Consider the following 54459-nt stretch of genomic DNA (forward strand, 5'->3'; position numbering starts at 1 on the left):
CCGACCGCCACCTCAGCGATGAGGAGTGGGCCGACATCGCCCGCCGGGTTGCGGCGGCCACCGGCATCGCGCCACAAGGCGACCCGGACGGCTGCCGCTGGGTCGCTGTCTGCCACGCGCCCGATCACATTCACATCGCCGCCACCAAAGTCCGCGGCGACCTGCGCACCGCACGCCACTGGAACGACTACCTCACCGCCGACCGCGAACTGGCAGCGATCGAGAAAGAGTACGGCCTCCATCAGATCGTGCGCGGTGACCGCACAGCCGCCAAGCGCCCGACCCGCGCCGAGCAGGAAAAGGCCCGCCGCCAAGGCCGGCACAAAACCTCCCGCGAACGCCTGCGCACCACCGTCCGCCAACTGGTGTCCATCGCCACCAGCCCAGAAGAGTTCCTCAGCATGCTCAACGACATCGAGAGCGTCCTCGTCGACGTCCAGCACTTCCCCTCCGGGGAGATACGCGGTTACAAGGTCGCCGTCGAAGGCGACACCAACACCGCAGGCCAGCCGATCTGGTTCTCCGGCTCCGAACTCGCCCCCGACCTGTCCTTCCCCAAAATCGCTCAACGTCTCACCAACATCGAAGCCCCACCGGTCACCGAGTCAAGCAAGCGGCGCAGGCCGGCCCCCTGGGACCAGGCCACCACGGCGGTCGAACGCATACCCCACTACCTCGACCAAGGTGACGACGAAGCCTCCCAAGCCCACCTCGCCGCCTTCGGCGAAGCCCTTGACGCGGTGGCCCTTCTCGCCCCCCATACGCTTCGGCCCCAACTCCGTGAGTCAGCGACCGCCTTCGAGCGCGCAACCCGCTCCCGCATCCGAGCCGAACATCACCACGCCCGAGCGTTGCGCGGCGCCGTCCGGGCGATGCTCCGCGAGCCAGTTCCCAGGGACGGCGCCGTTCTGGCGGTGTTCCTCGACGCCGCGATCCTCCTCGTCGTCGCCGCAGCCCGCTGGCACCAGCTCCGCCGCCACGACCAGCAGATTCAAGCCGCCCACCAGACCCTGCTCCACCTACAAGCCGCCTACGACCAAGCGGCAGCCACACCCTTGGCTGCACTGGCCCAGCGTCGGCCACCCCAACCAGCCGTGAACCAGCACATCCGCCATATACGCCAGGCCGTGCCCGACCACGCCGAGCGAATCATCGAGGATCCCGCCTTCGAGGCCCTCGTCACCACACTCGCCGAAGCCGAGGCTGCGGGCCACGACCCAAGACGAATCCTCCAGCAGACCGTCGATCAACGTGCCCTGGACGATGCTCGCCACCCCGCACGGGTCCTGACCTGGCGCATCCAGCGCATCAGCGTCCGGTCGGCACCGAACGCATGGCCCCGTACCCCTGCTTCGACCGGGCAGACGCCACCCACGTCGACAGAGCGGCCTCCGGCGCAGCAGCCCGCACCGGGCAGCCAGCGCCACCGCTGACTTATAGCTGACTGCCGGACCGCGCCCTCAAGCCCACGCGCTTCCGTGATCGGCAGGCACGTGGGCCTCAAGACGGCTGCCCTCGCAGCAAATCACGGACACCGGAGAAGCGCTTGTGCAAGAACTCGTACATCAACTAAAGTCTGCCGGGCAGTGAAGTGCTCCAATGCGAAGTCCGACCAGAGGAGTCGTCCGCATGAGTGTGCCTCTTTCCCTCTGGGCGACCGAGGTGTTCGGCAAGCAGGCTTCAGCAGTTCGCGTGGGCATTGGGCAGGCGCTGCGGAACATGCAGGCCAACGCTCAGGCTGCGCAGGAGCAGACCGATTCGCGCACCAACCACACCTACGGCTCGGCCCGTTGGCAGGGCCAGTTCGAGCGGGTGTGGGAAGAGCTGAAGGACTTGCCGGGAGCCGTTCCCGTCAAGCCGTTCGGGTTCCCGTTCGAGCTCATGCTCGTCGGACGCGGTCTGATCTATCCCTTCCTCTACTCGAAGACCAAGTCGGACGTACGCACAGCCCGTATCCCTCGCGAGTCCCGGCTGGTGCAGGAACTGTTCACCTTCGCACCCGAACCGGCTCATGTGCAGGACGCGTTCGACTTCGACGGCTTCGGTGAGGCCGGGCAGGTAGTGGAGCCGCGAGGCGGTCTCGCGACCGTGCCGCCCGAGACGCGCCTGATTCTGGTGCCCTTCGCCTGCAATGCCTCCGAGCTGCTGGATGCGCACTGGGGTATGGCCGCGCTGGGTGCGGACCGGCGCTTGGTGTGGGAGACGGTTCCCGAACCCCTCACCCTGCCTGACACCGTCACCTTCCACGGGCAGCGTCTCAGGAGCATTCCCAAGCAGCCGGCGTCGCCCGAACTGGAACTGACCAGCTTCGACGGCGGAGCAGAGCCGACCCTTACGCTGTCGTCGCGTGCGAACGTGGATCAGCAGCGTGACGTTCCGCCGCTGACCGAAGCAGAGCCGGCCGACGACCAGACCAGCGAAGACGATGCGAACCATTAAGCAAGACCTCATCCCAGGCTTGGAGGAGCGGGGCACAACGCCCCAGGCCATCTCCGACGGCTTCGATCCAGCCCGGCTGACGCAGGCGCGTCGGTTGGCCGAGATGACGAAGAAGGACGTCGCGCACGCCCTTGGGGTGACCCCTGCGGCGGTGGGTCAGTATGAGACGGGCGTATCTCGCCCTCGTCCTGACCTCATTCCTCGCCTTGCCGAAGTACTCGGCGTACCTGCCACTTTCTTCCTGGTCGGCCGTCCGGCGAACCGGCTCGACTCCTCCATGGCCCACTTCCGTAGCTTGCGCAGCACGCCGAAGTCCCAGAGAGAACGGGCCTTGGCTTTTGCCGAACAGGTGTGGGAACTCACCTACGCCCTCGAACGGCGGATCCAGCTTCCCCTCGTAAACCTGCCCGGCTTCGCCGGTGGTGAGGTCCATCCTGGAGCAGAGCTGCCCACGGACCCGGCTGCGGCAGCACGCGAGCTGCGGCGGCGCTGGGGCATAGGAGGCGGCCCCGTCACCCATCTGGTCCGACGCATGGAATCCCACGGCATCGTTGTCGTGATGCCCCCGGCGTCCGACCCTTCGGCCGCCACGGTCGACGCGTTCTCTACGCGCGCGGCACGGCCGCTTGTGGTCCTCACTGCCAACCGCGCTGACGACGTCTACCGCCACCGCTTCACGGCCGCCCATGAACTGGGACACCTCGTACTCCACGGCGACGCCACCGGTGACAGCCGTCAGGAGAAAGAGGCTGACGCCTTCGCCGCCGAGTTCCTCACTCCGCAAGACAGCATCCTTCCTCTCCTGCCCAAGCGAATGGACCTCGCCCGCCTGGCCGAACTCCGCCAGATTTGGGGCGTCTCCATCCACTCACTCGTCTACCGGTGTCGTGAACTGGGGCTTATCTCCGACGCCACAACCAGCCGTACCTACCAACGTCTCCGAGCCCTGGACGGCCAACCGGGTTTCATTCCGGAGTCGGTTTCGAACTACTCCGGTGAGCAGCCGTCCCTACTCCGCCAAGCCTTCGAGCTGGCCTGCAAGGAAGCCGACCTGTCGGTGGCCGCGCTGGCGCATGAACTGGCCTGGACGACCAAGCGAGTCCGCGAGCTGCTCGAGGTCCAGGAACAGCGCCCCGTTCTACGCCTCGTGCAGTAGTGACTCAGTGTCGCCCTGGCTTAAGGAAGCGTGCTTCTCGTTGGGCAGCCAGTCGGTTCGCCAAGGCACCGGAGCCGAGCTTGCTCAAGGCCCGGAGGCTGCTGGTTCGCCGACTCCACTGCCAGAGCGGGTCATCCGTATCTACAGGGGTGTGGAAGGGCAGCACCGGGATGCCGTGCGCGTCGAAGGGACCTACGTCGAGGTAACGCAGACCGCCGGTGCCGCACAGATAGTGGGTGCTGCCGGTGGCCGCGGCGAGGTCGGCGAGGCGCTCGGACCGGCCCTGGCGGGTGGGGACCTCACTGCTGTCCAGCACTTCCCCTGTCCAGCCGAGAGCGGTGAGCAGGGCGGTCGTCGATGTTCTCGCGATGCCGGCCACGTGGTCTGTGGTGTCGAATGTGTCCAAGACCATGCCCAGGACCTCGCACACGGCATTCCAGTGGGGACTGCGGCCGTAATACTGGCGCACGAGCAGCTCGACCGTCCGGCGTGAGCGGCGCGCATCAACGAGCCGCGCCTGGTTGATCAGTGTGGGGCGCCCGTGGGGAAGGTGCGTCGGCAGCGTGAGCCACTGCTGCCGACCGGGATCGTCCATGGCGGCGAGACGTGCGCGGTGCTGGTAGTCGCGCCGGGCGAACTGCACGTCGTCGAGGACGACCCAGCGGTCGGCGGCGAAGAGCTTCGCCAACGTGGACAACCGTGGGAACAAGTTCGGTTGGTGGATCGCGCACACCCCGCCCGGCGGGCCGGCGCGAGGTGGCTCAGGTGCTGATGAGACGGCTGTCGAAGCCGGCGCGCAGAAGGCGCTCGTAAGCGTCATGCACATCCCCCGGTACGTCCTGCTCGACGGCGAAGCCGAGCTTCGGGTACTCGATCACCCGTTGCAGGTCGCCGACGAGCATGTCGACGACGAGCTTCTCGTCGCCGATGGACTTGATGTAGTCGTCCAGCTCCAGCGGCTCGGAGGCGCAGACGACGTCCGCCTCGGGCCACAACTTGCGGCAGGTCGCGTACGAACGGCGTTCCATGTACGGCTTGGAGATCAGCATCAGCGACTCGACCTCCACCCCGGCCTCGGCCAGCAGTTCGCGGGAGAAGGTGATGTTTTGGCCGGTGTTGGCCGCTTTCGGCTCGACCAGGATCGCCTCGTCCGGCACGCCCAGGCTCAAGGCGTGCTCGCGGTAGTGGACGGCCTCGCCGCGCGGGAAGCGTGCGCGGGTGGTGGGGCTGTTGCCGCCGCTGAAGACCAGGACGGGAAAGAGGCCGGCGTGGTAGAGGTCGGCTGCCGCGGTGGCCACACCGAGGTCGTGGCTGCCGAGGCCGATCGCCGCCGAGCAGGGTCGCTGCTCGTGGCCCATCTGGTGGTAGTTCCAGATCAGTGTCGTGTCGTGGAACTGCTCGTCGGTGATCTGGCGCTGCTCGTGCTGCGGCACTGGCACTCCCTGGCTCATCGCTGCTGGCCCTTTCGGATGCCCTCGATGCTGCGCAGCTGGTGGCTCAGCCCGTACTGCTGGGCCACCTGTGCCGCCTGGTCGAGGACGGACAGCCCATCATTCCGGGTCGCCGCATCCGACAGAAGGATGTGTCCGTAGGCGGTGTCCAACCGAACCCGCTGCATCGGGGAGTCGACGGTACCGGTGGTGCGCGCGATGTCGATGTAGTGCAGGGCCTGCTTCAGGTCGCCGGCGCCGCGGTGGGCCAGGGCCAGCTTCTGGTGGGCGACCGACCAGTCCTCCGGTTCGCCCAGGTCCTCGAAGGCGCAGGTGGCGGCCGTCATCACGTTGGTGGCGTACTCGTTGTTGCCCTCCTTGCTCAGCGCCGTACCCACCCAGAGCCGGGCTCGGGCTCGGTCGCGAAGACTCAGGCGTTCGTCCGTGGCGAGGAGCTCGTACTGGCGGGCGGAGGCTTCCAGTTGTCCCGACATCTCCTGGACAACGGCGAGGGAGAGCTCGATCTGGGCCACTCGGCGCGGGATGTCGAGCTCGGTGAACATGCCGCGGGCCGTCAGGTAGGAGTGCCGGGCGGAGAGCGGGCCGAGGATCGCGCCCTGGTCCCGTTGCAGGTCGCCGAGAAGGACCAGCGAGCGGCCGTACAGATACAAGCCGTTGTCGTCCAGTTGGTGCGGATCGAGGCGTCCCAGCCAGCGGTTCAGCAAGGTCGTGGCGAAGGGGAAGTTCTGGCGGCTGACGCAGACCACGGCCCGCTCGATGTCCTCGGTCCAGGTCTCGTAGTCCGCCGGCCGTGCGCTCTTCCGCTCGGGAAACAGCAGTGCCTCGAACCGGGCCTGGGCGGCGGAGCCCGCGCGGGCGAGCGCGGTGTCGAGGATGGCCTGGGTGTCCGGCCGGGGGTGGGTTTCCGTGCCGAGGCTCTCCCACTTGGCGACCGTGCGCAGCGCGACGCCGAGGTGCTCGGCGAAAGCGCGCGTGCTCATGCGCAGCGCGGCGCGCAGGGCGCTCGCTTCCCGGCCGGACCATTGCTGCACGTTGACCACGGATGACCTCCCTCCGTCACGTATGGAAGCACTCTCAGTGACGATGTGGGGCGGAAAGTGCAACGGAAGTGCAACAGCAGGTCATTTCGAGGCCGATCAAGGCGGTCGACGCTAGGGGCATGGACGACGAACTCATCACGGAACGCCGGCCCGTCGCCTTCCCCCAGGTCTTCGGTTACCTGCGCCACGTCACGGGTGGCCTCTCCCGCCACGCGGCGCTCGTCGACTGCCTCACCGAGTACTGCCGGCAGCATGAGCTGACCTTGTGCGGCGTGTTCGCGGACCGAGAGGCGACGGTGGCCGTCCGGTCCCCCGCCTTCGTCGGCCTCTTGGACGCGCTCGAACTGCCCGACATCTATGGAGCCGTGGTCCCGGCCCTCAGCCACCTCGGCCCGAAGCGTGTTGCAGCCGATCGGAAGCGACAGATAACGGCGACAGACGCCCGTCTGCTCGTGGTCCGCTCCACCAGGCCGTTGACGGCCCCCGCGCGTTTCCGCAGAGAGAGCCCCGGCCTCCAGCACCAAGGGGGCACGTGATGTCTCTTCGCGATGCGCTGCGAAGCGCACCCATGGTCGACGCCATGCCGGGACTGCGTCTGCTCCGAGTCGGCGACGGCTGGGACCTCGTACGCATTTCCGCGGACATCGGCTTCCTGGCCCTGGCCCACCTGCGGGCCACCCGTGCAGCGATCGGTCCGGTGCTGTACGACGGGCCCAACGAACGCCTCTACTACGCCATCGGGATCGGCACCGCCGAACGCTGGGCCGACCTGCCGGTACGGCATCTGTCCGCCAACTCATGGCTCGTCGCACCCGGCCCGGAGCAGATCGACGACTGGTTCGGCGGCTGGTGCGAGCTGCCTGACGACGACACCCTCACCGACGCCGACGCCCTCCACGCCGCACTCCAGCACCCGTGTGTCACTGCCGCTACCGCTCTGGAGGAGGTGGGCCGGTGAGTACCAGAGCGGTCGTGTGCCACAAGGAGTGGACCTTCCAGCCCGACCGGGAACCTGACGCCGAGCCCACCACCTACGCAATGCAGTGCGCGGTCTGCGGCGAGACCTCACTGTCCAGTACCGACTTCGCCGAACCGCAGAGCTGGGTGTTCACGCACGGTGGCCGCAATCCCTCGCACCTTACGTACCGGGAGATCATCACGCGCCCGTGGAGGGCCTGGTGGAAGCTGTGAACCGCCTTGTCGCCGCCCAGGTCGCCCGGGCCTCCCGTTACGCCGGACCACTGCTGATCGTGCTCGTGTCCGGCTCATGCGGCTTCGTGATCGGCGTGGCCGCCTTGGCCGCACGGATCACGCCCTGACCCGCGATTCGCGAAGGGATCCACCGGCCGAGTTGGCGGCCAACCTGATCGCCGCCCACCACCAGGCTCGACCAACCCCTCGTATCCAACCTGTGGAGGTTCCATGATCGAGACGAACGCCGACACCCAGAGGTTGAGGACCAAAACAGCTCCGTGGCTCGTGGCCAGCCCGTTTCTCGCCCAGTACCTCCTCGTCCAGCCTGGCCGGGCGGCTGGCGTGCGCATCCCGGAGGTCCGCTACGAGGAGCTGCGGGCCGCGGGTGCGGAAGGCCGATCCGTCCCGGACTGGCTGGCTGACGCGGCGAGGGAAGCGTGGGAAACCGAGTTGCCCGCGTCGCCGGTCGGCGACGTCGTCCTCGTCCGTGAGCGGTCCCGGTACGGGTACGGGTACGGTAAGGCGTCATGGGAGATCAACCTCGGCTGTGACTACGACTGCGAGTTCTGCTACCTCGGGGAGAAGCGGTTCGAGGGCTTGGACTGGGCCGGTAAGCAGGCGCTGCTACAGACGCTGAGGGACGCCGGTGTCTTGTGGTTGCAGATCACTGGCGGTGAGGCGCTGATCGACCGCGAGTTCGGCGCCGCGTACGAGTACGCCCACCAGCTCGGGATGATGGTCCAGGTCTCGTCCAACGGCTCCTCACTGCGGAAGCAGCCGATCCGGGACCTGTTCGCCCGCCACCGGCCATACCGACTGACCCTGAGCGTCTACGGCGCCACCGCTGAGACTTACGACAAGGTGACGCGGAACCGCGGGGCGTTCGGCCGGTTCCTGATGGGCCTGGATGCCGCCCGCGAGGACAGGCTGCCGGTCCGCCTGAACGTGATCGTCTCCGACGGCAACGCGCACGAGACAGACGCGATGGTGTGCCTCGCGAAGTCGTACGGCTTCCCGCACCAGGTCTTCACGAACATGTCGCCCACGATCGACGGCGAGGCGAACCCCCTAGCGACGCAGGCAATGGGGCACCTCAAGGCCCGCAGCGTCTTCACCGGCTGCAATGCCGGCCACACGTTCTTCCACGTCAACCCGCACGGCATCGCATCGATCTGCAAGGTCGGCCGCGACCCGAGTGTGAACCTCATCACCGAGGGCGTCGAAGCCCTCCCCCGACTCGGCGCGGTCGCCGAGTCCCTACAGCTCCGCACCGGTGGATGCTCCGGCTGCACGAAGGTCGGCACATGTCGCACGTGCCGACCGCTGGCCAGGCTCTACCAGGAGGCGGGGGACCGACGAGAGCTCTACTGCCAGCATGGAGGTTACGGATCATGACTCCGCCCACCGCAACCCTGACCCCGCCCCGCGAACCGGTCATGCTCACCATCGGCCGACGCCCGGCGGACAACCCGACCAGCGCCCTGCCGGTGCCGCTGACCGCCGCGTCGATCAAGGACGACGAGTTCCAGATCATCGCCGACCTGGACGAGGCTGCCGAGGGCGCCGAGTGCAGCTGCTCGGCCGGTGACGACCAGCCGTACTAACTACGGGCGGCGCCCGTGCCGCCCGCTCGTTCCACCCTCTCAGTGCCGCCCCGGCCGTACCCTGGCCGGGGCGGCACTCCCTGTACCCGAGCACCCCTGAGGAACCGCGCGTGTCCATGTCCCGCATCCCCTTCGAGCGGCTCCCCGCCAGCATCCGCCGGGCCATCGCCGACAAAGCCGGCGCCGTCCACCAGGCGGCCACCGCGCCAGGCGGCATGAACTCCGGCATCGCCTCCGTCCTGGAGACCGAAAGCGGCAGGGTCTTCGTGAAGGGCATCCCGACCGACCACCCCCAGGTCGGTGCACAGCGCCGCGAGGCGGCGATCGCCCCGCATCTTCCGGCGTCCTGCCCACGCCTGTACTGGCACCTGGAACTCGATGGCTGGAATCTTCTCGGCTACGAGGTGGTCGAGGGCCGCCACGCCGACTATGCGCCCGGCTCACCCGACCTGCCGCTCGTGGAAGCCGCGCTCGTCGAGCTACAAGCAGTCACGGCCCCAGCCGACATCGAGATCAAGGAAGCTGTCGACCGGTGGGCGGACTACGCCCCGCCGGGGACGTTGCAGTACTTCAGCGGTGACACCCTCCTGCACACCGACTTCGCCCCGGATAACGTACTGATCGTTGGCAAACGGGCCCGGCTCGTCGACTGGGCGTGGCCGACGCGAGGTGCAGCATGGATCGACCCGGGCGCCCTGGCACTGCGACTCATGGACTCCGGCCACCTGGTGGAGGAGGCGGTCGCCTTCGCGGGCCGCTTTCCGTCATGGCGGGACGCCGAACCGGAAGCCCTCGCGGCGTTCGGCGCGGCCACCGCGGCACTGTGGCGAGAGATCGCCGAGGAAGACGGGATCCCGTGGAAGCGGGGAATGGTAGAGCGGGCGGCGACATTCGCGTATGTCCTTGCCAAGGGGTAGGTGCTCCGGGTCCTCGGTGAAGCCCAGCGGCGTTAGCCGCGATCTTGCATGAGGTCCGTCAGTTTGCTCCCGCGCCCTTACAGTCAGCTTGGGTTGCTCAGCCCGGATTCACCGGCTGCAGACCGCCCAGGATATTGAGCAAAATCTACAGTCGGCGTTCTACACGGAACCTTCCGGATTGGCCCACTCATCGATGACCGCCGCAGTGTTCGTCAGCGACTGTTCGACGATCTCGGCGAGATCGTCGATGTCGTTGCAGGATGGAAAGTAGACCGACGCTAGATCAAACACGGGGGCCTTGAGATCGACCTTTGACAGGTCGACGCGTCGATTGAGGTCGTAATGTACCAGGGTGTTACGGAACGGCTTTGCGTTCCGATCCATGATTGTCTGTGCAGCAGGTGCATCGAGAATTTCCTGAAGAGCCCGGGCCGACCGAGGCGTGAGCGGGTATCTCTGATCGGCGCGCAGGACTTTCAGACTACCGAGCACCTGGTAGATCGTAAGGAACCTGATCTTGAACTCCGTATAGTCGAACCTTCCATCAGTGCCGACCGACGGGATGGCTGCACTAACGAAATTTACCATACAGCGAAACACTGTCAGAAGGGCATTGAGATCCATGCTTCCGGGACCGTTGAAACCTCGACCGTAGTAGTCGACAGAGTGAATATCATTGCCAATCTCACCCATTTTCCATGGGTCGATTTTACTGAAGAACGTCGCACCACCTCCGGCTGGGGCCTGGGCACCCAGATGCCTAAAGTACCGACCGTACTGTTCAGTAAGCACCATGATCTCTTGGCCAGTCATCGCTAGCGTGGCGCGTGGCTCAATTCCGAGGTGAAAGTTTGCGACGTGAGTTGTCGAGATAAGTCGCGAAGCATAGGAAAACAGACCAAGGTCGGATTCAAGGAATCGGAAGGCCCGTGGCACGTTACCGGTGAAATGGTCCGTGTGTGCCGCGCGGATCTCGTCGCGGAAGTAGTCGAGCTGCCCGTCAATGCGACGGTTCGTATCCTCGAATAGCTTCAGACTGTGGCGCGCGCGAGCCACGATCGCCTTGAAGTCTGTTGACACAAGCGCCGCCAGCGCCGGATCACTCGTAGCTAGCTTCGCATATGACTCGTGAACAAATAGCGCAATGTATGGCATTACACAGAGAGAGATTACACCGGCACATTCGGCGCGCTTGGGGTCTCCGAAGTCAGCAGCAAGCCGACCTACCCAGGCCGTGTCGTCCGCTATACCCTGCTGAATGACACTCGCCCGAATATCCATGGGTCCGAGTGTAATCCTTGGGGATCATCCCGGCTACCAAAATTAACCTCGCTTGTCAGTGGGTTGGACCGTTGTTCGATCCAACGGTTCATCTGCAATGGCCTCTGGCAGTTGAGGGCAGACCGTCGCGTGACACCGCGGGGTGCGCTGGACCGCGACAGACCCGGGTTTGCAGTCACCGTGCTGTGCAGTGGACGACCCGATCACGGTGAGGTCCACCCCCAGTCCATCTCCCCCATGAGCGCGGACCAGGACCCGCCGGCCGGCCCCCTGGACAGCGCGGGACAACGTGGTGCCTACCGCGCTGACGGTTGGCGACCTCGGCGGCAGCGCGGGCGCCGAGTATGCGGTCGCCGAGTCCTCGCTGGACGAGAACCTGTGGGTCAACGCCAGCACTGTCCGCGTCGTGATTCGAGGCAGCCCGCCAGGCCCACCAGCGCGTCGTCGACGCGGATCAGGCCCGCACCTACAACTTCGGCTTTGCCCAGTACCTGGTCCTGGAGACCGAGGCGCACCGGGAGCTCACCCTCCCGTTCGATGCGATCAAGGCGCTGAACGAGGTCGCCCGCCCGGATGCCGACGTCGACGTGCTCTTCGAGTGTGCGCTGCTGCGGGCGGCGGCACGCCCGCAGCATCTCCGGCCGCGTAGATGGCTGGTGCAGCGGCCGTCCGCTGCACCTTGAGGCCGGCCTGGCTGCACGAGCAGCAACCGCGTGCCGACTGGACCGGCGAATGCTGCGCTGCCTTCAGAGCCACCATGTAGCACCCGGACAGCACGAGCAGCACGGGGAACAGCACGACCCGTAGCTGGCGGCTAGACGCTGCTTCCCCTGCATTACCTACCGCAGCAGGTGCAAGTGTGGCTAGTCGTCGGGCCGAGGTCGACCTTCGTAATCGGGCCCCAGGTCCGCGTGGATTCCCGGCGGATGCGGTCCTGGGTAAGGGGACCGCCCTGGACGTACTCGCTGAGGGCGGCAATGTATTCGTTCTGCTGAGCTGGCGTGAGAGCGAGGAAGCCTCGCATGACGGTGGCTACCTGGTTGTCCATCTCCTGCTCCCTTGCTCACAGTTAAAACTGACCACAGACACCGCAGGTTGACGGTTCCATCGTCGTGGGGACTACTAGGCAGGCCGCGCACGGGCGTTGGTACTTGCGGAGCGCAGCGCGCATGCCCATGCGGCGCTCCTTCTCCGTTACGCCCTTCTCGCTGTCCCTGTCCCGCCTTGAGGTGTCTTCAACCTCAAGCTTCTCGAACTGGACCCGCAACGTTGCGAGCGCCGGCGGGTCATCAGCCAGCGCAGTGTATCTGGTAGCCAACGAGTCGTTGGCCGCGACTGAGCCTGAGGAGTAGGCCAGTTCCTCCGGCCAGCGCTTGATGAGGGACCACAGGCTCATTGCGAGCTGCACGGCTGCGATCACCGCAGCAATGGTGAGGACGAGGCCCCAGAGCTTGTTCTGGCCAAACGTCCCCACGAGTGCTCCGATAAGCAAGGGGACAACGAGACCAACCCAGGTAAGCGCGTCGGTTTTGCGCTTCAGACGGTTGGCCCGCTGCTCGAAGATGCGCGCAGTCCCGAAGGCGTGTAGGGCGCCGTCCCGGCACTTGCCTTGGTAGTCGCCGATGCCTGCCGCCATCTGACTTTCCCCCGTTGTCGGTCGTCGCACCATCCAGACCGGAAGGCCCGAGGCCAGCGAGCCTACTGGGACAACTGGGCCGCACCCCAGGGCCACCGTGCAGGAGAAGCGGACGTCGACGCGACTTCGGCTGTCAGCCACGGGTTTGGTCGTCCTTGCTGCACGAGCAGCACCTGTGTGGCGCCTGGACCGTGTGACGACGCTGAGATCTCCGAGAACCCGTAGCGGAATCGGGGAATTACACGCGCACAAGTCCAGGGAAGCGATCGTAGTCGTCGTCACCGGGATGGGCGATGGACTCGATGTGTTCGGCCGGGATGGCGAAGCGGTAGAAGACCTCCGCGTGGGCTGGCTGAGTGCCGAGGGCCTTACCGACGAAGAGATTCGGCAGAGCGGTGAACACCGAGTGGGCACGCGGATCGGACAGGTCGATGAGCGCCGTCACCACGGCGGGCTTGCCCAGACTCCGCAGGACGCCGGCCAGGTCAGGGTCCTGCTCGTGGTAGGCGTAGAGGCTTTCGCCGCCCCAGTGGGCCAGCAGGCGCCAAAACCCGTCCGGCTCGTCAAGGAACGCGGCTGTGGACATGGCCAGGCAGACTTGCCCCTCGCGCCGCCCCCTGTTCTTCATGCCGGGAGCGAGGCTGTGCTTCGCCTTCAGCGCCGTGCATTGCTCGTCCGTGAGCAGACCACGTCGGTGTGCTTCGCCGAGCCGACCTTCGACGAGATTCGCGTCCAGCCTCCGCAGGCCCTGGCTCCGGATGGCGTCAACCTCGTGGTCGAGGAGACGGGTGCAGTGCCACGCGCGCACCAGGTGTCCATCCAGGAGCCGGTGCACCTGGTCCTCGTACCCGTACAGGGACAGGTCCCTGTAGTCGGCCGGGCCCGTGCGCGCGGAGTCCCTGGCGAGTTCGTCTACGAGCTTGGCCAGAGGGTTGGGCCAGGTGGCCGGGTCATCGGCGTCCACGACAGGACGCCCGTGCGGTGTCATTGTCACAGCGACCAGCATGACGCCCGGCACCGACAATCGACGGCGGGCGAGCCCTGGTCTCTGCGATCACCGCCTACCCCCGCCCTCTGTTGTTCGGCAGCATGGGCATAGCGGTGGGCCGAGCAGGGGTAGGCGGTCAGTGCACCAGTGCGTCGATGAGCTTGGTCAGGTTCTTCAGGGCGCGGGCGGAGGCACCGCGGGCAGCGAGCGCACCCACGACGGTGTCGCGGTCTAGCGTCCCGGTGTCGTGCAGACGGCGCAGGATTCGCTCGGCCTGCTGCTTGCCGAAGCGGTCTCCGAAGCCGTTGTTCTTGTGGAAGTCGAGCCGATCGATCGCGTCCGCCAGCTCAGCGGAGACCGCTTCCCGCTCGGTGTCCGGGCGGGTCAGGTCGACGGCGCCGATTTCGTGAGCCCATCCGCGCAGAGGAAAGCTGATGCTTTCCACGACGGCGATGGACGCTCCCCGGGCAAGCTGCATCGCGAAGTCCAGGGTCTTCTCGTCCGGGGCGTAGACGAGGACCGGGCCGACACCCCGGCCGATACGACTCCGGTCAGCCCGGGGAGTCGTGCAGATGTGCCGGGCTGCGAAGCGTCCGAGCGAGGGAATCGTCTGCTCAGAACCGAAGGCGTTGAGCACCAGTACCCCCGCCGCGTCTTGCTCGGAGCACTCCTGCTCGGTCCACTGCACGGCAAGCTCGGCAGCTATCTCCCAGTCCCGTTCGGGGTCGTCGTCCGGCACCCATGCGGCCCGCAAAATGCTACTGCTTCCCGGCATCCGCTCTCCCCCGTCTTCCCAACTATCCGGCTGCGGCTGCGACTGCGACTGCGACTGCGACTGCGACTGCGACCACGCTAACTGCTGGCTCGTCGCCCGTCCGTACGGTGAAGGGTATGACGAGGTCCTCCGCCTCCGAGCCGGTGCTGCATGGGAGGCATGGCAGGAGCTGAAGCGTGCTCGGAGGGAGGGATCGCAGTCCCACCCATTCACATAGCCGTCGCGGGCATCCCTGGGGTCTCGGAGCGCGTGAGGCCCCACCGGTCCAAGCAGCACATAGCTTGGGCCGAGCAGCCATGGAACTCGCTGGCTTGCCGGACCACGAACTGCCGACCGTCAAATGTGCCCCTGACGTCGACCCCAGCAGCAGCCTCCTGGCCAAGCCGCCTCAGCGACCGGCCCTGTCCCACGGGGTGGGCGGCGCTTCAGCAGTGTCGACTGGTGGACTACCCGCGCGAGGGCACATCCAGGGCACATGAGCCTGGGAAACGGCGTTGACCGGTGAGAACTACGGAGAGGAGTTCCCGCAGGTCAACGCACTTTTCACCGAGAAGCCCCAGGTCAAAGCCCTGCCACTTCCAATCGCTGCACGAGTGGCAGGACTTCTCACACCGGCTGCACGAGGCGGGGCACCAGCCGTACTGCCTGGTGTGGCCGTAGCCGTACCGACGCGGCCGTACCCACGCCTGGCGCCCCGGGGCTGATCAGCAGCAGCCGGCGCCGGCCGGCCCCTGCACGCCGTCCTTGTGGCCGCCCTCGGCGTGGCCGCCGTCGCCGCCCTCCGGGCCGGTGCAGCAGGTGCTGTCCTGCTGCTTGGCGAGGCTGCCGGCGTCGGCCTTGACCACGTACACCTCCCAGGGCTCCCGGCCGGGGCCGTGCACCCACACCTTGTCCTGGAGTGCGTAGCAGCAGGTCGTGTCGGTCTCCTCGGTCGTCGTGAGCCCGGCCTCGCCGAGCCGGGTCGCGGCGGCGCGGACGGACTCGGTGGACTCCACCTCGACCCCGAGGTGGTCCAGGCGGGTGTCCTCCCCTGCCGCGCCTTCGATCAGGACGAGCTTGAGCGGGGGCTCGGCCACGGCGAAGTTGGCGTAGCCGTCGCGGAGCTTGGCCGGTCCGGTGCCGAACAGCTTGCTGTAGAAGGCGACGGACGCGGCGAGGTCGGGCACGCGCAGGGCGAGCTGAACGCGGGACATGAGGTACCTCCGGCGGGACGAATGTGGCTCTGATTCGACGTTTGTCGATGTCTTACCCGGCCAGCATGGCACCCGCTTCGGCGTACGTCAATATAGATAGACATCTAAGCAGGAGCTCTCCCCCCTCCCCCACTGCTTCGACGCGTGTCAACATAGATGCATGTCGAATGCCCAGGCGCTCCCGCTGCTCGAGTCCGACGCGGCCGCACCGTGCTGCCCGCCCCTCACCGAACGCCCGTTCACGGCGGAGGAGGCGGAGACGGCGGCGCGGATGTTCAAGGCGCTCGGCGATCCGGTGCGGCTCCGGCTGTTCTCGGCGGTCGCCTCCCACGCCGGCGGCGAGGCGTGCGTGTGCGACATCTCCGACGTGGGCGTCTCCCAGCCGACCGTCTCCCACCACCTGAAGAAGCTCAAGGAGGCCGGGCTGCTCAGCTCCGAGCGGCGCGGCACCTGGGTGTACTACCGGGTCGAGCCGGCCGTACTGGCGTCGATGGGCAGGTTGCTGGCCATCGCCCCGGCGGCGGCCTGAGCGCCGGCGGCCGGTACGAAGAGGAGAGGTGCGCCGCGTGTCCGGTCCGATGTCCGGTCCCAACGGCCCGATGTCCCGTCCTCCCGGCCCGATGCCCAGTCCCGCCGGCCCGACCGGTGTGGCGATCGCGCCGCTGACCGAGGCCCATGCCGGTGAGGTCCTGGCGATCTACCAGGCGGGCATCGACGAGGGCAACGCCACCTTCGAGACGGCCGCGCCGACGTGGCGGGAGTTCGACGCGGCGAAGCTGCCCGGGCACCGGTTCGTCGCCCTCGGCGAGCGCGGCGCGGTGCTCGGCTGGGTGGCCGCGACGAAGGTCTCCGACCGGTGCGCCTACGCCGGTGTCGTCGAGCACTCCGTGTACGTCCACCCCGGCGCCCGGGGGCGGGGTGTCGCCTCCGCGCTGCTGAGGGCGCTGATCGACTCGACCGAGGCGGCCGGCGTGTGGACGATCCAGTCCGGCGTCTTCCCCGAGAACACCGCCAGTCTCGCGGTGCACCGGCGGGCCGGCTTCCGCGTCATCGGCGTCCGGGAGCGCATCGGCCGGCACCACGGCCGCTGGCGCGACGTCGTCCTAGTGGAACGCCGCAGCCCCGTGATCGACTGACCGCCGCCCGCCTCACCCCCGGCTCCACAGCCCCGACCCGGCCCGCCCCGCCCCAGGAAGAAGTCCATGCCTCCCAGCCCCCTCGCGTCCGTGCTGTTCGTCTGCGTCCACAATGCCGGGCGGTCGCAGATGGCGGCCGGATTCCTCGCCCATCTCGCGGGCGACCGGATCGAGGTCCGCTCCGCCGGTTCCCTGCCCGCCGACCGGGTCAATCCCGCCGCCGTCGAGGCCATGCGGGAGGCGGGCGTGGACATCACCGGGCAGCGGCCGAAGATCCTCACTCCGGAGGCGGTCCAGGGCTCCGACTACGTCATCACCATGGGCTGCGGCGACGCCTGCCCGGTCTTTCCGGGCAGGACGTACCGCGACTGGGCTCTGGAGGACCCGGCGGGCAAGGGTGTGGAGGCCGTACGTCCGATCCGCGACGCGATCAAGGCGCGCGTCGAGGCGCTGATCGCCGAGATCGACGCCGGGCACGGCGGGTGACCGTGGGGCGCCCACCCCTCACCGCCGTCCACCGAGCACGGGCGGGCGGGTCGTCCCGGCCCTCGTGCGCCGCCGAGCCCTCGTTCACCGAGCCCTCGTTCACCGAGCCGTCGTCCGCCGAGCACGGGCGGGTCGTCCCGGACGGGCGCCCCGGCCGTCATCCGCCGAACAGGGAGCCGGCCGGGTTCCGGGACTCCGACGCGGCGGCCGGCCGGCGGTGCGGTGGACGCGCCGGGGCGGTGAGGACGGCGAGGCAGGCCACGACCAGGGCGATGCCCGCCCAGCCGAGCAGGGGAAGGCGTTCACCGACGACCAGGACGGCCAGTACGGCCGCCACCGCGGGTTCCAGCAGGGACAGTGTGGTCGCCGTGCTCGCGGGAACGCGGGCCAGGCCCCAGCCGAACAGCACATAGCCGGTGAACATCGGGATCACGGCCATGTAGGCGCCCACGGCCGCGTCGGACCAGGAGTGCAGCAGGGGCGCGCCGGTGCTGAGCAGCACCGGCAGGAGCAGCAGTCCGCCCAGGCCGAAGACGGCGCCCATGGCCGCGCCCGAGGTGACGCCGCGGCTGATCAGGCGGTGGGCGGCCCAGGAGTACAGGGCGTAGGTGAGACCCGCGACCAGGCCGAGGCCCACGCCCACGAGGGTGGCCCCCGCCGAGCGGGTGCCGGGGCCGGAGTGCGCCCCGGCCGCCTCCGCCGCGCACAGCAGTGCGGTGCCGGCCAGCCCGAGAACGGCCCCGGCCGTCCAGCGGCGGGTGAGCCGGCGGCCGTCCGCCAGCCGTTCGACGAGCGCCGAGGCGAGGGGTGCGGAACCGATCGACACCACCGTTCCGACGGCGACTCCGGCCAGGCGCATGGAGCTGTAGAACGCCAGGGGGTACGCCCCCACCGACACCGCGCCGAGCAGCACCGCCCGGCGCCGCGCGCGCAGCGCGCCGGCTTCCCGGGCGAGGCTCGGGGCGGCCCGCAGGGCCTGGAGCAGACCGCCCAGGCCCATGGCCACGGCCCCGATGGCGAGGGGGCCCACCCCGGGGGCGAAGGTCGCCGCGGTGCCGGTCGTGCCCCACAGCACCGAGGCGAGGAGCACGCACAGCGAGCCCGTGCCCGCCGAGCCGCCGGCGCGCGCGGCCGCCGGGCGCCTCACAGCCGGTCCTGCCGGTCCATCCGGTCCGGCCGCTCCAGCTGGTCCTGCCGGTCCTGCCGGTCCATCCGGTCCGGCCGGCCCAGCCGGTCCAGCCGGTCCAGCAGGTTCGCCGCCATCGCGCGGGCATGCTCCAGACGGGTGCTCGCGCCTTCCAGGCCCGCGCGGGCCATCGCGCCCTCCAGCAGGAACGACAGGTGCTCCGCCGTCGTGCGCGCCTCCTCGGGCCGCCCGGGCAGCAGCTCCTGGAGATGGCCGGTGAGCAGCGACTCGACCTGCTCCTTGTGCCGGCGGACCACGGCCCGCCCCTCGTGGTCCGCGGGCAGCTCGGCCGCCGCGTTCAGCAGACCGCAGCCGCGGAAACCGCGCTCGTAGGCGAGAGCGGCGTGATCGGCGTAGGCGTCGAACACGGCGAGCACTCCGGCGCGGCCGTCCGCCGGGCGGCCGCCGCCCGCCTCCTCCAGCCGGCGCCGGTACAGGCCCAGCCACTCCTCGTGCCGCGCGTCGAGATAGGCCATCACGAGCTCGGACTTGGAGGAGAAGTTGTTGTACAGGCTCATCTTCGCCACGCCCGCCTCGGCGGTGATCGTGTCGATGCCCGTGGCCGCCACGCCGTCCGCGTAGAAGCGCCGCGCCGCCGCCGCGAGCAGCCGCTCACGCGCACTGCGCCGCCGAGTCGTACCGGTCCGGCTGCTGGTCCCGGTGCCGGTCCCGGTGCCGGTCCCGGTGTCTGTGTCGGCCATCGGCTTCCCCTCACTCACTAGGTAGGTCAGTCTACCTAGTACGGACCCTCCCGGCAGTCCCGTCGCTCCCGAACCCCTCCACGTGCGCGTCACCCGCAGATACGAGCGCTCCACTACCTATCCGCCCGCCTATGCGATGCGGTTGGGGAGCTACGGCCAGCATCTGCGGCAGTATGATCGGCTCATCGCCCATCGGCCGACGCGTTCGGCGACGCGTTCGGCGACGCATCGTGAGAGGTCCGTCCAGGACCAGAGGGAGTGGCTCCGTGATGACCCGTTCCGCGCGCGCGACCCGCCGGGCGCTCCGGGCGGCCGGTGTGGGCGCCGCCGCCCTGCTGGCCCTGAGCGCGTGCTCCGCCTCCGGCTCGTCGGACTCCCCGGCCCACGCCGCCCCGGGGAAGCCGTCCGGTGAGGTGACGGTCTTCGCCGCCGCCTCGCTGAAGGAGAGCTTCACGACGCTGGGCAGGAAGTTCGAGGAGCGGTATCCGGGCACCAAGGTCACCTTCAGCTTCGGCGGCAGCGACAGCCTCGCCGCGGGCATCACCGGCGGCGCCCCCGCGGATGTGTTCGCCGCCGCCAGCCCGAAGACAATGAAGATCGTCACGGACCGCGGCAACGCGGCCGGAGCCCCCGCCACCTTCGTGCGCAACCGGCTGGAGATCGCCACCCTGCCGGGCAACCCGGACAAGGTCGCCTCGCTGAAGGACCTGACCAGGTCCGGGCTGAAGGTCGTCCTGTGCGACAGCACCGTGCCGTGCGGAGCCGCCGCGCAGAAGGCCCTGGACGCCGCCCACGTCGAGGTCACCCCGGTCTCCTACGAGCAGGACGTGAAGTCCGCCCTGAACAAAGTGGTGCTCAAGGAGGCCGACGCCTCGGTGGTCTACCGGACCGATGTGAAGGCGGCGGGTGGCAAGGTGGAGGGCGTGGAGTTCCCCCAGTCCGCCGAAGCCGTCAACGACTACCCGATCGCCCTGCTCAAGAACGCGAGGAACGCTGAGACCGCCAAGGCGTTCATCGCGCTCGTGCGGTCGGCCGAGGGCCGCGAGGTCCTGACCGGGGCCGGGTTCCTCCAGCCGTGACCCCTCCCGACGGCACCGGCGGCGCTCCGGCCGGACGGCCCCCGGCCGGCCGGAGCGCGAGCGGTCGCGGCCTGGGACGAGTCGGCAAGGGCGTGTGCCGCCCGGGCGGAGCCGGCACGCGTGGGCGCGGGTCGGGCGAAGTCGGCAAGGGAGTGCGCCGGCGCGTCCGCGGGGGCGCCCCCCTCCCCCTTCTCCTGCCCGCCCTGATCGGTGTTGCCTTCCTGGCCGTCCCCCTCGTCGCCCTGCTGGTCAGGGCGCCCTGGCGGAGCATGCCCGAGCTGCTGACCAGCACCGAGGTGTGGCAGGCGCTCCAGCTGTCCCTGATCTGCGCGACGGCGGCGACCGCGGTGAGCCTGGTGATCGGCGTCCCGCTGGCCTGGCTGCTCGCGCGGGTCGAGTTCCCGGGGCGCGGGCTGGTGCGGGCCCTGGTGACGCTGCCGCTCGTGCTGCCCCCGGTGGTGGGCGGTGTGGCCCTGCTGATGGCGCTCGGCCGCAACGGCGTCGTGGGGCGGTGGCTGGACGCCTGGTTCGGGATCACGCTGCCGTTCACCACGGCCGGGGTGGTGGTCGCGGAGGCGTTCGTGGCGATGCCGTTCCTGGTCATCAGCGTGGAGGGCACGCTGCGCGCCGCCGACCCCCGCTACGAGGAGGCCGCCACCACGCTCGGCGCCTCCCGCTTCACCGCGTTCCGCCGGGTCACCCTGCCTCTGGTCGCGCCCGGCATCGCGGCCGGCGCGGTGCTGGCCTGGGCCCGCGCGCTCGGCGAGTTCGGGGCGACGATCACCTTCGCGGGCAACTTCCCGGGCCGTACCCAGACCATGCCGCTCGCCGTGTACCTGGCCCTGCAGAACGACCCGGAGGCGGCGATCGCGCTCAGTCTGGTCCTGCTCGCCGTGTCGGTCGCGGTGCTGGCCGGGCTGCGGGACCGCTGGACGGCCGTCTCATGACCGGCGCCGGGACCGCCCCGCCGTTCCCCGCCGGCCCGCACCCCGCCGGCCCGGGCCCGGCCGGCGAGGGGCTCGACGCCCGGCTGGTGGTCGAGCGCGGCGCCTTCCGCCTCGACGTCGCGCTGACCGCCGCGCCCGGTGACGTGGTCGCGCTCCTCGGCCCGAACGGCGCCGGCAAGACGACCGCCCTGCGCGCGCTGGCCGGTCTGCTCCCGCTCACCGACGGCCACTTCCGCCTCGACGGCAGGGATCTGGACCGTACGCCGCCGGAGTCGCGCCCGGTGGGCGTCGTCTTCCAGGACTATCTGCTCTTCCCCCATCTGACCGCCCTGGACAACGTGGCGTTCGGGCCGCGCTGCCGGGGGGTGCCCAAGGCACGGGCCCGCGCCGAGGCCGCCGCCTGGCTGGACCGCATGGGCCTGGCCGACTTCACGTCCGCCAGGCCGCGGCACCTGTCCGGCGGCCAGGCCCAGCGCGTCGCCCTCGCCCGCGCCCTGGCCACCCGCCCCCGGCTGCTGCTCCTCGACGAGCCGCTCGCCGCCCTCGACGCCCGTACCCGCCTGGAGGTCCGCGCCCGGCTGCGCCACCACCTGGCCGACTTCGAGGCGGTCGCCGTGCTGGTCACGCACGACCCGCTGGACGCCATGGTCCTGGCCGACCACCTCGTGGTCGTGGAGGACGGGCACGTGGTGCAGAGGGGCACCCCCGCGGACATCGCCCGCCACCCGCGCACCGACTACATCGCCCACCTGGTGGGGCTCAACCTGTACCGGGGGGAGGCCGACGGACACACCGTCCACGTCGACGGCGGGGCGCCGATCACCACGACGGAGGACCTCACCGGCCCGGTCTTCGTCGCCTTCCCGCCCGGCGCGGTGACCCTGCACCGGGACCGGCCCACCGGCTCCAGCGCCCGCAACGTGTGGCGCTGCGAGGTGGCCGGACTGGAGACCCACGGCGACCAGATCCGCGCCGACCTCACCGGCGACCTCCCCCTGGCCGCCGACCTGACCACGATCGCCGCCGCCGAACTGGACCTCCACCCCGGCGCCGCGGTCTGGGCCACCGTCAAGGCGACCCAGACCCACGCGTATCCCGCCTGAGAACCGGAGCGGAAGCCGCCCGTCCGCGGGGCCCGGCGCCCCAAACCGCTCGTGCGCTCGGGCGGTGACGTGCGGCGGTTCCCGGCGTCGGGACAGTCCTACGTACTGTAGGGTCTCGGTCGCCATTCAGCCGTCGACGGGGGTCCCATGCAGGAAGCGCGTTGTCCGGGGCCCGCCGGGGTGCCCGGTGAGGAGGCCGAGGCGGGCGGGCTCGGGGTGAGTGTCGTGGTGCTCGTGGTGAGCCTCACGATCGCCGCCGTGGGCGTGTACGAGCTGTGCGGCTTCGGGCTGCACAGCCTCGACCGGCGGCCGCATCTGTTCAGCGACGGCTTCGCCACGGCGGGCGTGATCGTCGCCACCGTCGCGGCCGGCGCCGCGGCGGGCAACCTCGGCTGGCTGCTCACGGCGTCCCGCAGACGGGCGGCCGCCCGGACCGGCACCCGGGGCGGCGCCCGGGGCGAGGGGGACGCCACGCCGGCGGCCCCGGCCGGCTCCGAGTAGACGGAGATGCAGACGCAGACGTAGACGTCCGGTCCGGGGATCCACGGCTGTCCACGGCTGTCCACGGCTGTCCACGGCTGTCCACGGCTGTCCACGGCGGCTCTTACCTTTTCCATGTATTTCCCGGCCGGGCGCCCCACCCGGCTCCGTTACCCTGCGGAACCCTGTGGACCGCAGGGTCGGCGACGAGGAGGTGGCCGGACGCGCGTCCGGCTGCCCGCCCACGACGCCCGCCCCGGTCCCCGCCGGGGCGACGGCGGGGCGACGGCGGACGGCGCGCGGCGGCCGGGTCACCGGCGGCCACCCCCTCACCCGCCCCCGTGTCCCCCGCTCCCGCCCGTCCCCCGCCGGTTCCGCCGGCCCGCTCCGAGGTGACCTGTCACCCATGCCCGCACCCCAGCCCGCACCCGTCACGGCGCGGCGCGCTCCCCGCCCGTCGCCGTTCCCCCCGCCCGGTCCCCGGCTCCGGGCCCGGGCCGCCGGCGCCACCGTCCTGTACCTGCGACTGCTGGCGGTGCTCAACATCGCCGCGGTGCTCTCCCTGCCGTTCCGCGAGGAGGTGCACGAGCACAACGCCGGCCAGTTCTTCACGCCGTACCTGGCCACCGCCGGTCTGGTCTCGGCGGCGCTCGCTCTGTTCCTCGCCGTGGTGATGCGGCGCCGCAAACGGGCCGCCTGGCTGTTCAACCTGCTCCTGGCCGGACCGCTGTTCGCGCTGTACGTGCTGGCGCTGACCCAGGACCGGTTCCGCGACCACCCGTTCAACTGGGCCTCCACCGCGCTCACCGGGCTGTTCGTGGCCGCGCTGCTGATCGGGCGGCGCGAGTTCGCCGCGATCGGCGACCGGTCCAACCCCCGGCTGGCCCTGGCCGTGGGCGCCGTCGGGATCGCCGTCAGCGCGGGCCTCGGCACCTGGCTGGTGGACGCCACCAACAAGGCACCCGGCGGGGCGGCGCTCACCGACAAGGTCGTCTACGTGCTGCTGCGCGGCGTCAGCGTCGGCCCGCTCGCCGACCGGGTGCCCGCCGTGCACGCCCCGCGCTGGGTGGACATCGTCATCAACGTCCTGACGGCGGCGACCTTCCTCCTCGTCCTGTACGCCTGCTTCCGCTCGCCCCGCGGCCGCGCCCTGCTCGGCGAGGAGGACGAACGGCGCCTGCGGGACCTGCTGGACCGGCACGGCGAACGGGACTCCCTCGGCTACTTCGCGCTGCGCCGCGACAAGGCCGCGATCTTCTCCCCCACCGGCAAGGCCGCCGTCGCCTACCGCGTGGTCGGCGGAGTCAGCCTCGCCTCCGGCGACCCCATCGGCGACCCCGAGGCCTGGCCCGGCGCCATCGACGCCTGGCTCGCCGAGGCCCGCCGGCACGCCTGGACGCCCGCCGTCATGGGCGCGAGCGAGGAGGCCGGCACGGTCTACGCCCGGCACGGCCTGGACGCCCTCGAACTCGGCGACGAGGCGATCGTCGAGGTCTGCGACTTCAGCCTCGAGGGGCGTGCCATGCGGGTCGTGCGGCAGGCCCACAACCGGGTCCGCCGGGCCGGCTACACCGTGTGCGTGCGCCGCCACGAGGACATCCCCGACGAGGAGATGGCGCTGCTCGTCGAGCGCGCCGACCACTGGCGCGACGGCGCCACCGAGCGCGGCTTCTCCATGGCGCTGGGCCGGCTCGGGGACCCGGCCGACGGCCGCTGCGTGATGCTGGAGTGCCGGGACGCCGAGGGGCGGCCGCGGGCGCTGCTCAGCTTCGTGCCGTGGGGCGCGCGGGGGCTGTCGCTGGACCTGATGCGCCGGGACCGCGACTGCGAGAACGGCCTGATGGAGTTCATGGTGGTCGAACTCCTGCTGCGCGCCGAGGAGATCGGCGTACGGCGGGTGTCGCTGAACTTCGCCATGTTCCGCTCGGTCTTCGAACGCGGGTCCCGGCTCGGCGCCGGCCCGGTGCTGCGGCTGTGGCGCTCGGTGCTGACCTTCTTCTCCCGCTGGTGGCAGATCGAGTCCCTCTACCGCGCCAACGCCAAGTACCGGCCCGTCTGGGAGCCCCGGTTCCTGCTGTTCGCCAAGAGCGGTGACATCCCCCGCATCGGCATCGCCAGCGCCCGCGCCGAGGGCTTCCTCACCCCGCCCGCGCTGCCGTCCCTCACTCGCCGCAGGCGGCCCCAGCCGGCCGACGGCAGGGCCGGATCGTCCCGCTGACGGGCCTGAGCGCCCTGAGCGCCCTGAGCGCCCTGAGCGCCACGAGCGCCACGAGCGCCACGGTCACCCGGATTCCCCGGCCGTGCCCACGCCTTCCGGACTGCCGCGGTCGTCGGGGCGGCTACGGTCCTCCGGGCGCCCGCGGTCCTCGACGCGCCCGCGGTCCTCGACGCGCCTGCGGTCCTCGGACCGGGTCCGGTCCTCGGCACGGGTACGTCCCTCGTGGTGGCCGCGGCCCGCGTGGTGGCCCCGGTCGCCGTCACGGTGGTGCTGCGCGCCGACCGTGAAGCCGATCACCGATCCGCCGCCCTCACGGCGGAAGGCGAACGGAGCGCCACCGTGGCCCAGGGCGACCTCGCGCACGATGGACAGGCCGAGGCCCGAGCCGGGCAGGGAGCGCGCGTCGGGGGCGCGGTAGAAGCGGTCGAAGATGCGGGTCAGGTCCTCCGCGGCCATGCCCGGCCCCCGGTCGAGGACCTCGACGCGGACCGTGCCGGGCCGGGCGGGCCCGGTCACCGCGATCTCGATGGGCTGCGTGCCGTCGCGGTCGAACTTGGCGGCGTTCTCCACCAGGTTGGACACCGCCCGCTGGAGGCGTCCCGGACGCCCGTCGGCCGTCGTGTCGCCGCTCGCGCGGACCACGATGTCGCGTCCGGTGCGGCGGCGCGCGTGGCCGGCGACGTCCTCGGCGATCTCGGCCAGGTCGACCCGCTGCGGCGGCTCGCTGTCGGACTGCCCGGCCGCCAGGTCGACCAGCTCGTTGACCAGGTCGGTCAGCTCCCGGGCCTCCTGGGCGAGGTCGGCCACCAGCTCCTCGCGGGAGGCGGGCGGCAGCTCGTCGATACGGCGCAGCAGGGAGATGTTGGTGCGCAGGGAGGTCAGCGGGGTGCGCAGTTCGTGACCCGCGTCCTGGACCAGGCGCCGCTGGTCCTCCTCGGACTGGGCGAGCCGGCCCAGCATGCGGTCGAAGGCGCGGCCGAGCCGGCCCACCTCGTCGTAGCCGGTGACGGGCACCTGGATGCCCAGCCGGCGGGTGCGGGCCACGTCCTCGGCGGCGGAGGTGAGGATCACCAGCCGGCGGGTGATGCGCCGGGCCAGCCACCAGCCGCACAGGCCGGCCGCGACCACCACGGCGCCCATCAGGATCAGGGTCCGTTGCTGCAGGGCGCGCAGCAGGTCCTCGGTGTCGCTGAACTCCTGCGCGACCTGCACGGCGCCGCGCCCGTCGCCGAGCGCGACCGTCGCGATCCGGTACACGTCGTCGGCGACGACCACGTCCTGGTACTCGACCGTGCGGCCGGCCCGGGAGGCCGCCGCCATGGCCCGGTCCCGGGCGGTGACCGGCAGCTGGGGGCTGCCGTGGTCGACGATCTGGCCGCGCTCGCCGAGCACCTGCACATCGGTGCGGCTGGGCCGGACCACCTCGTGCCCGGGACGGGAGGAGGAGAAGTCGGCGGGCGTACGGTCGTAGCGCCGCACCTCGTCCTGCACGTCCTGCACGACCTGGGTGAACACCGACTGCTGGTCCACCCGCACCAGCCGGGCGGCGGAGTTGTACGACAGGATGCCGACGAGGATCGTGACGGCGGCGGTCACCACGGCGAACGTCACCGCGAACGTGGTCCGCAGCGACGACAGCCGGGGCCGGGGCAGCGTCCGGCCCGGCCGCCGGGGGAAACGGCCCACTCAGTCCTCCCGCAGCACGTACCCCACGCCGCGCACGGTGTGGATCAGCTGCGGCGCGTCCGGCTCGTCCAGCTTGCGGCGCAGATAGCCGACGTAGACGGCGAGGTTCTTGGAGCCGGGGCCGAAGTCGTAGCCCCAGATGCGGTCGTAGATCGTGGAGTGGTCCAGGACGATGCCGGCGTTGCGGACCAGCAGTTCCAGCAGCTCGAACTCGGTGCGGGTCAGCTCCAGCTCGCGGGTGCCCCGCCAGGCGCGGCGGGCCTGGAGGTCCATGCGGATGTCGGCGGCCTCGACCTGCCGGTCGGGCACCAGCACCTCCCTGGCCTGCGCGTCCGCGGAACCGGGACGCGAGCCGGGGCCGGCGCCGGTGCCGTTGCCGGAGCCGTCGCCGTGGGCGGCGCCCGCGCCGACCGGGCTGGTGCGGCGCAGCAGCGCGCGCAGCCGGGCGAAGACCTCCTCCACGTCGAACGGCTTGACGACGTAGTCGTCGGCGCCGGCGTCCAGGCCGGCGATCCGGTCGGCGGTCTCCACGAGCGCGGTGAGCATGAGGATGGGGGTGCGGTCGCCCTCGGCGCGCAGCACCCGGCAGACCTGGAGGCCGTCGATGCCGGGCATCATCACATCCAGGACCAGGACGTCCGGCGGGGTGCGGTGCGCCTGCGCGAGCGCCTCGACGCCGTCGGCGACCGCCGTGACCGCGTAGCCCTCCAGGGTCAGGGCCCGCTCCAGGGCGTGGCGGATGGCGCGGTCGTCTTCGGCGAGCAGCACAGTCTGAGGCACGCCTCCAGTCTGCCAAGGCCGGCGCACCGGCGACCGGGGCGGGCGGGCCCGCGATCACGCTTTTACCCGGCTCTCACCGGGTCCGGCGGGCGTGCGTCAGGGGCGGGCGCGCCTTCCCTCACGCACGCCGGGGCTCACCCCGGGCGTCCGTGCCGGGCCCGGCTCCCGGCCGGCCGGGGTCAGGCCCGCAGGCCGGGCCCGCAGGTCAGGTCAGGACCGCAGGTCAAGACCGCAGCGCCGCAAGCTGCTCCTCGAACGGCACGACCTCGAAGCCGCCGACCCGCACACCACCGGCCGCGAGCCCGTCGCCCGCCGCACCACCGGCCGCGGCGGCATCGGTCCGCGAGCCGTCGGTGCGCGAGCCGTCGGCCGACGAGCCACCGGTCTCCTCCCCCGCGGCCGCCGCGACCCGAGGCGGCGCCACGACCCGAGGCGGCGCCCCCGCCCCTGCCGCCTCCGCCACCGTCACCTCGGCGGCCGCCGCCACGCTCCCGGACCCGGCCCCGCCCGGCTCCGTCGCGGCCGCCGCCCCTCGCGGTGCCGGTGCCGACAGCACCGCCATCAGCCCGGCCAGCTCCCCGGCCGCCCGCTCGATCCGCTCCGGCAGCCCCTCCGCGCCCCAGTCCTCGGAGGCGGCGTAGACGCCGGTCGGGACGACCACGGCCCGCAGGTAGGCGAACAGGGGCCGCAGCGCGTGGTCCAGGACCAGCGAGTGCCGCGCGCTGCCGCCGGTCGCCGCGATCAGCACCGGCTTGCCGGCCAGCGCGTCGCCGTCCTGGGCCCCGAGCACGTCGAAGAAGGACTTGAACAGTCCGCTGTACGACGCGGAGAACACCGGCGTGACGACGACCAGCCCGTCCGCGCCCGTGACCGCGTCCAGCGCGTCCCCGAGGGCCGGTCCCGGAAAGCCGCTGGTGAGGTTGTGCGCGATGTCCACCGCGAGGTCGCGCAGCTCGATCACCCGGACGTCGGTGGCACCGCCCCGGACGGCGGTGTGCCTCCCGGCCGCCGCCGCGAGCCGGTCGGCCAGCAGCCGCGTGGAGGACGGGACGCTCAGCCCCGCCGAGACGACGACGAGCCTCATACGGTGCTCACCTCTTCCGCGTCCTGGCCGTCCTGACCGTCCTGGCCGTCCTGGCCGTCCTGGCCACGGTCGCGGTCGCGGTCGCGGTCGCGGGAGTCCTGCTCCGCGAGCAGCGAGGCGTGGGTCGGCGCGTCCGGCACGTTCGCCGGGCGGCCCTTGGCGAACTCCTCGCGCAGCACCGGCACGACCTCCTCGCCGAGGAGGTCGAGCTGCTCCAGCACGGTCTTCAGCGGCAGACCGGCGTGGTCCATCAGGAACAGCTGGCGCTGGTAGTCGCCCGCGTACTCCCGGAAGGACAGGGTCCGCTCGATCACCTGCTGCGGGGAGCCCACGGTCAGCGGGGTCTGGGCGGTGAACTCCTCCAGGGAGGGCCCGTGGCCGTAGACGGGGGCGTTGTCGAAGTAGGGGCGGAACTCGCGCACCGCGTCCTGGGAGTTCCGCCGCATGAACACCTGGCCGCCGAGGCCGACGATCGCCTGCTCGGGCGTGCCGTGCCCGTAGTGGGCGTAGCGGGTCCGGTACAGCTCGACCATCCGCTTGGTGTGGTCGGCCGGCCAGAAGATGTTGTTGTGGAAGAAGCCGTCGCCGTAGTACGCCGCCTGCTCGGCGATCTGGGGCGAGCGGATGGAGCCGTGCCAGACGAACGGCGGGACGCCGTCCAGCGGGCGCGGGGTGGAGGTGAAGCCCTGCAGCGGGGTGCGGAACCTGCCCTCCCAGTCCACCACGTCCTCGCGCCACAGCCGGTGCAGCAGGGCGTAGTTCTCCACGGCGAGGTTGATGCCCTGCCGGATGTCCTGGCCGAACCAGGGGTAGACCGGCCCGGTGTTGCCGCGGCCCGTCATCAGGTCGACCCGGCCGTCCGCGAGGTGCTGGAGCATCGCGAAGTCCTCGGCGATCTTCACCGGGTCGTTGGTGGTGATGAGGGTGGTGGAGGTGGACAGGACCAGCCGCTCGGTGCGCGCCGCTATGTAGCCGAGCATGGTGGTCGGGGACGACGGCACGAACGGCGGGTTGTGGTGCTCGCCGGTCGCGAAGACGTCCAGGCCGACCTCCTCGGCCTTGAGCGCGATGGCGACCATGGCCTTGATGCGCTCGCGCTCGGTCGGCGTCCGGCCGGTGGTCGGGTCCGGCGTGACGTCGCCGACGCTGAAGATCCCGAACTGCATGGTCGCTTCCTCACGTTGTTGACGATTCAACTACACCCGCCAACGGGCCACGACCCCCGGGTATTCCATTCACCCCGCACCGACCCGCGAAGCCGCCCCACCCCGAAGCCGCCCCCGAGCCCGGCCCTCCCCACGAGCCGCCCCCGAACCCGGCGCGCACCGAGCCGCCCCACGCGGGCCGCACCTCCCGTGCGACGCTGCCCGCATGCCGATCCTGCGTTCCGCCGCCCTGTTCGTCCTCGCCGCGCTGTTCGAGATCGGCGGCGCCTGGCTGGTCTGGCAGGGGGTGCGCGAGCACCGCGGCTGGCTGTGGGCCACGGGCGGCGTCCTCGCCCTGGGCGCCTACGGCTTCGTCGCCACTTTCCAGCCCGACGCCCACTTCGGCCGCGTGCTCGCCGCGTACGGCGGGGTCTTCGTCGCCGGCTCGCTGCTGTGGGGCGTGGTCGCCGACGGCTACCGGCCCGACCGCTGGGACGTGGCCGGCGCGCTGGTCTGTCTGGCGGGGATGGCCCTGATCATGTGGGCGCCGCGGGGCGGCGGCTGAGCGTCACGGGCCGGACGGCCCCCTCCGCGGAACGGCGGGGTCACTTACCCTTGCCCCAGACCGATCGCCGTACGCCCGATCGCACCGAGCGTCCCAGGAGCAGCCCATGGCCACCGCAGCACCGTCCGCCGCGTCCCGCATCGCCGTCGTCACGGGTGCGAGCAGCGGCATCGGCGCCGCCACGGCCCGGCAGCTCGCCGCCGCCGGCTACCGGGTCGTGCTGACCGCCCGCCGCAAGGACCGCATCGAGGCGCTCGCCGAGGAGATCGGCGCCGCCGGCCACGCGGCGACGGCGTACCAGCTGGACGTCACCGACCGGGCGGCCGTGGACGAGTTCGCGACGGCCTTCAGGACCGTCGGCGTGCTGGTCAACAACGCGGGCGGCGCGCTGGGCGCGGACCCGGTCGCCACCGGCGACCCGGCCCACTGGCGCACGATGTACGAGACGAACGTCCTCGGCACCCTCAACCTCACCCAGGCGCTGCTGCCCAAGCTGGAGGCGAGCGGCGACGGCACGGTCGTGGTCGTCTCCTCGACGGCCGGCCACGGCACGTACGAGGGCGGCGCCGGGTATGTCGCCGCCAAGCACGGCGCCCACGTCCTCGCCGAGACCCTGCGCCTGGAGATCGTCGGCAGGCCGGTGCGCGTCATCGAGATCGCGCCCGGCATGGTCAGGACGGACGAGTTCGCCCTCACCCGCTTCGGCGGCGACCGGGAGAAGGCCGCCAAGGTCTACGAGGGTGTCGCCGAGCCCCTGACGGCCGACGACGTCGCCGACACCATCACCTAGGCGGTGACCCGCCCCAGCCATGTCAACATCGACCTGCTGGTCGTGCGTCCACGCGCCCAGGCGTCGAACACCAAGGTGCACCGGGAGCTGTGATGACGCAGGACACCGAGGGCGCCGCACCCGAGGGCGCCGCGCCGGAGCCCGCCGCGGACGCGGCCCGCCGGGCGGAGCGCGAGGCCCTGGCCCTGGAGAAGAAGCGCGAGCGCTATGTGTGGTGGTACCTCGGCTACTTCCTCTTCGGCATCCACATCATCGCCTTCGTGATGATCTACGCGGTCCACCACGCGAAGTAGCCCCGGCACCGGGCGTCAGCCCTTCACACAGACCACCTGCCGCAGCTTGGCCACGACCTCCACCAGGTCGCGCTGCTGGTCGATGACCTGGTCGATCGACTTGTAGGCCCCCGGGATCTCGTCGACCACGCCGGAGTCCTTGCGGCACTCCACGCCCCGCGTCTGCTCCTCCAGGTCCTTGGTGGAGAAGCGGCGCTTGGCGGCGTTGCGGCTCATCCGGCGGCCGGCGCCGTGCGAGGCGGAGTTGAAGGACGCCTCGTTGCCCAGACCGCGCACGATGTACGAGCCGGTGCCCATCGAGCCCGGGATGATCCCGTACTCGCCGGAGCCCGCGCGGATCGCGCCCTTGCGGGTGACCAGCAGGTCCATGCCCTCGTACCGCTCCTCCGCCACGTAGTTGTGGTGGCAGGAGATCTCCTGCTCGAAGGCCGGCCGCGCCTTCTTGAACTCCTTGCGGACCACGTCCTTCAGGAGCGCCATCATGATCGTGCGGTTGTACTTCGCGTACTCCTGCGCCCAGAACAGGTCGTTGCGGTAGGCCGCCATCTGCGGGGTGTCCGCGACGAACACCGCGAGGTCGCGGTCGACCAGGCCCTGGTTGTGCGGGAGGCCCTGGGCCACGCCGATGTGGTGCTCGGCGAGTTCCTTGCCGATGTTGCGGGAGCCGGAGTGGAGCATCAGCCAGACGGAACCGCTCTCGTCCGTGCAGACCTCGACGAAGTGGTTGCCGGACCCCAGGGTCCCCATCTGCTTGGCGGCCCGCTCCTGGCGGAACCTCACCGCCTCCGCCACCCCGTCGAACCGCCCCCAGAACCCGTCCCACCCGCTCGTCGCGAGCCCGTGGAACCGCCCCGGGTGCACCGGGTCCTCGTGCATCCCCCGGCCCACCGGGATCGCCTGCTCGATCCTCGAGCGCAGCCGGGACAGGTCGCCCGGCAGGTCATTGGCGGTCAGGGAGGTCCGCACCGCCGACATCCCGCAGCCGATGTCCACGCCCACCGCGGCCGGGCACACCGCGCCCCGCATCGCGATGACCGAGCCGACCGTCGCGCCCTTGCCGTAGTGCACGTCCGGCATCACGGCCAGGCCCTCGATCCAGGGCAGCGTCGCGACGTTCTGCAGCTGCCGCATCGCCACGTCCTCGACCGTCGCGGGGTCGGCCCACATCCGGATCGGCACCTTCGCGCCCGGCATCTCCACATACGACATGTCGTCCTCATTCCCCCGAAAAAGTACAGAAGTAGGAAATCGCAATACCGGCGCCAAGGTCGACGAAAGGGGACAACGGACCGGCGTCCACGGCAGTGCGTGCGATACACATTGTCTCCAGCGGCCGCCCCCGCGCGGCAAGCGATTAACCTGCGGGGCCATCGAAGCGAGAGGAGCCTGACCGTGCTGCGGAGGGCGTACGTATCCGGGCCGGCCGCGCTCCTCGCGGCGCTGCTGCTGGCCGGCTGCACCGGCGGCTCGCCGCAGGACAGCGGGACGGACGACACCAACCCCGACGGCTCGGGCACGGCGACGGCGGCGGCCCAGCCGGGCAAGTACCGCACGCTGCCGCAGGCCTGCACGGTGGTCGGTCACAGCACCCTGGACTCGCTGCTGCCGGGCATCAAGCAGATCACCGACGTGGACCAGCGCGGCAAGGCCTACGACGGCCAGGCCACGCTGACGTACGACACCGACCGCAAGGTGGGCTGCCGCTGGAAGGTGGACTCCGCGCAGGCCACCGACCACCTCTCCGTCGACTTCGAGCGCGTCGTCTCCTACGACAACGCCGTCAGCGACGACAGCCAGGCGGAGGCGGTGTTCGCCGCCAAGCAGACCGCCGCCGACCTGCCCGAACCCGCCGCCGGCACCCCCTCCGCGGCGTCGAGCCCGTCCGCGCCGCCGAGCCCGTCCGCCTCCTCCCCGTCGGCCGCCCCGGACGCCGCGTCCGCCTCCTCCTCTTCCTCTTCCTCCCCCGCCTCCGGCGGGACCGCCTCCCCCGGCGCCGACCCCACCGACCTCCAGCCCCGTACGCTCGACGACCTCGGCGACGAGGCCTTCCTCGACGACACCCTCAGCCCCTCCGGCGCGACGGCCAAGCAGCGGACCGTGACTGTGGCGTTCCGCACGTCGAACGTGATCGTGACCATCGAGTACGCGGAGCAGCCGGCCACCCTCGGCGTGGTGCCGGACAGCAAGGAAATGCAGGACAGGGCCCGGGAACTGGCCTCGCGGCTGGCGGATTCACTGGGCGGCTGACCTTCCCCGCCGGGCATTTGACGCCCGGACGCGAAGCGCGGGAAGCGAAAACACACGGCTGTCGTACCGCGTACCGTGGCCCCTCGGACCCGATCCGACCGCAGGAACCACGAGCGTCATGAGTGAAGGAACCATGCAGCGAGCAGCCCAGCGAGAAGAGCGTGCCCAGCGTGACCGGCGTGGCCCGGGGGCCAGGCGTCCGAACCGCTTCCTGGTCGGTGCGGTGGCCGTCCCCGTGATGTTCCTGGCGGCGGCCTGCTCGTCGGACTCCGGCTCGGACGAGGGCGCGAAGAGCTCCCCGTCGGGCGGCGCCGGGGCCTCCGCGAGCGCGAGCGCCTCGCCGACCGTGCAGGCCGCGGCCTACGGCAAGCTGCCGGAGGCGTGCAAGGCGCTGTCCGCCAGGACGCTGGGCGACCTGGTGCCCAAGGGCGTGAAGTCGGCCAAGGAGGGCACGTCCAGCGATGTCTCCTCGCGCGCCAGCTGCTCCTGGAACAGCCTGGACAACAACGGTGTGAAGGGCTCCCAGTTCCGCTGGCTCAACGTCTCGCTGCTGCGCTTCGCGTCGGACGCCTCGCGCGGCTCGGGCGAGGAGCAGGCGCGGGAGTACTACCAGAAGCAGGTGCGGGACGCGAAGTCCGTGGCCGGCGCGAAGAACACCAAGGCCGAGCCGGTGTCCGGGACCGGCGACGAGGCGACGGCGGTGCGCTACGACCTGAAGAAGAAGGAAGGCTCCTTCAAGCAGCAGACGGTCGTCGCCCGGGTGGAGAACGTCGTCGTCACCCTCGACTACAACGGCGCCGGTCTGGCCGGCGACAAGACCCCGGACGCGGACGCGCTGGCCAAGGCGGCCCGGAAGGCCGCCAAGGAGGCCGTGGCCGCGGTGGCGGCGGCCAACGGGGACGGCGGCGGTGCCGGCTCCTCGTCCTCCGCCCCGGGCTCCACGGCGCCGTCGAAGTCGCCCTCGGCGTCCAAGTCGTCCGCCCCGTCGAAGCCGGCGTCCGCCTCGCCGTCGAAGTCGGCCGCGAAGAGCTGAGCAGCGCCGACCGGCCCGCCGGGCCGGTGAGGGAACCGGGCAATCGGATCCGGCCACCCGTTCCCCGCACGGATGTGCCACCCTGTTGCGCGCAACAACACGCAATGGGAGGGGAGTACGGGTGGCCGCGCCACTGCAGCTGACTCGGATGCACCGCGTTCTCATCGGCGTGGTCGTGACGGGCGCCGTGATCATCGCCAGTATCGGCTTCGCGGGTTCGTACGCGGCCGTCCGTGAGCTGGCCCTCAAGAAGGGCTTCGGGAACTTCAGTTATGTGTTCCCGATCGGCATCGACGCGGGCATCTGTGTGCTGCTCGCACTCGACCTGCTGCTGACCTGGATCCGCATCCCGTTCCCGCTGCTGCGCCAGACGGCGTGGCTGCTGACCGCGGCGACGATCGCGTTCAACGGCGCCGCCGCCTGGCCGGACCCGCTGGGCGTCGGCATGCACGCGGTCATCCCGGTGCTGTTCGTGGTCGCGGTGGAGGCCGCCCGGCACGCGATCGGCCGGATCGCGGACATCACCGCCGACAAGCACATGGAGGGCGTCCGCCTCACCCGCTGGCTGCTCTCCCCGGTGCCCACCTTCCTGCTGTGGCGCCGGATGAAGCTGTGGGAGCTGCGCTCCTACGACCAGGTCATCAAGCTGGAGCAGGAGCGCCTGGTCTACCAGGCCAGGCTCCGCTCCCGCTTCGGGCGGGCCTGGCGGCGCAAGGCCCCGGTGGAGTCGCTGATGCCGCTGCGGCTGGCGCGCTACGGCGTGCCGCTGGCGGAGACGGCCCCGGCGGGCCTGGCGGCGGCGGGCATCGAGCCGGCGCTCATACCCGCGGCGGCGCAGCAGGCGGCCGGCGCGGCCGCGGTCGCCCGGCAGGCGGGGCCCGCGGGGCAGCTCACGCAGTTCGCCGGCCAGGCCCCGCAGGAGCCGCCGCCGTACGACGAGCAGTTCCCGCCGGACGACCAGAGCCCCTGGTTCCAGGCGCCGCGCCAGGTCGACTACCACGGCGGCTACGACCCGACGTACGACCCGGAGCCGCCGTACGAGGAGTGGTACGAGGAGCAGCAGCCGCAGCGGCTGGACCAGGCGCAGCGGTTCGAGCAGGCCCAGCGGTTCCAGCAGGCGCGGCGGGACGCCGAGTTCGAGGAGTTCGAGCAGGCGGCCGCCGGTCCCGGGGCGGTGCGGGAGCCCTCCCCGGAGGACACCGGCAGCTTCCCCATCCCGGTCGGCCCGAACCGCACCCGCGAGCTCGGCGAGGGCGGCGGCACGCCTCAGGCCGAGCCCGACGAGGAGCAGTACTACCAGCTGTTCAAGCAGTCGATCAGCGGGGGCAGCGGTGTGCCCACGCCCCGCGAGTACGGCGACAACATCCAGGCCGCCTTCTCCCGCACCCTCCCGGACCAGGAGGTCAAGCGCATGGTGAACCGCTTCACCAACCGGCTGAACGCGGAGCTGGAGGAGGACCACATCGCCTAGCCGGCGGTGCGGCGCGGGAGACGCGCGCCGCGACCGCGCAGGCGCGGGCGAGGCGCAGGACAGGCGCGGGAAGCGGGCGTACGCACCACGCAGGCGCACGAAAGGGGGCACCCGGTGATCGCACCGGGCGCCCCCTTTCGTGCGCGTACGGCCCGAGCGGGCCCGCCCGGGCCCGTGCAGGCCCGCCCCGCCCTACGCGCCGAGCAGCCTGCGCACCCGGTCCTGTCCGACCGCCAGCAGCAGCGTGGGAAGCCGCGGACCGGTGTCGCGTCCCACCAGCAGGTGGTACAGCAGCGCGAAGAACGACCGCTGGGCGGTCTTGATCTCCGGCGGCAGCTCCTTGGGCGTGGCGTCGGCCGGGAAGCCCGCCTGCACCTTGGGCACGCCGTAGACGAGGTGGGTGAGACCGTCCAGGGACCAGTGGTCCGCCAGCCCGTCGAGCAGCAGCCGGACCGACTCCTGGGAGCGCTCGTCGAGCGACTTCAGCAGGTCGGTGTCGGGCTCGTCGCGGACGATGGTGCGCTGGTCGGCGGGGACGTGGGTGTTGATCCACGCCTCCGCCTTGTCGTACCGCGGGCGGACCTCGTCCAGCGAGCCCAGCGGGTTGGCCGGGTCCAGCTCCGACAGGATGCGCAGGGCCTGGTCCTGGTGGCCGGCGGTGATGTCGGCGACCGAGGCGAGCGTGCGGTAGGGCAGCGGGCGCGGGGTCCGCGGCAGCTCGCCCGCGGCGGTGCCGACGGCGCGGGTGTACGCGGCGACGTCACCGGGCAGCGCCGAACCGTCGGCCACCTTCGCCGCCAGCTTGTCCCACTCGTCGTAGAGCCGCTGGATCTCCTGATCGAAGGCGATCTTGAACGACTGGTTGGGCCGGCGGCGGGCGTACAGCCAGCGCAGCAGCTGCGGCTCCATGATCTTCAGCGCGTCGGCGGGGGTGGGCACCCCGCCCCGGGACGAGGACATCTTCGCCATGCCGGAGATGCCGACGAAGGCGTACATCGGGCCGATCGGCTGCTTGCCGCCGAAGATGCCGACGATCTGGCCGCCGACCTGGAAGCTGGAGCCCGGCGAGGAGTGGTCCACGCCGGACGGCTCGAAGACGACGCCCTCGTACGCCCAGCGCATCGGCCAGTCGACCTTCCAGACCAGCTTGCCGCGGTTGAACTCGCTGAGCCGGACCGTCTCCGAGAAGCCGCACGCGGTGCACGCGTAGGTCAGCTCGGTGGAGTCGTCGTCGTAGGCGGTGACGGTGGTGAGGTCCTTCTCGCAGTTGCCGCAGTACGGCTTGTACGGGAAGTAGCCGGCCGAACCGGAGCTGCCGTCGTCCTCGGACGCCGCGCCCGAGCCCTCCTCGGCCTCCAGCTCGGCCTCGTCGACGGGCTTCTGCTGCTTCTTGGCGGGGGCCTTCTTCGTCCGGTACTGGTCGAGGATGGCGTCGATCTCGCCGCGGTGGCGCATCGCGTGCAGGATCTGGTCGCGGTACGCGCCGGAGGTGTACTGCTCCGTCTGGCTGATGCCGTCGAACTCCACGCCCAGCTCGGCCAGCGAGGCGATCATCGCGGCCTTGAAGTGCTCGGCCCAGTTCGGGTGCTCGGAGCCCTTCGGCGCCGGGACGGAGGTCAGCGGCTTGCCGATGTGCTCGGCCCAGGACTCGTCGATCCCGCTGACGCCGGCCGGGACCTTGCGGTACCGGTCGTAGTCGTCCCAGGAGATCAGGTGGCGCACCTGGCGGCCCCGGCGGCGGATCTCGTCGGCGACGAGGTGCGGGGTCATGACCTCGCGCAGGTTCCCCAGGTGGATGGGGCCGGAAGGGGAGAGTCCGGACGCGACGACGACCGGTTTGCCCGGGGCCCGACGCTCCGACTCCTCGATGACCTCATCCGCGAAACGGGAGACCCAGTCGGTGGTCTCGGTGCTCTGAGCCACGATCGGCACGTCCTCTTTCTGGAAGTTCTCCATGAACAGCCGGTACGGTCGCACGGCTGACCGCTCCATTGTCCCAGGCGGCGCGGTATCCACGAAAACGCCTTTTCAACGCTTGGGACGTGCGCACGCCGCCCGGGGTTGGGCCGTCGGCCGGAAAACTCGCTTTACCCCGCATGGGATACTGGGCGTGACTGTCCATCCCCACGAGGAGAACGGCACCCATTCCTATGGCCTCGGTCACGTCCCTCACGTCCGCCGTCCACCAGCGCCTCGCGAACGCCCTTTCGGCCGCCCTGCCGGAGGCCGCCGACGCGGACCCGCTGCTGCGACGCAGCGACCGGGCGGACTACCAGGCCAACGGCATCCTGGCGCTGGCGAAGAAGGCCAAGGCCAACCCGCGGGAACTGGCCGCGCAGGTGGTCGAGCGGGTGACCAGGGGCGACGTGATCGAGGGCATCGAGGTCTCGGGCCCCGGCTTCCTCAACATCACGGTCTCCGACCGGGCGATCACCGGGAACCTGGCCGCGCGGGCCGCCGACCCCGAGGGCCGGCTGGGCGTGCCCCGCGCGGAGCACCCGGGCACCACGGTGATCGACTACGCCCAGCCGAACGTGGCCAAGGAGATGCACGTCGGCCATCTGCGGTCCGCGGTGATCGGCGACTCGGTGGCGCAGCTGCTCGAGTTCACCGGCGAGAACGTCGTCCGGCGGCACCACATCGGCGACTGGGGCACCCAGTTCGGCATGCTCATCCAGTACCTCGACGAGCACCCGCACGAGCTGGACCACAAGGCCGGCGAGGTGAGCGGCGAGGAGGCGATGTCGAACCTCGACCGCCTCTACAAGGCCGCGCGCAAGCTGTTCGACTCCGACGAGGAGTTCAAGACGCGGGCGCGGCGCCGGGTGGTGGACCTCCAGGCGGGCGACCCGCACACCCTGGCCATGTGGCAGAAGTTCGTGGACGAGTCGAAGATCTACTTCTTCTCCGTCTTCGAGAAGCTGGACATGGAGATCCGGGACGCGGACATCGTCGGCGAGTCCGGGTACAACGACATGCTGGCCGAGACCTGCCGCATGCTGGAGGAGTCCGGCGTGGCGGTCCGCTCCGAGGGCGCCCTGTGCGTCTTCTTCGACGACATCAAGGGCCCGGACGGCAACCCGGTCCCGCTGATCGTCCAGAAGTCCGACGGCGGCTACGGCTACGCGGCCACCGACCTGTCGGCCATCCGCGACCGCGTGTTCAACCTCAAGGCGGACACGCTGCTGTACGTGGTGGACGCCCGCCAGTCCCTGCACTTCAAGATGGTCTTCGAGACCGCGCGGCGGGCCGGCTGGCTGAACGACGACGTGACGGCGTACCAGCTCGCCTTCGGCACGGTGCTGGGCAAGGACGGCAAGCCCTTCAAGACGCGTGAGGGCGAGACGGTCCGGCTGGTCGACCTGCTCGACGAGGCGATCGAGCGCGCCTCGGCCGTGGTCCGGGAGAAGGCCCAGGACCTGTCGGAGGAGGAGATCGCCGAGCGGGGCGCCCAGGTGGGCATCGGCGCGGTGAAGTACGCGGACCTGTCGACGTCGGCGAACCGGGACTACAAGTTCGACCTGGACCAGATGGTCTCGCTCAACGGCGACACCTCCGTCTACCTCCAGTACGCCTACGCCCGTATCCGGTCGATCCTGCGCAAGGCCGGCGGGACCGCCCCGGCGGCCCACCCGGAGCTGGCGCTGACGGAGGCGGAGCGGGCCCTCGGCCTGCACGTCGACGCGTTCGCGGAGACGGTCCGCGAGGCCGCTGCCGAGTACGCCCCGCACAAGCTGGCCGCGTACCTCTACCAGCTGGCGTCGCTGTACACGTCCTTCTACGACAAGTGCCCCGTGCTGAAGGCGGAGACGCCGCAGCAGGTCGAGAACCGCCTCTTCCTGTGCGACATCACGGCCCGCACGCTCCACCAGGGCATGGCCCTGCTGGGCATCAGGACCCCCGAGCGCCTCTGACCTCACCCGTCCGCCCTCCCGGCCCCCACCGGCACCGTCCGGCCGGGCCGGGAGGGCGGACGCGTGCCGGCACCCTCCAGCAGTGGGCGCGACACCCTCCAGGCGTGGTCGAGCCGGACGCGGGGGACTCGCCGTCCCCTCCGCCGTCGGGGCCCTCCCCCTGCGCGGCACCCGGTGAGGACCCCGCGGCGCGTCCCGGACCGCGTCCCGCGTGACCCGCGTCGGCGCAGGTGGTACGCCGTCGGGCCGTCCGGACGTCCCATATTCGCGGCCGTCCGTGGCGCCGGGACGGCCGTGCGGCCAAGCTGGGCGCGACCAGACGCGTCCGCCACACCAGTCACAGCTGATGCCCGTTCCACAGGGGGATCGACCATGCCCGCACGCCCCATCCGTGCACGCACCCGCAACCGCAACCGCAACCGCAGCCGCAGCCGCAGCCGCAGCGGTACGCGTACCGGCTCCCGCACCCGTGGCGGCCCCCACGCCGCCGCGCCCGGCACCCGTACCCGGGACGGCTCCCGCACCCGTGACGGCCGGCGCCCCGCGCACGCCCCCCGCGCCCGTGTCCTCGCGGCGGCGGTGCTCGTGCTTCTCGCCGCCGCCGTGCTGGCCGGCTGCCGCGACGGTCAGGGCGTGCAGGACGAGGGACCGTCGTCGGTGTCCAGGTCGCTGGAGGGGCACCCGTGCGCGACCGCGCACCGGGCCCCGGTCTCCCAGCGCATCTCTCAGCGCAGCTTCTGCGCGACCTCGGTGGCCCAGTAGGTGAGGATGTTGCGCGCACCGGCCCGCTTGATGCCGGTGAGGGCCTCCAGGATGGCCCGGTCCCGGTCGATCCAGCCCTTCTCGGCGGCGGCCTCGATCATCGAGTACTCGCCGGAGATCTGGTAGGCGGCGACCGGTACGTCCACGGCGTCGGCGACCCGGGCGAGGACGTCGAGGTAGGGGCCGGCCGGCTTGACCATCACCATGTCGGCGCCCTCCTCGAGGTCGAGGGCCAGCTCGCGCAGGGACTCCCGCAGATTGGCGGGGTCCTGCTGGTAGGTCTTGCGGTCGCCCCGCAGCGAGGAGCCGACGGCCTCGCGGAAGGGCCCGTAGAAGGCGGAGGAGTACTTCGCGGTGTAGGCGAGGATCGCGACGTCCTCGCGGCCGATCCGGTCCAGCGCGTCGCGGATGACGCCGATCTGCCCGTCCATCATGCCGCTGGGCCCGACGACATGGGCGCCCGCGTCAGCCTGCACCTGCGCCATCTCGGCGTACCGCTCGAGCGTGGCGTCGTTGTCGACCCGGCCCTCGGCGTCGAGGACGCCGCAGTGCCCGTGGTCGGTGAACTCGTCCAGGCACAGGTCGGACATGACGAGCAGGTCGTCGCCCACCTCGGCGCGCACGTCGCGCAGCGCGACCTGGAGGATCCCGTCCGGATCGGTGCCGGTGGTGCCGGCGGCGTCCTTCTTGGACTCCTCCGGCACCCCGAAGAGCATGATCCCGGAGACCCCGGCCGCCACCGCCTCCGCGGCGGCCTTCTTCAGACTCTCCCGCGTGTGCTGCACCACGCCCGGCATGGCGGCGATCGGCACCGGCTCGCTCACGCCCTCCCGCACGAACGCGGGCAGGATGAAGTCGGCCGGGTGCAGCCGGGTCTCGGCGACCATGCGCCGCATCGCGGGAGTGGTCCGCAGCCGACGAGGACGCGCACCGGGGAAGGATCCGTACTTCGTCATGTCCTCTACGCTACGCCCGCCGCCGCCGTGCCTTTACCGACGCCGAGTCGGCCCCGGGGCGGGGGTGCACGGGTTCGCGGGGTGCGGTCACGGGGTGCCGGCCCGGCGGTCCGTCGCGGAGGCGAAGCCGAGCCAGGTGTGCCGGTTGCCCGCCCAGCACCAGCCCACCTTGGGCGCGTCGCGGCGCTCGCGGCCGTCCCGTCCGGTGCCGTTGCTGATCCAGATGGCCGGGGTGCGGGCGTCCAGGGCGCCGTTGGCCTTGCGCAGCCGGGACCCGATGGTCATGAAGCAGTGGTTGCGCTCCAGCACCCGGGGCTGCTGCAGCACCCAGTGCAGGCCCTCGGTGAGCAGCAGCGGTGTGCGGGCCTCGGCGGTGAGGGCGGGCAGCGCCTCGTCCGGGCTCCAGTTGGCCATCCGGTCGCCGCGGTCCAGGCCGGTGAGGAGGTAGAGCGGGGCGTCGGGCAGCGCGACCGTGCCGAGCGGAGCGAACCGGTCGACGTCGGTCATGTCGGTGACGACGAACCCCGGCTTGCCCTCCCGGCGCAGCAGTGGCGCGAGGGCGGAGGCGGGGACCCGGTCCGGGTGCACGGCGAGCAGGACGTCCCCGCCCGCACCGGCCCCGGAGTCTTCCGCGGCCGGTGCGGCCCCCACGGCCCCCGCGAAGTCCCGCAGCTCGGCGGCGGACAGCCCGGCGAGCTCGTGCACCCCCAGCTCGATCAGCCGCGCGGCCTGCGCGCCCAGGGCCGGCAGCAAGGGCAGCGGGGTCGTCGGGCTCGTGGGGCTCGTGGGGCTCGTCAAATCGGCCTGCGTGATGTCGGACAACTGGGCCTCCAAGAGCGCTGATTGAGAGAGACCCGGAGTCAACGAGGCGATACACCCTGGATGTTCCCGACACACCGACGAGTTTCAGCCTCAACACATAAGAACATACGAGCGATTGAGCCGCGCGGCTGTCATCGACCCCAAGGAGGATCGCTTTGCTCCTGCTTGGGACCGATGCCCGGGCCGGCGCCGTCTGCGAGGCTTGGTCGTGATCACAGGCAGGCATCGCGGTGCGTGCGGGGCATCGACCGAACACCCCGGCGCAGACGAGCGAGGCAGCCGGTCGACGGGGGAACACAAAGGGGGAAACCAGTACATTTTCGGGCGCGTTGAGGACTGTCCGCGTCCGTTTTCCTTCGAATCCTTCCCTGAGGCTGCATCGGCCCTGCCGCATGCTCGATTCACGGAGGAGCAATCTTGCATCGAAGAGTTGCGCGTGTGTCGCTCACCCTCGCCTCGTGCGGTGCGGTGGCACTGGCGGGCACGCTGGCCGGAACGGCACCCGCCTACGCGACGTACTACAGCGGGGGCATGCCCAAGCGGTCGTTCAGTGTGAAGACCGTCGGCGTCAACAGCGAGTGGGTCAAGTACTTCGACACCGGCCGCAAGAACTGGAACAGCGCCGGCGTCGGCGCCAACATCCAGCGGAAGTCGAGCGCCAAGCCCAGCTTCACGGCCGGCAACTACAGCGCCAGCTGGTACGGCCTGTACTCGCCGTCCGGCACCCGGGCGAAGCGGTCGTTCCAGATCAAGGTCAACGCCACCACGCTGTGGCGGGACACCAAGTCCATACCCAAGTACGACAAGTGGGTGCGCAGCACCACCACGCACGAGCTCGGGCACAGCCTGAGCCTGCTCGACAACCCGAACACGAGCAAGGCCTCGCTGATGAAGCACAGCCGCGACCGCTCGAAGATCCAGAAGCCGCAGCCGTACGACAAGTCCGAGGTAAAGAGGATCTACAAGTGATGATGGCGAGACGGCACATGCTCATCACCGCGACGGCGGTGGCGGCCGCGTTCGCCGCCGCCGGCTGCTCCGCGGACGCCGGTACGGGCGCCGCGAAGGGGGCGGGATCCGCGAAGGCCGCGGAGACCGTGACCTACTCCGCGGACTACCCCGACTACGCCTCGCTCGACGAGGTCATCAAGAAGTCCGACGTCGTCGTCGAGGGCACCGTGCTCGGCAGCCGGGTGGAGAGGATGCTGCCCGACGCGCCCGCCGGCGACAACCCCGCCACCAACCCGCAGGCCGGCCTGACGCCCGCCGAGAAGAAGCAGGCCAAGGAGGCGGACGAGGAGAATCCCGTCGTCGTCACCGTCTCCCGGGTGAAGGTCACCCGGGCGCTCGCCGGGCACGTGGCCGCCGGTGACGTCATCGAGGTCAGCCAGCTCGGCGGGACCTACAAGGGCGTCAAGTACCAGGACTCGGGCACGACCCTGCTCGCCAAGGGCGGCCCGAAGTACGTCCTGATGCTGGCCGCCCACGGCCGCGGCAAGCCGTACGACCTGGTCAACCCGGTCCAGGCGCTGTACGGGGTGAAGCAGGACGGCAAGGTCGAGGCCGTGTCGGCCTCGGGCTTCGACGGCGCGGGCAGGATCGGGCAGCTGGCCGACCGCGCCCAGCGGCTCACGAAGAACCGCGCGCGCTAGAAGAACCGCACGCGCCGATCTGCGGCCGGCCGCGCACCGCACTCCGCCGGTGCGCGGCCGGCACCGCACTCAATCCGCCGGTGCGCCACGGCCCGAACCGTGGCGCACCGGCGCCCTTCCGTCTCTCACCGCCCCGGCGCCGCCGCCAGCCCCAGCGCCTCACGCACCGCCGGGCTCAGGCCCACGTGGTTGTCCTTCCCGGCGACCGCGGCGCCGCCCCGGACCTCGTACCAGCCCTGGGTGGTGTTCACCAGCACGTAGCGCCCGCCGGGGCCGCGGTCGAGCAGCAGCACGTACTCGTGCCCGGCGGTGAACCGGGTGGTCTCCGGCCCGGAGCCGGGTGTCGTGTAGGCCACCTCGATCGACTCGCCCGAGGGCGCGCCCTTGGCGGTCGCCACCACCTTCGCGCTGGCCACCGTCGTGTCCACCCCCTCGAGCGACACCTGGCGTCCGGAGCCGATCCGCGCCCGGACGATCACGTTCGCCGCTCCTTCCAGCGCGGCGGTCCGGCCGTAGTACGGCTCGTCGGCCATGGCGTTCCCGCCCGGACCGGTGCCGGGACCGCCGGCCTGGTGGCTGCCGGGCCCGCCCGAGTCGTGCAGGGCGAGCAGGCTCACGCCGCCGACGGCGAGGGCGGCCGCGCAGGCGACGGCGGCCACCAGCAGCCCGCGCCGGGGGGCCCTGCGCGGGGCGGCGGCGGGCACGGCGCTCTCGGACCCGACCAGCGCGGCGAGTTCACCGGCGGCGCGCGCCGACAGGCCCTCGTGCGTCGCCTCCGGCACCGGATTGGCGTTCCTGACCAGACTTTTGACACGCATCACACTGACTCCTGAGGCAGATGGTAGGCGGCGCGGAAGGCCTTGCGGGCCCGGTGCAGCCGGACCCACACCGCGGAGGCGCTGCATCCGAGGACGTCACCGGCTTCGGCGGCGCTGAGCCCGTCCCAGTAGCTCAGCAGCAGCACCTCGCGGTGCGCGGGCGCAAGCCGGTCGAGGGCGTCGAGCACGGCGTTGTCCTGCTCCGACGCCGGGGCGCGGCCCAGCGCGTCGGCGACGGTGCGGTGCACCTCCGTCAGCCGCGCCATGGCCCGGTAGTGGTTGCCGAGCAGATTGCGCGCGGTCACGAAGAGCCAGCCGGTCCCGACGTCCTGACCGTCCGTCATCCGCTCCCACGCGGTGCGGAAGACCTCGGCGGCCAGCTCCTCCGCCGCTCCTCGGTCACCCAGCCTCCGGTGCACGTAGGCGCACACCCGCGGTTGCTCACGGACATACAGATCCGTGAACCGCGCGGCACGTTCACGGTCGCTCCGGGTCTTCAAGGTCTCCACACCCCTTATATGTCGGGAGTCCCCCGCATCCTTACGGACCGCTCGAAGAACTTCCGAACTTCCCGGGGGACGTACGCCCGTCTCAGGCGGCGCACACACCCCGGTCCGCACCGTCCGCACCGTCCGCGCCCTCCGGACAGGCGGCCCGGCAGTCGCGGCAGCGTCCCGGCCGCGGGGCGCGGAAGGCGCGGTCGCAGCCGTCGCAGTTCTGGAGCGGATCCCGGCGTCCGGGACCGGCCGGGTCCATCGCCGCGGCCGGTGGAGGCTTCGGGATCTCGGGAAGCGGCGGAGGCATCAGGGTGCGCAGCCGGTAGGCGATGACGCCGGCCGGATGTCTCATGTCCGTGGGCAGCCCGGTCACCAGCATGTGCCGCACGACGACGGCGGAGACACCCCTGCGCAGCCACTCGACGACCCCGGGAGCCAGGACGTTCACGTCCCGCAGCGACAGCACGAGCCGGTCGTCACCGCGCCGCAGCCCGGCGAGCAGCGCCACGGCCCGGCCGTACTGGGGGTCGCGGGGGCCGTGTTGCTCCGGTGGGGCGGGAGCGGGCGTGGGCGCGGGCCTGGGCGTGGGCGGAGGAGTGGCCGCGGCCTCGGGCGCGGGCGGAGACGGAGGCGGAGGCGGAGGCGGAGGCAACGGTGCGGGCACCGCCCGACAGCCGCCGTCCTGATCGTCTTGATCCTCCTGCTCATCCCCCTGGGGGGATTCCGGCACGACACGCGGCCCCGACACGGCATGAGGAGCACGGGTACGGGCGCGTCCCGCGACGCGGACAGGTGCCGGGGAAGCCGCCGCACTCCGCGCGGCCGCCGGGGTGTGATGGGCGTACGTCCGCGTGACCAGACGACCCGACTCCGTGTGCTCACGCACCCGCTCCAGATAGCCGTGGGCCTCCAACTCCCGCAACGCGGAGGCGATCCGCTCCCGCCCCTCGGGGAAGCGCTCGGCGAGGCTGCGGATGTCGACGGGGGTCCCCTCGGGCACCGACAGGATGTGGGTGGCCAGTCCGATGGCGGTCAGCGACAGCTCGCGGTGCTGGGCGAGGTGATTGCCGACGACCACGTACTGACCGGACTGGTACGTGCGTACGTGGACGACCCCGGAGGGGGTGGCGGATCCCCGAACACCGTGAATCGGACGCGGCGCAGCGTTAGGCTTCTTCTCAGCCAAGGGAAGAACCTGCTCTTCTTCGTTGGTCAGGCCCTCGCACCGGGATGGCAGTCCCAGCGGGGGCCGACGTATGTACGGGCTTGCGGAGGCGGTGACTCGCCTCGGGCCGAGACTGCACGTCCGAACCGCATATGCGCCAGTCACACCGGCCTGTTTCACCCACCCGAGTGACCTACGCCCGGTTTGGTTGGTTTGGTTGGTAATTTCCCTGGGTTCTTAAAGTCTTTTACCGCCCGAAGCCCCGGGTCCCGTATGACCGGACGACGCCTTTCCGGGCTCCGGTGCGAAGTGCGTCGGCCGTCCGGCCGGGTCCAGTTCCGCCCACACCGTCTTGCACGGCGCCGGCCCGGTGCGGACGCCCCAGCGGTCCGCCAACTCCTCGACCAGCAGCAGGCCGTAGCCGGACTCGGCCGGCCCGGTGGCGTCCGCCTTCGGGGTCGGCAGGACGTCACCGCGCGTGTCGGTGACCTCGATCCGCAGCACACCCCCGGCCGTCACCGCGAGAGCGAGCCGGTAGCTCCGGCCGGGAACCCTGCCGTGCAGCACGGCGTTCGCCGTCAACTCGGCGACGATCAGCCGCGCCGGGTCCGGCGGCAGCCCCCAGGAGCGCAGTTGCTCGGTCGCCAGCAACCGGCCGAGGCGGGCGCCGCGCCGGGTCGCGGAGAGAGGGACGCAGAACCGGCGCACCGGAACATGGAGGGTGGAGATGTGCTCGTTCACATCACTCAGCGTGTTCAGTCCTGTTTAGCCTGTGAAGCAGGGCGGCCCGTGCGACCAACGGCTGTCCGTGAGGTGTCCGGATTCTGTCCGGGCTGCCCGGGGTGACTCGCCAGGGCGGCCGGAGTTGGTCCGGGGAAGGGTGCGGCGGGAGGACGACGCTCATGAGCGGGTGGGAAGCGGGGCTGGACGACGAAGAGGCCGGGGCCGTCATGCGTACGGTCGTACGGCAACTGAAACTGTGGCGGGAGTCGGCCGGCCTCACCCAGGCGGAGTTCGGGGCGGCCATCGGGTACGGGGAGGAGCTCGTCTCCTCGGTGGAGCGGGGACGGCGGATTCCCCGGCCGGAATATCTGGACGCCGCGGACGAGGTGTTGGGGGCGGGCGGGAAGATCGCGGCCCTCAAGCAGGACGTGGCGGAGGTCCGGTACCCGAAGAAAGTGCGGGACCTGAAGAAGCTGGAAGCGGAGGCCGTGGAACTGGGGGCCTACAACAACTCCGTCATCCACGGGTTGTTGCAGACCGAGAAGTACGCACGGGCAGTCCTCAGCGCCCGCCGTCCGCCCTTCCCCACCGACCAGTTGGAGCAGCAGGTCGCGGCCCGCGTAGCACGGCAGGAAATCCTCAACGACGCGACAGCCCAGGCCGTCTTCAGTTTTGTCCAGTGTGAGTCGACGCTTCGTCGGCCCATCGGAGGCAAGATGGTGATGCGTGAGCAACTCGAAAGGCTGCTGGAAGTCTCCACGTGCCACAACGTCGACCTGCAAGTACTGCCTCTGAGCCGCGAGGAGAACTCGGGGCTCGACGGCTCGTTCAGGTTGCTCCGGCTCGGAGATGGCACCACGGTCGGTCACGTTGAGGTGGCGCACATCAGCCGCGTGATCGCGGAGCCGAAAGAGGTGCAACTCCTCGACATCCAGTATGGAATCATCCGGGCTCAGGCTCTCAGCCCGCGGGAGTCGACGGCCCTCATCGAGAAAGTGCTTGGAGAGACATGAAGCTGGAGTGGATAAAGAGCAGCTACAGCACGTCCAGCGGCCCCGACTGCGTCGAGGTGGCCACCCCGGACGAGAGTCACATCCTCGTCCGCGACTCCAAGAACCCCGACGGCCCTCGCCTCGCCCTCACCCCCGCCGCCTGGACGGCCTTCCTGCCGTACGCGGCCCGGCGCTGACGCCCGCTGACGGCGGGACGACGGCGGGGTGCCCCGGTTCCTGGGGCACCCCGCCGTCGTCGTCCCGCGTGTTCACGGCCTCACGTCGTGGACCGCCGCCTCCGTGCCCCCGGCCTCCGCTCGCTCGGGCGGGTGACCGGGTCGCCCGCCTCCAGGGCGGCGGCGCGGCGGCGCAGGCCGAACTCGGCCAGGGCCTCGGCCAGCTTGTGGACGGACGGCTCGGGGGCCATCACGTCGACGCGCAGGCCGTGTTCCTCCGCCGTCTTCGCCGTCGCCGGGCCGATGCAGGCGATCACCGTGACGTTGTGCGGCTTGCCCGCGATGCCCACCAGGTTCCGGACCGTCGACGACGAGGTGAACAGCACCGCGTCGAAGCCGCCGCCCTTGATCGCCTCGCGGGTCTCCGCCGGGGGCGGCGAGGCGCGTACGGTGCGGTAGGCCGTGACGTCGTCGACCTCCCAGCCCAGCTCGATCAGTCCCGCCACCAGGGTCTCGGTGGCGATGTCGGCGCGCGGCAGGAAGACGCGGTCGATCGGGTCGAAGACCGGGTCGTAGGGCGGCCAGTCCTCCAGCAGACCCGCCGCCGACTGCTCGCCGCTCGGCACCAGGTCCGGCTTCACGCCGAAGGCGATCAGGGCCTTGGCCGTCTGCTCGCCGACCGCCGCGACCTTGATGCCCGCGAAGGCGCGGGCGTCCAGCCCGTACTCCTCGAACTTCTCGCGCACCGCCTTCACCGCGTTGACCGAGGTGAACGCGATCCACTCGTAGCGGCCGGTGACCAGGCCCTTGACCGCGCGCTCCATCTGCTGGGGCGTGCGCGGCGGCTCGACCGCGATGGTCGGGACCTCGTGGGGCACGGCGCCGTAGGAGCGGAGCTGGTCCGAGAGCGAGGCCGCCTGCTCCTTGGTGCGCGGGACGAGGACCCGCCAGCCGAACAGCGGCTTGGACTCGAACCACGACAGCTGGTCGCGCCGCGCGGCGGCGCTGCGCTCGCCGACCACGGCTATCACTGGGCGGCCGCCCTCCGGGGAGGGCAGCACCTTGGCCTGCTTCAGCGTCTGCGCGATGGTGCCCAGGGTGGCGGTCCAGGTGCGCTGGCGCGTGGTCGTGCCGGCGACGGTGACCGTCATCGGGGTGTCGGGCTTGCGGCCCGCGGCGACCAGCTCGCCGGCCGCCGCGGCGACCGTCTCCAGCGTCGCCGAGACCACCACGGTGCCGTCGGAGGCGCCCACCTCCGTCCAGCAGCGGTCGGAGGCGGTACGGGCGTCCACGAACCGGACGTCCGCGCCCTCGGGGTCGCGCAGCGGCACACCGGCGTACGCGGGCACGCCGACGGCGGTCGCGACACCGGGGACGACCTCGAAGGGAACTCCGGCGGCGGCGCAGGCGAGCATTTCGTCCGCGGCGTACGTATCAAGTCCCGGGTCCCCGGACACCGCACGGACGACCCGCCTGCCGCCGCGCGCGGCCTCCATGACAAGATGTGAGGCATCCCGCACGGCGGGAACGCCCGCGGTCGCTGACGTGCCGTCGACGACCGTGAGCTGGGGCGTGCCCGTGAGCGGGTCCGGCGAGGGATCCGCGTCCGTGTGCACGACGGAGACGCCCTGCCGGGCGTGCGCGCGCACGACGTCGAGCACCTCGTGCTCGGCGACGAGGACGTCCGCGTTCGCCAGCGCCTCCACGGCGCGCAGTGTGAGAAGTCCCGGATCTCCGGGTCCGGCACCGAGGAAGGTGACGTGCCCGTGTTCGAGGCCGGCGGAAAGGGTGGTGGGGCTCAATGTGCTCGCTCCCCCATCAGACCGGCCGCGCCCTGGGCGAGCATCTCGGTGGCGAGTTCGCGACCGAGCGCCATCGCCTGCTCCTGCGTCCCGGGCACGGGACCGGTGGTGGACAGCTGCACCAGCGTGGTGCCGTCGGTGGTCCCGACGACGCCCCGCAGGCGCATTTCCTTGACAATCTGCCGGTCGGCCCGGGAGTCCCCCCGCTCGAGCGGATCCGAGAGTGGGGGAAGGTCGGCCAGCGCGCCCACGGGTGCGCTGCAGCCGGCCTCCAGGGCGGCGAGCAGTGACCGCTCGGCGGTCACGGCGGCCCGCGTGAGCGGGTCGTCGAGCCGGGCGAGCGCGGCGATCAGGTCCGCGTTGTCCGCGGCGCACTCGATCGCCAGTGCCCCCTGGCCGGGGGCGGGCAAAACCGTGTCGACCGACAGGAAGTCGGTCACCTCGTCGGCGCGGCCGAGGCGGTTGAGGCCGGCCGCGGCCAGCACCACCGCGTCCAGCTCGCCCTTGTGCACGAAGCCGACGCGGGTGTCGACGTTGCCCCGGACGGGGACCGTCTCGATGTCGAGGCCGTGCGTGCGGGCGTACGCGTTCAGCTGCGCCATGCGGCGCGGGGAGCCGGTGCCTATGCGGGCGCCGCGCGGCAGGTCGGTGAGCTTCAGCGCGTCCCGGGCGACGATCACGTCCCGCGGGTCCTCGCGCTCGGGTACGGCGGCCAGCACCAGCTCGTCGGGCTGCGCGGTGGGCAGGTCCTTGAGCGAGTGCACCGCGAAGTCGACCTCGCCGCGCGCCAGTGCCTCGCGCAGCGCGGCCACGAACACGCCGGTGCCGCCGATCTGCGCGAGGTGCTCGCGGGAGACGTCACCGTAGGTGGTGATCTCCACGAGCTCGACGGGCCGACCGGTCACCTGGCTCACGGCGTCCGCCACCTGCCCGGACTGGGCCATGGCGAGCTTGCTCCGCCTGGTCCCGAGCCTCAGTGCCTTCTCAGTCATTCCTGGCCCTCGGTTCTGGCGTTCTTCTCGGTGCTGTCCCCGGCCACGGAGACGGAGGCCACCGTCTCCGGGTCGAGGTCGAACAGGGTGCGCAGCGCGTCCGCGTACCCGGCCCCGCCGGGCTCGGCCGCGAGCTGCTTGACCCGTACGGTCGGCGCGTGCAGCAGCTTGTCCACCACGCGCCGCACGGTCTGGGTGATCTCCGCCCGGTGCTTGTCGTCCAGGCCGGGCAGCCGCCCCTCCAGGCGGGCGATCTCGCCGGCCACGACATCGGCGGCCATGGTGCGCAGGGCGACCACGGTCGGCGTGATGCGCGCCGCCCGCTGCGCCGCGCCGAAGGCCGCGACCTCGTCGGACACGATACGGCGGACCTGGTCGACGTCGGCGGCCATCGGGGCGTCGGCGGACGCCTCCGCGAGGGACTCGATGTCCACCAGGCGCACCCCGGCCAGCCGGTGCACGGCGGCGTCGACGTCGCGCGGCATGGCGAGGTCGAGGAGGTGGAGGACGGGCGCGGGCCGCGGGGGCACGGCGACCGGCTCGGGCCGGCGCCGCTCCGGGATCCGGCCGACGGTGGCGACCGTCGCGGCCAGCGCGGTGATCAGTTCGGCGTCGGCCTCGACGGCGCCGCGGGCGGACTCGCGGCGGTCGACCGTGCCGTTGTCGACCCAGGTGCCGTGCTGCTCCAGGGTGGCGGCGTCGATGCCGGCCACGGCGGACTCGCCCAGCAACGAGAAGCCGGGCTCGACGGCGGCCAGGTCGAGCGGGCAGCCCTCCTCGGCGCCGACGCCGGCGGGCGGCAGCGGGGTCTCCCGCGCCTCCGCCGCCCCGGCGATGCGGCCGCCGGTGTGCGCCGCGGCGGCGCCGGGCGCCGTCGTGTCCGCGGCCTCGGTGACGGCGGGGGCGCCGGTGCGGCTCTCGACCGCGGCGGCGATCGTCCCGGCGGTCAGCACGAGCCCGGTCGCGCCGGTGCAGGAGACGGCGATGTCGGCACGTGTCAGTTCGGCCGGGACCGCGTCCATCGGCACCGCGCGGGCCCGTACGCCGGTGTCGTCGCCCTCGGTGAGGACGCGGGCGAGGCGCTCGGCGCGCTCGGGGGTGCGGTTGGCGACGACGATCTCGGCGACCCCGGAGCGCGCCAGGGTCGCGGCGGCCAGCGAGGACATCGAGCCGGCGCCGATGACCAGGGCCCGCTTGCCGTGCGCCCAGGCCTGCACGTCGGCGCCGCGGGAGAGCTGCTCCAGGCCGAAGGTGACCAGGGACTGCCCGGCGCGGTCGATGCCGGTCTCGGAGTGGGCGCGCTTGCCGACCCGCAGCGACTGCTGGAACAGGTCGTTCAGCAGCCGCCCGGCGGTGTGCAGTTCCTGGGCCGTGGCCAGGGAGTCCTTGATCTGGCCGAGGATCTGCCCCTCGCCGACGACCATGGAGTCCAGTCCGCAGGCCACCGAGAACAGGTGGTGGACGGCCCGGTCCTCGTAGTGCACGTAGAGGTAGGGGGTGAGCTCCTCCAGGCCGACCCCGCTGTGCTGGGCGAGCAGCGTGGACAGCTCGGCGACGCCCGCGTGGAACTTGTCCACGTCGGCGTACAGCTCGATGCGGTTGCAGGTGGCCAGCACCGCGGCCTCGGCGGCCGGCTCCGCGGCGACCGTGTCCTGCAGCAGCTTGACCCGGTCGTCCGCGTTGAGGGACGCGCGCTCCAGCAGGCTCACGGGAGCGCTGCGGTGGCTCAGTCCGACGACGAGGAGACTCATGCCGGCATCACGGCGGGCACGTCCCCGTCGGGTCCCTGGTCCGCGGAGTCCTCGCGCCCGGCGGCAGCGGCGGCGGGCAGCGCGGCCTCGGCCACGGCCTCCTCGCCGGCCTTGCGCTGCTCGTGGAAGGCGAGGATCTGCAGCTCGATGGAGAGGTCGACCTTGCGCACGTCGACCCCGTCGGGGACGTTCAGCACGGTCGGCGCGAAGTTCAGGATGGAGGTGACGCCGGCGGCCACGAGCCGGTCGCAGACCTGCTGGGCGGCGCCCGCGGGGGTCGCGATCACGCCGATCGAGACGCCGTTGTCCTGGATGATCTTCTCCAGGTCGTCGGTGTGCTGGACCGGGATGCCGGCGACGGGCTTCCCGGCCAGCGCCGGGTCGGCGTCGATGAGGGCGGCGACGCGGAAACCGCGGGAGGCGAAGCCCCCGTAGTTGGCGAGCGCGGCGCCCAGGTTGCCGATACCGACGATGACAACCGGCCAGTCCTGGGTCAGCCCGAGTTCCCGCGAGATCTGGTACACGAGATACTCGACGTCGTACCCCACGCCCCTCGTTCCGTAGGAGCCGAGGTAGGAGAAGTCCTTGCGCAGCTTCGCGGAGTTGACCCCCGCCGCCGCGGCGAGCTCCTCGGAGGAGACCGTGGGCACCGAGCGCTCCGACAGCGCGGTCAGGGCCCGGAGGTACAGCGGAAGCCTGGCGACGGTGGCCTCGGGAATCCCTCGGCTGCGGGTCGCCGGTCGGTGAGTTCGGCCAGTTGCCACGGTGCTCCTGCGGGTAGAGCGGGGCTGCGGGCGGTCATATGTCCCCAGACCGCCCCGTCGACAGCAGGCTATGTCTTTGTGAACGCGTGCACAAAGATGGTGTCCGATTTGCCCGGCCAACGTGACCGGGGTCACGCGCCCCCGGCGCACGCCGGCGGAACCGGCGCACCCGCACCCGCGTTCCTTCCTTACTGGGGGCAAAACCGCACACTCTCCTCTACGATCCCCGCCCCCGAGACCTAGCCGCCGTCGATCCTAAGCCAATTTCCGGCAGTTTGGACTCGCCGGTCAGTCGGCGGGCGGTGCGTTCGCGGGCGGCCGGTCGGTCGGTGGGCGGGGACTCCGCTGGCGGCCGGTCGGCGGGCGGGGCTCCGCGGGCGGCCGGCCGGTCGCGAGGCGGCCGGTCGGCGGACGGGCATCCGCGCGCCGTCGGCCCGCGGTCAGCCGGTGAGCGCCCTGCGCAGCCGTTCCTCGTTGACCCGCCAAAAAGTGTGCTGCTCACCGTCGATCAGCACGACCGGGATCTGCTCCCAGTACCGGTCGTACAGCTCCCGGTCCTCGGTGATGTC

The 54459-nt window shown here is 71.4% G+C and carries 56 protein-coding genes and 2 pseudogenes (2 of these 58 running past the window's edge); 30 read left to right on the forward strand and 28 right to left on the reverse strand.

The genetic code is table 11. From position 1 onward, the window contains the following. The 3 genes from ACI2LW_RS03560 to ACI2LW_RS03570 all read left to right on the forward strand — a co-directional run. On the forward strand, positions 1 to 1433 hold the 3' portion of the coding sequence (locus tag ACI2LW_RS03560) for a relaxase/mobilization nuclease domain-containing protein (protein WP_404729412.1). Its footprint begins 262 nt before the window's first position; only the last 1433 of its 1695 coding nucleotides appear in the window; its start codon lies beyond the left edge, outside the window; its stop codon occupies positions 1431 to 1433. Positions 1434 to 1629: 196 nt separating this feature from the next. After that, positions 1630 to 2439, forward strand: a complete 810-nt coding sequence (locus ACI2LW_RS03565) for a hypothetical protein (RefSeq protein ID WP_404729413.1) — start codon at positions 1630 to 1632, stop codon at positions 2437 to 2439. Continuing rightward, positions 2426 to 3595, forward strand: a complete 1170-nt coding sequence (locus ACI2LW_RS03570) for a helix-turn-helix domain-containing protein (protein ID WP_404729414.1) — start codon at positions 2426 to 2428, stop codon at positions 3593 to 3595. Before ACI2LW_RS03565 ends, ACI2LW_RS03570 begins: the two co-directional genes overlap by 14 nt. Positions 3596 to 3599: 4 nt before the next feature. On the opposite strand, the gene ACI2LW_RS03575 is transcribed toward ACI2LW_RS03570, so the two are convergent. The 3 genes from ACI2LW_RS03575 to ACI2LW_RS03585 are packed head-to-tail and all read right to left on the reverse strand — an operon-like array spanning position 3600 to position 6086. Next, entirely contained in the window at positions 3600 to 4421 is an 822-nt protein-coding gene (locus ACI2LW_RS03575) for a WbqC family protein (protein WP_404729415.1), read from the reverse strand. Next, complete coding sequence (locus ACI2LW_RS03580) at positions 4357 to 5046, reverse strand: YdcF family protein (RefSeq protein WP_404729416.1); 690 nt, start codon at positions 5044 to 5046, stop codon at positions 4357 to 4359. Before ACI2LW_RS03580 ends, ACI2LW_RS03575 begins: the two co-directional genes overlap by 65 nt. Continuing rightward, positions 5043 to 6086 carry a helix-turn-helix domain-containing protein gene (locus ACI2LW_RS03585; RefSeq protein ID WP_404729417.1) on the reverse strand — a complete coding sequence of 348 codons (1044 nt, stop codon included), beginning with the start codon at positions 6084 to 6086 and terminating at the stop codon, positions 5043 to 5045. Before ACI2LW_RS03585 ends, ACI2LW_RS03580 begins: the two co-directional genes overlap by 4 nt. Positions 6087 to 6205: 119 nt before the next feature. Between ACI2LW_RS03585 and ACI2LW_RS03590 the strand changes: the two genes are divergently transcribed. The 7 genes from ACI2LW_RS03590 to ACI2LW_RS03620 all read left to right on the forward strand — a co-directional run bounded on the left by ACI2LW_RS03590 (position 6206) and on the right by ACI2LW_RS03620 (position 9801). Further along, positions 6206 to 6622 (forward strand): hypothetical protein, encoded by a 417-nt coding sequence (locus ACI2LW_RS03590; RefSeq protein WP_404729418.1) that lies wholly within the window; start codon positions 6206 to 6208, stop codon positions 6620 to 6622. Continuing rightward, entirely contained in the window at positions 6622 to 7044 is a 423-nt protein-coding gene (locus ACI2LW_RS03595) for a hypothetical protein (protein ID WP_404729419.1), read from the forward strand. Before ACI2LW_RS03590 ends, ACI2LW_RS03595 begins: the two co-directional genes overlap by 1 nt. After that, positions 7041 to 7277, forward strand: a complete 237-nt coding sequence (locus tag ACI2LW_RS03600; RefSeq protein ID WP_404729420.1) for a hypothetical protein — start codon at positions 7041 to 7043, stop codon at positions 7275 to 7277. Before ACI2LW_RS03595 ends, ACI2LW_RS03600 begins: the two co-directional genes overlap by 4 nt. Then, on the forward strand, positions 7265 to 7405 hold the full coding sequence (locus ACI2LW_RS03605; RefSeq protein ID WP_404729421.1) for a hypothetical protein: 141 nt from the start codon (positions 7265 to 7267) through the stop codon (positions 7403 to 7405). The genes ACI2LW_RS03600 and ACI2LW_RS03605 overlap by 13 nt, the downstream gene beginning before the upstream one ends. A 103-nt stretch (positions 7406 to 7508) precedes the next feature. Then, on the forward strand, positions 7509 to 8675 hold the full coding sequence (locus ACI2LW_RS03610; RefSeq protein ID WP_404729422.1) for a radical SAM protein: 1167 nt from the start codon (positions 7509 to 7511) through the stop codon (positions 8673 to 8675). Beyond that, entirely contained in the window at positions 8672 to 8884 is a 213-nt protein-coding gene (locus ACI2LW_RS03615; RefSeq protein WP_404729423.1) for a hypothetical protein, read from the forward strand. The genes ACI2LW_RS03610 and ACI2LW_RS03615 overlap by 4 nt, the downstream gene beginning before the upstream one ends. 116 nt (positions 8885 to 9000) lie before the next feature. Further along, the gene (locus ACI2LW_RS03620; RefSeq protein WP_404729526.1) at positions 9001 to 9801 is read left to right on the forward strand and encodes an aminoglycoside phosphotransferase; all 801 of its coding nucleotides are present in this window, start codon (positions 9001 to 9003) and stop codon (positions 9799 to 9801) included. A gap of 159 nt (positions 9802 to 9960) precedes the next feature. Here the strand turns inward: ACI2LW_RS03620 and ACI2LW_RS03625 are convergent, their stop codons facing one another. The 6 genes from ACI2LW_RS03625 to ACI2LW_RS03650 all read right to left on the reverse strand — a co-directional run bounded on the left by ACI2LW_RS03625 (position 9961) and on the right by ACI2LW_RS03650 (position 15674). Beyond that, complete coding sequence (locus tag ACI2LW_RS03625; protein WP_404729424.1) at positions 9961 to 11082, reverse strand: hypothetical protein; 1122 nt, start codon at positions 11080 to 11082, stop codon at positions 9961 to 9963. 383 nt (positions 11083 to 11465) lie between these two features. After that, complete coding sequence (locus ACI2LW_RS03630) at positions 11466 to 11717, reverse strand: hypothetical protein (RefSeq protein WP_404729425.1); 252 nt, start codon at positions 11715 to 11717, stop codon at positions 11466 to 11468. A gap of 434 nt (positions 11718 to 12151) precedes the next feature. Continuing rightward, complete coding sequence (locus ACI2LW_RS03635; RefSeq protein WP_404729426.1) at positions 12152 to 12718, reverse strand: mobilome CxxCx(11)CxxC protein; 567 nt, start codon at positions 12716 to 12718, stop codon at positions 12152 to 12154. Between the two features lie 238 nt (positions 12719 to 12956). Beyond that, positions 12957 to 13682, reverse strand: coding sequence for a hypothetical protein (locus tag ACI2LW_RS03640; RefSeq protein ID WP_404729427.1), 726 nt, complete (start codon positions 13680 to 13682; stop codon positions 12957 to 12959). Between the two features lie 160 nt (positions 13683 to 13842). Next, positions 13843 to 14445: a hypothetical protein gene (locus ACI2LW_RS03645; protein ID WP_404729428.1), complete on the reverse strand. Its 603-nt coding sequence runs from the start codon at positions 14443 to 14445 to the stop codon at positions 13843 to 13845. Between the two features lie 740 nt (positions 14446 to 15185). Further along, entirely contained in the window at positions 15186 to 15674 is a 489-nt protein-coding gene (locus tag ACI2LW_RS03650; protein ID WP_404729429.1) for an ArsI/CadI family heavy metal resistance metalloenzyme, read from the reverse strand. A gap of 160 nt (positions 15675 to 15834) precedes the next feature. On the opposite strand from ACI2LW_RS03650, the gene ACI2LW_RS03655 reads away from it, so the two are divergent. The 3 genes from ACI2LW_RS03655 to ACI2LW_RS03665 all read left to right on the forward strand — a co-directional run bounded on the left by ACI2LW_RS03655 (position 15835) and on the right by ACI2LW_RS03665 (position 17296). Beyond that, the gene (locus ACI2LW_RS03655; RefSeq protein ID WP_404729430.1) at positions 15835 to 16203 is read left to right on the forward strand and encodes an ArsR/SmtB family transcription factor; all 369 of its coding nucleotides are present in this window, start codon (positions 15835 to 15837) and stop codon (positions 16201 to 16203) included. A gap of 91 nt (positions 16204 to 16294) precedes the next feature. Beyond that, positions 16295 to 16810, forward strand: a complete 516-nt coding sequence (locus ACI2LW_RS03660; protein WP_404729431.1) for a GNAT family N-acetyltransferase — start codon at positions 16295 to 16297, stop codon at positions 16808 to 16810. Positions 16811 to 16876: 66 nt separating this feature from the next. Beyond that, positions 16877 to 17296 carry an arsenate reductase ArsC gene (locus ACI2LW_RS03665; protein WP_404729432.1) on the forward strand — a complete coding sequence of 140 codons (420 nt, stop codon included), beginning with the start codon at positions 16877 to 16879 and terminating at the stop codon, positions 17294 to 17296. 157 nt (positions 17297 to 17453) lie between these two features. Here ACI2LW_RS03665 and ACI2LW_RS03670 read toward each other — a convergent pair whose 3' ends face one another. Then, on the reverse strand, positions 17454 to 18443 hold the full coding sequence (locus ACI2LW_RS03670) for a DMT family transporter (protein ID WP_404729433.1): 990 nt from the start codon (positions 18441 to 18443) through the stop codon (positions 17454 to 17456). Next, positions 18440 to 19183, reverse strand: a complete 744-nt coding sequence (locus tag ACI2LW_RS03675; protein ID WP_404729434.1) for a TetR/AcrR family transcriptional regulator — start codon at positions 19181 to 19183, stop codon at positions 18440 to 18442. Before ACI2LW_RS03675 ends, ACI2LW_RS03670 begins: the two co-directional genes overlap by 4 nt. A gap of 269 nt (positions 19184 to 19452) precedes the next feature. On the opposite strand from ACI2LW_RS03675, the gene modA reads away from it, so the two are divergent. From modA to ACI2LW_RS03700, 5 genes are all read left to right on the forward strand, one after another. Next, positions 19453 to 20262, forward strand: a complete 810-nt coding sequence (modA, locus tag ACI2LW_RS03680; RefSeq protein ID WP_404729435.1) for a molybdate ABC transporter substrate-binding protein — start codon at positions 19453 to 19455, stop codon at positions 20260 to 20262. A gap of 152 nt (positions 20263 to 20414) precedes the next feature. After that, positions 20415 to 21209, forward strand: a complete 795-nt coding sequence (gene modB / locus ACI2LW_RS03685) for a molybdate ABC transporter permease subunit (RefSeq protein WP_404729436.1) — start codon at positions 20415 to 20417, stop codon at positions 21207 to 21209. Continuing rightward, complete coding sequence (locus tag ACI2LW_RS03690; RefSeq protein ID WP_404729437.1) at positions 21206 to 22312, forward strand: ABC transporter ATP-binding protein; 1107 nt, start codon at positions 21206 to 21208, stop codon at positions 22310 to 22312. The genes modB and ACI2LW_RS03690 overlap by 4 nt, the downstream gene beginning before the upstream one ends. Before the next feature lie 147 nt (positions 22313 to 22459). Next, a complete protein-coding gene (locus ACI2LW_RS03695) occupies positions 22460 to 22813 on the forward strand; it encodes a hypothetical protein (protein ID WP_404729438.1) in 354 nt (117 codons plus the stop codon). A gap of 385 nt (positions 22814 to 23198) precedes the next feature. Beyond that, complete coding sequence (locus tag ACI2LW_RS03700; protein ID WP_404729439.1) at positions 23199 to 25010, forward strand: phosphatidylglycerol lysyltransferase domain-containing protein; 1812 nt, start codon at positions 23199 to 23201, stop codon at positions 25008 to 25010. A gap of 63 nt (positions 25011 to 25073) precedes the next feature. Here ACI2LW_RS03700 and ACI2LW_RS03705 read toward each other — a convergent pair whose 3' ends face one another. The 4 genes and pseudogenes from ACI2LW_RS03705 to ACI2LW_RS03720 form a co-directional block, all read right to left on the reverse strand. Then, a complete protein-coding gene (locus tag ACI2LW_RS03705) occupies positions 25074 to 26696 on the reverse strand; it encodes an ATP-binding protein (protein WP_404729440.1) in 1623 nt (540 codons plus the stop codon). Further along, a complete protein-coding gene (locus ACI2LW_RS03710; protein WP_404729441.1) occupies positions 26697 to 27476 on the reverse strand; it encodes a response regulator transcription factor in 780 nt (259 codons plus the stop codon). It abuts the gene before it with no gap. Between the two features lie 526 nt (positions 27477 to 28002). Beyond that, a pseudogene (locus ACI2LW_RS03715) lies at positions 28003 to 28560 on the reverse strand (CE1759 family FMN reductase); the annotation flags it as partial. Continuing rightward, positions 28557 to 29726, reverse strand: a complete 1170-nt coding sequence (locus ACI2LW_RS03720) for an LLM class flavin-dependent oxidoreductase (protein WP_404729442.1) — start codon at positions 29724 to 29726, stop codon at positions 28557 to 28559. The gene ACI2LW_RS03720 and the pseudogene ACI2LW_RS03715, both read right to left, overlap by 4 nt. 205 nt (positions 29727 to 29931) lie before the next feature. Between ACI2LW_RS03720 and ACI2LW_RS03725 the strand changes: the two genes are divergently transcribed. The 3 genes and pseudogenes from ACI2LW_RS03725 (at position 29932) to ACI2LW_RS03735 (ending at position 31353) form a co-directional block, all read left to right on the forward strand. Beyond that, positions 29932 to 30270: a YnfA family protein gene (locus ACI2LW_RS03725; RefSeq protein ID WP_404729443.1), complete on the forward strand. Its 339-nt coding sequence runs from the start codon at positions 29932 to 29934 to the stop codon at positions 30268 to 30270. Between the two features lie 106 nt (positions 30271 to 30376). Beyond that, positions 30377 to 31153, forward strand: a pseudogene (locus ACI2LW_RS03730) (SDR family NAD(P)-dependent oxidoreductase). Continuing rightward, on the forward strand, positions 31153 to 31353 hold the full coding sequence (locus ACI2LW_RS03735; RefSeq protein ID WP_404729444.1) for a hypothetical protein: 201 nt from the start codon (positions 31153 to 31155) through the stop codon (positions 31351 to 31353). The pseudogene ACI2LW_RS03730 and the gene ACI2LW_RS03735 overlap by 1 nt, the downstream one beginning before the upstream one ends. Positions 31354 to 31368: 15 nt before the next feature. On the opposite strand, the gene ACI2LW_RS03740 is transcribed toward ACI2LW_RS03735, so the two are convergent. Then, positions 31369 to 32562 (reverse strand): RtcB family protein, encoded by a 1194-nt coding sequence (locus ACI2LW_RS03740; protein ID WP_404729445.1) that lies wholly within the window; start codon positions 32560 to 32562, stop codon positions 31369 to 31371. 183 nt (positions 32563 to 32745) lie between these two features. Between ACI2LW_RS03740 and ACI2LW_RS03745 the strand changes: the two genes are divergently transcribed. The 3 genes from ACI2LW_RS03745 (at position 32746) to ACI2LW_RS03755 (ending at position 36104) form a co-directional block, all read left to right on the forward strand. Then, entirely contained in the window at positions 32746 to 33600 is an 855-nt protein-coding gene (locus tag ACI2LW_RS03745) for a DUF3558 domain-containing protein (RefSeq protein ID WP_404729446.1), read from the forward strand. Positions 33601 to 33718: 118 nt separating this feature from the next. Next, on the forward strand, positions 33719 to 34633 hold the full coding sequence (locus ACI2LW_RS03750; RefSeq protein ID WP_404729447.1) for a DUF3558 family protein: 915 nt from the start codon (positions 33719 to 33721) through the stop codon (positions 34631 to 34633). Positions 34634 to 34781: 148 nt separating this feature from the next. After that, positions 34782 to 36104 (forward strand): DUF2637 domain-containing protein, encoded by a 1323-nt coding sequence (locus ACI2LW_RS03755; protein ID WP_404729527.1) that lies wholly within the window; start codon positions 34782 to 34784, stop codon positions 36102 to 36104. Between the two features lie 192 nt (positions 36105 to 36296). Here ACI2LW_RS03755 and lysS read toward each other — a convergent pair whose 3' ends face one another. Beyond that, entirely contained in the window at positions 36297 to 38036 is a 1740-nt protein-coding gene (gene lysS / locus ACI2LW_RS03760) for a lysine--tRNA ligase (RefSeq protein WP_404729528.1), read from the reverse strand. Between the two features lie 218 nt (positions 38037 to 38254). Here lysS and argS point away from each other — a divergent pair, with 218 nt between their 5' ends. Both argS and ACI2LW_RS03770 read left to right on the forward strand, forming a co-directional pair. Beyond that, positions 38255 to 40018 carry an arginine--tRNA ligase gene (gene argS, locus ACI2LW_RS03765; RefSeq protein WP_404729448.1) on the forward strand — a complete coding sequence of 588 codons (1764 nt, stop codon included), beginning with the start codon at positions 38255 to 38257 and terminating at the stop codon, positions 40016 to 40018. Between the two features lie 372 nt (positions 40019 to 40390). Beyond that, complete coding sequence (locus tag ACI2LW_RS03770) at positions 40391 to 40780, forward strand: hypothetical protein (protein WP_404729449.1); 390 nt, start codon at positions 40391 to 40393, stop codon at positions 40778 to 40780. Here the strand turns inward: ACI2LW_RS03770 and hemB are convergent. Beyond that, entirely contained in the window at positions 40744 to 41736 is a 993-nt protein-coding gene (hemB, locus tag ACI2LW_RS03775; RefSeq protein ID WP_404729450.1) for a porphobilinogen synthase, read from the reverse strand. The two genes, ACI2LW_RS03770 and hemB, sit on opposite strands and share 37 nt — an antisense overlap. Positions 41737 to 41823: 87 nt before the next feature. Beyond that, the gene (locus ACI2LW_RS03780; protein ID WP_404729529.1) at positions 41824 to 42549 is read right to left on the reverse strand and encodes a DUF5701 family protein; all 726 of its coding nucleotides are present in this window, start codon (positions 42547 to 42549) and stop codon (positions 41824 to 41826) included. Positions 42550 to 42975: 426 nt separating this feature from the next. On the opposite strand from ACI2LW_RS03780, the gene ACI2LW_RS03785 reads away from it, so the two are divergent. Together ACI2LW_RS03785 and ACI2LW_RS03790 are read left to right on the forward strand one after the other, a co-directional pair. Then, on the forward strand, positions 42976 to 43527 hold the full coding sequence (locus ACI2LW_RS03785; protein WP_404729451.1) for a hypothetical protein: 552 nt from the start codon (positions 42976 to 42978) through the stop codon (positions 43525 to 43527). Further along, positions 43527 to 44210: a hypothetical protein gene (locus ACI2LW_RS03790; RefSeq protein WP_404729452.1), complete on the forward strand. Its 684-nt coding sequence runs from the start codon at positions 43527 to 43529 to the stop codon at positions 44208 to 44210. The genes ACI2LW_RS03785 and ACI2LW_RS03790 overlap by 1 nt, the downstream gene beginning before the upstream one ends. 125 nt (positions 44211 to 44335) lie before the next feature. Here ACI2LW_RS03790 and ACI2LW_RS03795 read toward each other — a convergent pair whose 3' ends face one another. From ACI2LW_RS03795 to ACI2LW_RS03810, 4 genes are all read right to left on the reverse strand, one after another. Then, a complete protein-coding gene (locus ACI2LW_RS03795) occupies positions 44336 to 45028 on the reverse strand; it encodes a hypothetical protein (protein WP_404729453.1) in 693 nt (230 codons plus the stop codon). Beyond that, entirely contained in the window at positions 45028 to 45537 is a 510-nt protein-coding gene (locus tag ACI2LW_RS03800; RefSeq protein ID WP_404729454.1) for an RNA polymerase sigma factor, read from the reverse strand. The genes ACI2LW_RS03795 and ACI2LW_RS03800 overlap by 1 nt, the downstream gene beginning before the upstream one ends. Positions 45538 to 45619: 82 nt before the next feature. Next, positions 45620 to 46603, reverse strand: a complete 984-nt coding sequence (locus ACI2LW_RS03805; RefSeq protein WP_404729455.1) for a helix-turn-helix domain-containing protein — start codon at positions 46601 to 46603, stop codon at positions 45620 to 45622. Between the two features lie 324 nt (positions 46604 to 46927). After that, positions 46928 to 47431, reverse strand: coding sequence for an ATP-binding protein (locus tag ACI2LW_RS03810; RefSeq protein WP_404729456.1), 504 nt, complete (start codon positions 47429 to 47431; stop codon positions 46928 to 46930). Positions 47432 to 47592: 161 nt separating this feature from the next. Here ACI2LW_RS03810 and ACI2LW_RS03815 point away from each other — a divergent pair, with 161 nt between their 5' ends. After that, positions 47593 to 48426: a helix-turn-helix transcriptional regulator gene (locus ACI2LW_RS03815; protein WP_404729457.1), complete on the forward strand. Its 834-nt coding sequence runs from the start codon at positions 47593 to 47595 to the stop codon at positions 48424 to 48426. Beyond that, on the forward strand, positions 48423 to 48602 hold the full coding sequence (locus ACI2LW_RS03820) for a DUF397 domain-containing protein (protein WP_404729458.1): 180 nt from the start codon (positions 48423 to 48425) through the stop codon (positions 48600 to 48602). Before ACI2LW_RS03815 ends, ACI2LW_RS03820 begins: the two co-directional genes overlap by 4 nt. A gap of 80 nt (positions 48603 to 48682) precedes the next feature. Here the strand turns inward: ACI2LW_RS03820 and ACI2LW_RS03825 are convergent, their stop codons facing one another. The 5 genes from ACI2LW_RS03825 to ACI2LW_RS03845 form a co-directional block, all read right to left on the reverse strand. After that, positions 48683 to 50383, reverse strand: coding sequence for a uroporphyrinogen-III synthase (locus ACI2LW_RS03825; protein ID WP_404729459.1), 1701 nt, complete (start codon positions 50381 to 50383; stop codon positions 48683 to 48685). Continuing rightward, positions 50380 to 51375 (reverse strand): hydroxymethylbilane synthase, encoded by a 996-nt coding sequence (gene hemC, locus ACI2LW_RS03830; protein ID WP_404729460.1) that lies wholly within the window; start codon positions 51373 to 51375, stop codon positions 50380 to 50382. The genes ACI2LW_RS03825 and hemC overlap by 4 nt, the downstream gene beginning before the upstream one ends. Continuing rightward, positions 51372 to 53126, reverse strand: coding sequence for a glutamyl-tRNA reductase (locus tag ACI2LW_RS03835; protein ID WP_404729461.1), 1755 nt, complete (start codon positions 53124 to 53126; stop codon positions 51372 to 51374). Before ACI2LW_RS03835 ends, hemC begins: the two co-directional genes overlap by 4 nt. Beyond that, the gene (locus ACI2LW_RS03840) at positions 53123 to 53890 is read right to left on the reverse strand and encodes a redox-sensing transcriptional repressor Rex (protein ID WP_404729462.1); all 768 of its coding nucleotides are present in this window, start codon (positions 53888 to 53890) and stop codon (positions 53123 to 53125) included. Before ACI2LW_RS03840 ends, ACI2LW_RS03835 begins: the two co-directional genes overlap by 4 nt. Positions 53891 to 54330: 440 nt before the next feature. Further along, positions 54331 to 54459 carry the final stretch of a glutaredoxin family protein gene (locus tag ACI2LW_RS03845; protein ID WP_404729463.1) on the reverse strand. It continues 156 nt past the right edge of the window, so the window shows 129 of its 285 coding nt (coding positions 157-285); its start codon lies off the right edge, out of view; the stop codon is at positions 54331 to 54333.

Origin of the sequence: Streptomyces sp. NPDC004065 (genome assembly GCF_044903565.1) — a bacterium.
In the GTDB taxonomy this organism is placed as follows: domain Bacteria; phylum Actinomycetota; class Actinomycetes; order Streptomycetales; family Streptomycetaceae; genus Streptomyces.

Coding starts and splice junctions, on each gene's coding strand:
- ACI2LW_RS03570 (WP_404729414.1), top strand. CDS start 2,426: ATGCGAACCATTAAGCAAGACCTCATCCCAGGCTTGGAGGAGCGGGGC.
- ACI2LW_RS03595 (WP_404729419.1), top strand. CDS start 6,622: ATGTCTCTTCGCGATGCGCTGCGAAGCGCACCCATGGTCGACGCCATG.
- ACI2LW_RS03795 (WP_404729453.1), bottom strand. CDS start 45,028: ATGCGTGTCAAAAGTCTGGTCAGGAACGCCAATCCGGTGCCGGAGGCG.
- ACI2LW_RS03815 (WP_404729457.1), top strand. CDS start 47,593: ATGAGCGGGTGGGAAGCGGGGCTGGACGACGAAGAGGCCGGGGCCGTC.
- ACI2LW_RS03675 (WP_404729434.1), bottom strand. CDS start 19,183: ATGGCCGACACAGACACCGGGACCGGCACCGGGACCGGCACCGGGACC.
- modA (WP_404729435.1), top strand. CDS start 19,453: ATGACCCGTTCCGCGCGCGCGACCCGCCGGGCGCTCCGGGCGGCCGGT.
- hemB (WP_404729450.1), bottom strand. CDS start 41,736: ATGACGAAGTACGGATCCTTCCCCGGTGCGCGTCCTCGTCGGCTGCGG.
- ACI2LW_RS03615 (WP_404729423.1), top strand. CDS start 8,672: ATGACTCCGCCCACCGCAACCCTGACCCCGCCCCGCGAACCGGTCATG.
- ACI2LW_RS03755 (WP_404729527.1), top strand. CDS start 34,782: ATGCACCGCGTTCTCATCGGCGTGGTCGTGACGGGCGCCGTGATCATC.
- ACI2LW_RS03580 (WP_404729416.1), bottom strand. CDS start 5,046: ATGAGCCAGGGAGTGCCAGTGCCGCAGCACGAGCAGCGCCAGATCACC.
- ACI2LW_RS03725 (WP_404729443.1), top strand. CDS start 29,932: ATGCCGATCCTGCGTTCCGCCGCCCTGTTCGTCCTCGCCGCGCTGTTC.
- ACI2LW_RS03590 (WP_404729418.1), top strand. CDS start 6,206: ATGGACGACGAACTCATCACGGAACGCCGGCCCGTCGCCTTCCCCCAG.
- ACI2LW_RS03575 (WP_404729415.1), bottom strand. CDS start 4,421: ATGTGCATGACGCTTACGAGCGCCTTCTGCGCGCCGGCTTCGACAGCC.
- ACI2LW_RS03700 (WP_404729439.1), top strand. CDS start 23,199: ATGCCCGCACCCCAGCCCGCACCCGTCACGGCGCGGCGCGCTCCCCGC.
- ACI2LW_RS03790 (WP_404729452.1), top strand. CDS start 43,527: ATGATGGCGAGACGGCACATGCTCATCACCGCGACGGCGGTGGCGGCC.
- ACI2LW_RS03635 (WP_404729426.1), bottom strand. CDS start 12,718: ATGGCGGCAGGCATCGGCGACTACCAAGGCAAGTGCCGGGACGGCGCC.
- argS (WP_404729448.1), top strand. CDS start 38,255: ATGGCCTCGGTCACGTCCCTCACGTCCGCCGTCCACCAGCGCCTCGCG.
- ACI2LW_RS03735 (WP_404729444.1), top strand. CDS start 31,153: ATGACGCAGGACACCGAGGGCGCCGCACCCGAGGGCGCCGCGCCGGAG.
- ACI2LW_RS03620 (WP_404729526.1), top strand. CDS start 9,001: ATGTCCCGCATCCCCTTCGAGCGGCTCCCCGCCAGCATCCGCCGGGCC.
- ACI2LW_RS03650 (WP_404729429.1), bottom strand. CDS start 15,674: ATGTCCCGCGTTCAGCTCGCCCTGCGCGTGCCCGACCTCGCCGCGTCC.
- ACI2LW_RS03665 (WP_404729432.1), top strand. CDS start 16,877: ATGCCTCCCAGCCCCCTCGCGTCCGTGCTGTTCGTCTGCGTCCACAAT.
- ACI2LW_RS03690 (WP_404729437.1), top strand. CDS start 21,206: ATGACCGGCGCCGGGACCGCCCCGCCGTTCCCCGCCGGCCCGCACCCC.
- ACI2LW_RS03740 (WP_404729445.1), bottom strand. CDS start 32,562: ATGTCGTATGTGGAGATGCCGGGCGCGAAGGTGCCGATCCGGATGTGG.
- ACI2LW_RS03610 (WP_404729422.1), top strand. CDS start 7,509: ATGATCGAGACGAACGCCGACACCCAGAGGTTGAGGACCAAAACAGCT.
- ACI2LW_RS03625 (WP_404729424.1), bottom strand. CDS start 11,082: ATGGATATTCGGGCGAGTGTCATTCAGCAGGGTATAGCGGACGACACG.
- ACI2LW_RS03770 (WP_404729449.1), top strand. CDS start 40,391: ATGCCCGCACGCCCCATCCGTGCACGCACCCGCAACCGCAACCGCAAC.
- ACI2LW_RS03750 (WP_404729447.1), top strand. CDS start 33,719: ATGAGTGAAGGAACCATGCAGCGAGCAGCCCAGCGAGAAGAGCGTGCC.
- ACI2LW_RS03660 (WP_404729431.1), top strand. CDS start 16,295: ATGCCCAGTCCCGCCGGCCCGACCGGTGTGGCGATCGCGCCGCTGACC.
- ACI2LW_RS03720 (WP_404729442.1), bottom strand. CDS start 29,726: ATGCAGTTCGGGATCTTCAGCGTCGGCGACGTCACGCCGGACCCGACC.
- ACI2LW_RS03655 (WP_404729430.1), top strand. CDS start 15,835: ATGTCGAATGCCCAGGCGCTCCCGCTGCTCGAGTCCGACGCGGCCGCA.
- ACI2LW_RS03835 (WP_404729461.1), bottom strand. CDS start 53,126: ATGAGTCTCCTCGTCGTCGGACTGAGCCACCGCAGCGCTCCCGTGAGC.
- ACI2LW_RS03630 (WP_404729425.1), bottom strand. CDS start 11,717: ATGCTGCGGGCGTGCCGCCGCCCGCAGCAGCGCACACTCGAAGAGCAC.
- ACI2LW_RS03695 (WP_404729438.1), top strand. CDS start 22,460: ATGCAGGAAGCGCGTTGTCCGGGGCCCGCCGGGGTGCCCGGTGAGGAG.
- ACI2LW_RS03820 (WP_404729458.1), top strand. CDS start 48,423: ATGAAGCTGGAGTGGATAAAGAGCAGCTACAGCACGTCCAGCGGCCCC.
- hemC (WP_404729460.1), bottom strand. CDS start 51,375: ATGACTGAGAAGGCACTGAGGCTCGGGACCAGGCGGAGCAAGCTCGCC.
- ACI2LW_RS03565 (WP_404729413.1), top strand. CDS start 1,630: ATGAGTGTGCCTCTTTCCCTCTGGGCGACCGAGGTGTTCGGCAAGCAG.